Source organism: Streptomyces hesseae (assembly GCF_031845785.1).
GTDB lineage: Bacteria > Actinomycetota > Actinomycetes > Streptomycetales > Streptomycetaceae > Streptomyces > Streptomyces hesseae.
In genome coordinates this window covers 170,829-226,945 of sequence record NZ_JAVRFI010000001.1, presented here as the reverse complement: position 1 = coordinate 226,945, position 56,117 = coordinate 170,829, and the positions used below count along the sequence as shown (strand labels likewise).

General features: G+C 73.5%; 52 protein-coding genes and 1 pseudogene (1 of these 53 only partly in view). 27 read left to right on the top strand and 26 right to left on the bottom strand.

The window, feature by feature from the left end; genetic code table 11:
* Positions 1-222: 222 nt before the first annotated feature.
* Positions 223-483, bottom strand: coding sequence for a hypothetical protein (locus tag RM609_RS01000; protein ID WP_311607663.1), 261 nt, complete (start codon positions 481-483; stop codon positions 223-225).
* Between RM609_RS01000 and RM609_RS00995 the strand changes: the two are divergent.
* Positions 440-655: pseudogene (locus tag RM609_RS00995) on the top strand (phosphatase PAP2 family protein); the annotation flags it as partial. The gene RM609_RS01000 and the pseudogene RM609_RS00995 overlap by 44 nt on opposite strands.
* A 102-nt stretch (positions 656-757) precedes the next feature.
* On the opposite strand, the gene RM609_RS00990 reads toward RM609_RS00995, so the two are convergent.
* The 5 genes from RM609_RS00990 to RM609_RS00970 all read right to left on the bottom strand — a co-directional run bounded on the left by RM609_RS00990 (position 758) and on the right by RM609_RS00970 (position 5,268).
* Positions 758-1,447, bottom strand: a complete 690-nt coding sequence (locus RM609_RS00990) for a response regulator (protein ID WP_311607064.1) — start codon at positions 1,445-1,447, stop codon at positions 758-760.
* A gap of 7 nt (positions 1,448-1,454) precedes the next feature.
* On the bottom strand, positions 1,455-2,948 hold the full coding sequence (locus RM609_RS00985) for a sensor histidine kinase (RefSeq protein WP_311607063.1): 1,494 nt from the start codon (positions 2,946-2,948) through the stop codon (positions 1,455-1,457).
* Between the two features lie 59 nt (positions 2,949-3,007).
* Positions 3,008-3,859, bottom strand: a complete 852-nt coding sequence (locus RM609_RS00980; RefSeq protein WP_311607062.1) for an ATP nucleotide 3'-pyrophosphokinase — start codon at positions 3,857-3,859, stop codon at positions 3,008-3,010.
* A gap of 189 nt (positions 3,860-4,048) precedes the next feature.
* Positions 4,049-4,849 (bottom strand): maleylpyruvate isomerase family mycothiol-dependent enzyme, encoded by an 801-nt coding sequence (locus RM609_RS00975; protein ID WP_311607060.1) that lies wholly within the window; start codon positions 4,847-4,849, stop codon positions 4,049-4,051.
* 122 nt (positions 4,850-4,971) lie between these two features.
* A complete protein-coding gene (locus RM609_RS00970; RefSeq protein WP_311607059.1) occupies positions 4,972-5,268 on the bottom strand; it encodes a hypothetical protein in 297 nt (98 codons plus the stop codon).
* Positions 5,269-5,526: 258 nt separating this feature from the next.
* On the opposite strand from RM609_RS00970, the gene RM609_RS00965 reads away from it, so the two are divergent.
* On the top strand, positions 5,527-6,264 hold the full coding sequence (locus RM609_RS00965; protein ID WP_311607058.1) for a pentapeptide repeat-containing protein: 738 nt from the start codon (positions 5,527-5,529) through the stop codon (positions 6,262-6,264).
* 13 nt (positions 6,265-6,277) lie between these two features.
* Here RM609_RS00965 and RM609_RS00960 read toward each other — a convergent pair whose 3' ends face one another.
* The 4 genes from RM609_RS00960 to RM609_RS00945 form a co-directional block, all read right to left on the bottom strand.
* A complete protein-coding gene (locus RM609_RS00960; RefSeq protein ID WP_311607057.1) occupies positions 6,278-6,922 on the bottom strand; it encodes a transglycosylase SLT domain-containing protein in 645 nt (214 codons plus the stop codon).
* Positions 6,923-7,007: 85 nt separating this feature from the next.
* Positions 7,008-7,583, bottom strand: a complete 576-nt coding sequence (locus RM609_RS00955) for a TerD family protein (protein WP_311607055.1) — start codon at positions 7,581-7,583, stop codon at positions 7,008-7,010.
* Positions 7,584-7,722: 139 nt separating this feature from the next.
* On the bottom strand, positions 7,723-9,591 hold the full coding sequence (locus tag RM609_RS00950; protein WP_311607054.1) for a CASTOR/POLLUX-related putative ion channel: 1,869 nt from the start codon (positions 9,589-9,591) through the stop codon (positions 7,723-7,725).
* A 79-nt stretch (positions 9,592-9,670) separates the two neighbouring features.
* A complete protein-coding gene (locus RM609_RS00945; protein WP_311607053.1) occupies positions 9,671-10,264 on the bottom strand; it encodes a helix-turn-helix domain-containing protein in 594 nt (197 codons plus the stop codon).
* 94 nt (positions 10,265-10,358) lie between these two features.
* On the opposite strand from RM609_RS00945, the gene RM609_RS00940 reads away from it, so the two are divergent.
* From RM609_RS00940 to RM609_RS00930, 3 genes are all read left to right on the top strand, one after another.
* Positions 10,359-11,045: an SAM-dependent methyltransferase gene (locus tag RM609_RS00940; RefSeq protein WP_311607052.1), complete on the top strand. Its 687-nt coding sequence runs from the start codon at positions 10,359-10,361 to the stop codon at positions 11,043-11,045.
* A 59-nt stretch (positions 11,046-11,104) separates the two neighbouring features.
* The gene (locus tag RM609_RS00935) at positions 11,105-12,103 is read left to right on the top strand and encodes an NAD-dependent epimerase/dehydratase family protein (RefSeq protein ID WP_311607051.1); all 999 of its coding nucleotides are present in this window, start codon (positions 11,105-11,107) and stop codon (positions 12,101-12,103) included.
* An 85-nt stretch (positions 12,104-12,188) separates the two neighbouring features.
* Positions 12,189-12,467 (top strand): DUF1540 domain-containing protein, encoded by a 279-nt coding sequence (locus RM609_RS00930; protein ID WP_311607630.1) that lies wholly within the window; start codon positions 12,189-12,191, stop codon positions 12,465-12,467.
* A 3-nt stretch (positions 12,468-12,470) separates the two neighbouring features.
* Here the strand turns inward: RM609_RS00930 and RM609_RS00925 are convergent, their stop codons facing one another.
* Positions 12,471-12,986 carry a hypothetical protein gene (locus tag RM609_RS00925; RefSeq protein ID WP_311607049.1) on the bottom strand — a complete coding sequence of 172 codons (516 nt, stop codon included), beginning with the start codon at positions 12,984-12,986 and terminating at the stop codon, positions 12,471-12,473.
* Between the two features lie 201 nt (positions 12,987-13,187).
* Here RM609_RS00925 and RM609_RS00920 point away from each other — a divergent pair, with 201 nt between their 5' ends.
* Positions 13,188-14,090, top strand: a complete 903-nt coding sequence (locus tag RM609_RS00920) for a DUF2127 domain-containing protein (protein ID WP_311607047.1) — start codon at positions 13,188-13,190, stop codon at positions 14,088-14,090.
* On the opposite strand, the gene RM609_RS00915 is transcribed toward RM609_RS00920, so the two are convergent.
* From RM609_RS00915 to RM609_RS00885, 7 genes are read right to left on the bottom strand one after another with little or no spacing between them, the layout of a single operon-like run.
* Positions 14,035-14,604, bottom strand: coding sequence for a M1 family aminopeptidase (locus RM609_RS00915; RefSeq protein WP_311607045.1), 570 nt, complete (start codon positions 14,602-14,604; stop codon positions 14,035-14,037). The two genes, RM609_RS00920 and RM609_RS00915, sit on opposite strands and share 56 nt — an antisense overlap.
* Before the next feature lie 4 nt (positions 14,605-14,608).
* Positions 14,609-15,487, bottom strand: a complete 879-nt coding sequence (locus RM609_RS00910; protein WP_311607044.1) for an ABC transporter permease — start codon at positions 15,485-15,487, stop codon at positions 14,609-14,611.
* Complete coding sequence (locus tag RM609_RS00905; RefSeq protein WP_311607043.1) at positions 15,447-16,340, bottom strand: ABC transporter ATP-binding protein; 894 nt, start codon at positions 16,338-16,340, stop codon at positions 15,447-15,449. The genes RM609_RS00910 and RM609_RS00905 overlap by 41 nt, the downstream gene beginning before the upstream one ends.
* A 47-nt stretch (positions 16,341-16,387) precedes the next feature.
* On the bottom strand, positions 16,388-16,840 hold the full coding sequence (locus tag RM609_RS00900; RefSeq protein WP_311607041.1) for a MarR family winged helix-turn-helix transcriptional regulator: 453 nt from the start codon (positions 16,838-16,840) through the stop codon (positions 16,388-16,390).
* 26 nt (positions 16,841-16,866) lie between these two features.
* A complete protein-coding gene (locus RM609_RS00895) occupies positions 16,867-18,219 on the bottom strand; it encodes an aspartate kinase (protein WP_311607039.1) in 1,353 nt (450 codons plus the stop codon).
* A gap of 42 nt (positions 18,220-18,261) precedes the next feature.
* Positions 18,262-19,584, bottom strand: coding sequence for a diaminobutyrate--2-oxoglutarate transaminase family protein (locus RM609_RS00890; protein ID WP_311607037.1), 1,323 nt, complete (start codon positions 19,582-19,584; stop codon positions 18,262-18,264).
* Positions 19,581-23,708: a Pls/PosA family non-ribosomal peptide synthetase gene (locus tag RM609_RS00885; RefSeq protein WP_311607035.1), complete on the bottom strand. Its 4,128-nt coding sequence runs from the start codon at positions 23,706-23,708 to the stop codon at positions 19,581-19,583. The genes RM609_RS00890 and RM609_RS00885 overlap by 4 nt, the downstream gene beginning before the upstream one ends.
* A 319-nt stretch (positions 23,709-24,027) precedes the next feature.
* On the opposite strand from RM609_RS00885, the gene RM609_RS00880 reads away from it, so the two are divergent.
* Positions 24,028-24,609: an RICIN domain-containing protein gene (locus tag RM609_RS00880; RefSeq protein ID WP_311607033.1), complete on the top strand. Its 582-nt coding sequence runs from the start codon at positions 24,028-24,030 to the stop codon at positions 24,607-24,609.
* A 14-nt stretch (positions 24,610-24,623) separates the two neighbouring features.
* Here RM609_RS00880 and RM609_RS00875 read toward each other — a convergent pair whose 3' ends face one another.
* Both RM609_RS00875 and RM609_RS00870 read right to left on the bottom strand, forming a co-directional pair.
* Positions 24,624-25,565, bottom strand: a complete 942-nt coding sequence (locus RM609_RS00875) for an FkbM family methyltransferase (RefSeq protein ID WP_311607032.1) — start codon at positions 25,563-25,565, stop codon at positions 24,624-24,626.
* Between the two features lie 141 nt (positions 25,566-25,706).
* Positions 25,707-26,915 (bottom strand): MFS transporter, encoded by a 1,209-nt coding sequence (locus RM609_RS00870; protein ID WP_311607031.1) that lies wholly within the window; start codon positions 26,913-26,915, stop codon positions 25,707-25,709.
* A gap of 135 nt (positions 26,916-27,050) precedes the next feature.
* On the opposite strand from RM609_RS00870, the gene RM609_RS00865 reads away from it, so the two are divergent.
* A complete protein-coding gene (locus tag RM609_RS00865; RefSeq protein WP_311607029.1) occupies positions 27,051-28,370 on the top strand; it encodes an aminotransferase class I/II-fold pyridoxal phosphate-dependent enzyme in 1,320 nt (439 codons plus the stop codon).
* 16 nt (positions 28,371-28,386) lie between these two features.
* Here RM609_RS00865 and RM609_RS00860 read toward each other — a convergent pair whose 3' ends face one another.
* From RM609_RS00860 to RM609_RS00850, 3 genes are read right to left on the bottom strand one after another with little or no spacing between them, the layout of a single operon-like run.
* Positions 28,387-28,761, bottom strand: coding sequence for a DUF488 domain-containing protein (locus RM609_RS00860; protein WP_311607028.1), 375 nt, complete (start codon positions 28,759-28,761; stop codon positions 28,387-28,389).
* 2 nt (positions 28,762-28,763) lie between these two features.
* Entirely contained in the window at positions 28,764-29,603 is an 840-nt protein-coding gene (locus tag RM609_RS00855; RefSeq protein ID WP_311607027.1) for a sirohydrochlorin chelatase, read from the bottom strand.
* A 60-nt stretch (positions 29,604-29,663) separates the two neighbouring features.
* On the bottom strand, positions 29,664-30,809 hold the full coding sequence (locus RM609_RS00850) for a uroporphyrinogen-III synthase (RefSeq protein WP_311607025.1): 1,146 nt from the start codon (positions 30,807-30,809) through the stop codon (positions 29,664-29,666).
* 191 nt (positions 30,810-31,000) lie between these two features.
* On the opposite strand from RM609_RS00850, the gene RM609_RS00845 reads away from it, so the two are divergent.
* Genes RM609_RS00845 through RM609_RS00825 form a run of 5 tightly spaced genes read left to right on the top strand, consistent with a single transcriptional unit; the run spans position 31,001 to position 38,745 of the window.
* Positions 31,001-33,121, top strand: coding sequence for a molybdopterin oxidoreductase family protein (locus RM609_RS00845; protein ID WP_311607023.1), 2,121 nt, complete (start codon positions 31,001-31,003; stop codon positions 33,119-33,121).
* On the top strand, positions 33,118-34,371 hold the full coding sequence (locus tag RM609_RS00840) for an NAD(P)/FAD-dependent oxidoreductase (RefSeq protein ID WP_311607022.1): 1,254 nt from the start codon (positions 33,118-33,120) through the stop codon (positions 34,369-34,371). The genes RM609_RS00845 and RM609_RS00840 overlap by 4 nt, the downstream gene beginning before the upstream one ends.
* A gap of 53 nt (positions 34,372-34,424) precedes the next feature.
* Positions 34,425-36,929, top strand: coding sequence for a nitrite reductase large subunit NirB (gene nirB, locus RM609_RS00835; protein WP_311607628.1), 2,505 nt, complete (start codon positions 34,425-34,427; stop codon positions 36,927-36,929).
* Positions 36,926-37,444 (top strand): nitrite reductase small subunit NirD, encoded by a 519-nt coding sequence (locus RM609_RS00830; RefSeq protein ID WP_311607020.1) that lies wholly within the window; start codon positions 36,926-36,928, stop codon positions 37,442-37,444. The genes nirB and RM609_RS00830 overlap by 4 nt, the downstream gene beginning before the upstream one ends.
* Positions 37,441-38,745, top strand: a complete 1,305-nt coding sequence (locus RM609_RS00825; protein ID WP_311607019.1) for an MFS transporter — start codon at positions 37,441-37,443, stop codon at positions 38,743-38,745. Before RM609_RS00830 ends, RM609_RS00825 begins: the two co-directional genes overlap by 4 nt.
* Positions 38,746-38,780: 35 nt before the next feature.
* On the opposite strand, the gene RM609_RS00820 is transcribed toward RM609_RS00825, so the two are convergent.
* Complete coding sequence (locus RM609_RS00820) at positions 38,781-39,215, bottom strand: VOC family protein (RefSeq protein WP_311607011.1); 435 nt, start codon at positions 39,213-39,215, stop codon at positions 38,781-38,783.
* 130 nt (positions 39,216-39,345) lie between these two features.
* Between RM609_RS00820 and RM609_RS00815 the strand changes: the two genes are divergently transcribed.
* The 6 genes from RM609_RS00815 (at position 39,346) to RM609_RS00790 (ending at position 47,353) form a co-directional block, all read left to right on the top strand.
* Positions 39,346-40,131, top strand: coding sequence for an alpha/beta fold hydrolase (locus RM609_RS00815; RefSeq protein WP_311607010.1), 786 nt, complete (start codon positions 39,346-39,348; stop codon positions 40,129-40,131).
* 85 nt (positions 40,132-40,216) lie between these two features.
* The gene (locus RM609_RS00810) at positions 40,217-40,537 is read left to right on the top strand and encodes a CU044_2847 family protein (protein WP_311607008.1); all 321 of its coding nucleotides are present in this window, start codon (positions 40,217-40,219) and stop codon (positions 40,535-40,537) included.
* Positions 40,534-44,757, top strand: coding sequence for an nSTAND1 domain-containing NTPase (locus RM609_RS00805; protein ID WP_311607007.1), 4,224 nt, complete (start codon positions 40,534-40,536; stop codon positions 44,755-44,757). Before RM609_RS00810 ends, RM609_RS00805 begins: the two co-directional genes overlap by 4 nt.
* Positions 44,758-44,938: 181 nt before the next feature.
* On the top strand, positions 44,939-45,823 hold the full coding sequence (locus RM609_RS00800) for a sigma-70 family RNA polymerase sigma factor (RefSeq protein ID WP_311607006.1): 885 nt from the start codon (positions 44,939-44,941) through the stop codon (positions 45,821-45,823).
* 125 nt (positions 45,824-45,948) lie between these two features.
* Positions 45,949-46,554 carry an ABC transporter ATP-binding protein gene (locus RM609_RS00795; RefSeq protein ID WP_311607626.1) on the top strand — a complete coding sequence of 202 codons (606 nt, stop codon included), beginning with the start codon at positions 45,949-45,951 and terminating at the stop codon, positions 46,552-46,554.
* A gap of 7 nt (positions 46,555-46,561) precedes the next feature.
* Positions 46,562-47,353: an ABC transporter permease gene (locus RM609_RS00790; RefSeq protein ID WP_311607004.1), complete on the top strand. Its 792-nt coding sequence runs from the start codon at positions 46,562-46,564 to the stop codon at positions 47,351-47,353.
* 38 nt (positions 47,354-47,391) lie between these two features.
* Here the strand turns inward: RM609_RS00790 and RM609_RS00785 are convergent, their stop codons facing one another.
* Positions 47,392-47,925 (bottom strand): DinB family protein, encoded by a 534-nt coding sequence (locus RM609_RS00785; protein ID WP_311607003.1) that lies wholly within the window; start codon positions 47,923-47,925, stop codon positions 47,392-47,394.
* Between the two features lie 207 nt (positions 47,926-48,132).
* On the opposite strand from RM609_RS00785, the gene RM609_RS00780 reads away from it, so the two are divergent.
* Together RM609_RS00780 and RM609_RS00775 are read left to right on the top strand one after the other, a co-directional pair.
* Entirely contained in the window at positions 48,133-48,876 is a 744-nt protein-coding gene (locus tag RM609_RS00780; RefSeq protein ID WP_311607001.1) for an HNH endonuclease family protein, read from the top strand.
* Complete coding sequence (locus tag RM609_RS00775; protein WP_311606999.1) at positions 48,873-49,154, top strand: hypothetical protein; 282 nt, start codon at positions 48,873-48,875, stop codon at positions 49,152-49,154. Before RM609_RS00780 ends, RM609_RS00775 begins: the two co-directional genes overlap by 4 nt.
* Before the next feature lie 25 nt (positions 49,155-49,179).
* Here RM609_RS00775 and RM609_RS00770 read toward each other — a convergent pair whose 3' ends face one another.
* Complete coding sequence (locus RM609_RS00770) at positions 49,180-50,217, bottom strand: hypothetical protein (RefSeq protein WP_311606998.1); 1,038 nt, start codon at positions 50,215-50,217, stop codon at positions 49,180-49,182.
* Positions 50,218-50,649: 432 nt separating this feature from the next.
* Here RM609_RS00770 and RM609_RS00765 point away from each other — a divergent pair, with 432 nt between their 5' ends.
* The 6 genes from RM609_RS00765 to RM609_RS00740 all read left to right on the top strand — a co-directional run.
* Complete coding sequence (locus RM609_RS00765) at positions 50,650-51,891, top strand: S8 family peptidase (RefSeq protein WP_311606996.1); 1,242 nt, start codon at positions 50,650-50,652, stop codon at positions 51,889-51,891.
* Between the two features lie 218 nt (positions 51,892-52,109).
* Complete coding sequence (locus tag RM609_RS00760) at positions 52,110-52,322, top strand: hypothetical protein (RefSeq protein WP_311606994.1); 213 nt, start codon at positions 52,110-52,112, stop codon at positions 52,320-52,322.
* Between the two features lie 42 nt (positions 52,323-52,364).
* A complete protein-coding gene (locus RM609_RS00755; protein ID WP_311606992.1) occupies positions 52,365-53,684 on the top strand; it encodes a lipase/acyltransferase domain-containing protein in 1,320 nt (439 codons plus the stop codon).
* The gene (locus RM609_RS00750; protein ID WP_311606991.1) at positions 53,681-54,958 is read left to right on the top strand and encodes an MFS transporter; all 1,278 of its coding nucleotides are present in this window, start codon (positions 53,681-53,683) and stop codon (positions 54,956-54,958) included. The genes RM609_RS00755 and RM609_RS00750 overlap by 4 nt, the downstream gene beginning before the upstream one ends.
* A gap of 122 nt (positions 54,959-55,080) precedes the next feature.
* Positions 55,081-55,311: a hypothetical protein gene (locus tag RM609_RS00745; RefSeq protein ID WP_229356369.1), complete on the top strand. Its 231-nt coding sequence runs from the start codon at positions 55,081-55,083 to the stop codon at positions 55,309-55,311.
* Between the two features lie 133 nt (positions 55,312-55,444).
* A protein-coding gene (locus RM609_RS00740) for an Orn/Lys/Arg family decarboxylase (protein ID WP_311606988.1) crosses the window boundary here: on the top strand, positions 55,445-56,117 show its 5' end (the start). 1,691 nt of this gene lie beyond the right edge of the window; 673 of the gene's 2,364 nt are visible here — the first part of the coding sequence; it begins with the start codon at positions 55,445-55,447; the stop codon falls past the right edge of the window.

Genomic DNA, 56,117 nt, shown 5'->3' with positions numbered 1-56,117 from the left:
TGCCGTTCGACAGAGGTGGCGCGAGCCCGGGATCCATAGGTTCGGGATCATGGAACAGCACAGGGAACGAACGTCAACGAGCCCCGGCCGACCGGGGCGGCGGCCGGCGGCCGCCGTGGGGGTCGCGATCGCGGCCGCCGGGCTGCTGTGGTGGCTGACGCCGGGCGGAGTGCCCGGGCCGGGTGGGGCCGTCGAGGTCACCGGTGGGGCCTCCGCCTCGGCCTACCGGTCGCTCGCCGGGGCGGCGGCGGACGCGCCGGGCTGGGTGGGGACGTCGCTCGGTCTGGCCACCGAGGGGACGCTGGTGGTGCTCGGGCTGCTGCTCGTGTGGACCGGTTGGCGCGGGCTGCGCCGAGGGGACGCGCGGACGGTCGCCGCGGTGGTGCTGGCCGGTGTCGCCACCGTCGTGGCGTACGGGATCAGCGAGGTCCTGAAGACGATGGTGGACGAGGAGCGGCCCTGCCGGGCGCTGAGCGGTGTCACGGCCGTCGATCCGTGTCCCGGGGTGGGGGACTGGTCGTTCCCCAGCAACCACTCCACCCTCGCCATGGCGATCGCGGTCGGCGTGGCCCTGGCACGGCCGAGGCTCGCCGCCGTGGCCATTCCGCTGGGCGCGGCCGGCGCGCTGCTGCGGGTCGTCGTCGGCGTGCACTACCCGCACGACGTACTGGCCGGCTCCGTGCTCGGCGCGTCGGCGGCGATCGTGCTGTTCCTCGCGCTGCTGCCGGTCACCGTCGGGCCGGTGGCCAATCTGATGTCACGGTTCGCACCGGAGCGGGCCGGCCGGGGGCGTCACACCCGCTTCATGGGCCATGACGGCGGCCGCGGCCCGGTTGTCGACGCCCAGCCGGGCCAGTATGGAACTGACATGCGCTTTGACGGTGCCTTCCACCACGCGCAGACGCCGCGCGATCTGCCCGTTGGACAGCCCGGCGGCCACATGGGCCAGCACGTCCCGCTCGCGGGCGGTGAGGGCCGCGACCCGTTCCCGGGCGGCGGCGCACCGGCCGGCGGCGGAACCGGCGCCGGTCGCGGCGAGATGGGCCACCACCCGGGCGGCGACCTTCGGTGACAGATACGCGGCGCCGTCGGCCACCGCGCGGACACCCGCGATGAGCTCCTCGGGCGCCCCCGACTTGACGAGGAATCCGGCGGCGCCGCCCGCGAGCGCCTGGAGGATGTAGTCGTCCTCGCCGAACGTCGTGAGCATCACGACCCCCGTGCCCGGCGCGGCGCCCCGCAGCGACGCCAGCGCCTCGATACCGCCCACGCGCGGCATACGGATGTCGAGGACGGCCACGTCGGGCCGGTGGCGGTGGACCAGCTCCACCGCCTCGGCGCCGTCGCCCGCCTCCGCGACGACCGTCAGCCCCGGGTCGGTGGACAGCACCGCCCGGACGCCCGCGCGGACCATCGGCTCGTCGTCGGCGATCAGGACCCGGATCATCGCCCACTCACCCGCCGAAGACGGTACGGCCGATCAGCCGGCCGTCCTGGAAACAGAGCTGGTACGCGTCCCCGGAACTCGATACGAACCGGGCGGTCGTCACGGCGTAGTACTCGCACCTGATCCCGGGCCCCTTCGGTTCGTACGCCCGTGGCCGGTACGGCAACTGACGGTCGGGCAGCACATGTGCCACCTCCGAGCGATTCTGCCCCAGGCGCAACGCGGCGTAGTCGGTGGGGTCGAGGACGGTGTGGGACAGCGTCAGCGAGCCCCACGCCGTCAGGGCGCCCGTGAGGACGACCGTGGCCAGCAGCGGTACGGCGACCGCCGCTGCCAGGGCCCGGCCGGCCCGCCGCCGGGCCCGCCGGTGCTCCGGCGGCAGCCCGCCCGGCCGCCCGCCGCCCGCACCGGCCCCCGGCGCTCCGGGCGCGGAAGGCGAGGGCGCGGAGGACGCCGAAGCCGCGGGCCGGGAGGACTCGGACGGGGTACGCGGCAGCCGGGCCGTCACCGCGAAACCGCCTCCGCGCGGGCCGCACTCGAACGAGCCGCCCGCCAGCCGCACCCGCTCGTCCAGGCCGATCAGGCCCAGGCCCCCACCCGGCAGGGGCGGGGCCACGGGCGCGGGCGGGGGAGCGTTCTCCACCGCGACCACGACCTCCGCGGCCGTCCGGGAGAGCCGGACGGTGGCCGCCGCGCCCGGCGCGTGCTTGGCGACGTTCGTCAGCGCCTCCTGGACGACCCGGTGCGCGGCCCGCTCCACCGCGGGCGGCATCCCGTACTCCTCGCCCTCGGTGCGCAGGACCACCGGCAGTCCCGAGGCCGCCGCGTCCTCCACCAGCCGCGCGACGGCGAAGTCCGCGGCCTCCGTGGGCGCGCCGTCCGCCTCCTCGCGCAGGATGCCGATCACCTGCCCCAGCCGTTCGACCGCGCCCGCCGCCCGGGCCCGCACGTCCTCGGCCGCCGCCCGGTGCTCGTCCGCCAGGCCCGGCGCGAGTTTCAGCGCCCCCGCCGACAGCGCGATCAGGCTCAGGTCGTGCCCGAGGGCGTCGTGCATGTCCTGTGCGATACGGGCCCGTTCGCGCAGCCGCGCCTGCTCCGCCACCAGCCGCTGTTCGCGCTCGAGCTGTGCCGCGCGGTCCCATCCCAGCCGGGTCAGCTCCTGGTACTGCCGCCACACCCGGCCCGCGAACCACGGCAGCAGCGCGGCCCCGACCACCACGACCACGAACCGGCTGCCGAGCACCAGCAGCCCCGGCACGGCCACGACCGCGATCGACGCCGCCGTCACCAGCACGGTCAGCGCCACCACCAGCGGCCGGGTCCGCCCCGACAGACGCCCCGCAGACAAGGCCGCGGCCATCGCGGGCAGGGTCCACCACAGGCTTGTCGTCCCCAGCCCGGCCGCCGCCACGGCGACCGGCGCCAGCACGGCCCCCGGATCACGGCGACGCCCCGGCAAACGGGTCGCCGCCGTCGTTTCGGTCGTTCTCGTTCCGTCCACCCGCCCACGGTAAGGAACGGTGAGCGTTCGGCGGAAAACGAGGCGTTCGCGCTCCCGCGTCAGGCGGCCGGGCGCGCGGAGTGAGCGGGGTGGCGGCGTGACGCGGGCGCCGTCAGTTCCGGTGCCCCGGCGGGGACGGGCACGGCGGCGAAGATCGCGTCCTGCTGTGCCTGGAGCTCCTTCTTGCGCTCGGGCGAGGTCGTGGGCAGCCGCTGCTCCTCGTAGAGCTTGTGGGTGTCCTCCTGCGCCCGCTTGCTCTCCGGGGTGTGGAACTGCACCTCGAAGACGTGCCCGGAGCGCGGCTCCTTCCACGACGAATTGACGCCCTTGTAGCCCTTCGGGCGGCTCCAGGTGTTGGACCACTTCACGCTGTCGTCGCCCCGGCCCGCGAGGACCGACGAGGCGAGGGCGACGCCCGAGGTGTACCGGCCGTCGGGCCACTGGAGGGTGTAGCGGACGGAGTCGCTGATGCCCGCCAGCGTCTGGTCCACGGTCCGGCCGGGGGTCTCCTTCATGGCGGTGGCGACCTTGCGCTTGAGCGAGTCGGCGGACTTCAGCCGGTGGTCGAAACCGATCACCTGGGCGTGGCTGATCGCGGCCGCCGCCTTGACCTGCGGGCTGATGGACCGCTCCGCCCTGCGGGCGTGGAGGAGGAAGGCGTCGACCTTCTTGTTGTCGGCGGCGTTGAGGTCCAGTCCGTCGCCGTGCCACCCGCCGTCGCCGGGGCCGCCCTTGAAGGACTTGCCGGAGGCGTCGCCGTGGGCGCCGGGCACGAGCCCGGCCGACACCCCGGCCGGGGACTGCCGGTCCCCGGCCGGAGCAGCCGTGGCCGCGTGGGCCGGGACGAGGCCGAACGCCGTGATGAGCGCGGCCGAGGAGACGGCCCGGAGAGCGGTGCGGTGGAGGGTCATGGAAGTGTCGCGTCCCTTTCCTGGTGTGTACGCGTATGAGTAGGCGTACACAACCGCACGACGCGCTCACCGCTGACGCGGGATCCCGCTGTGCCCTGATTTTCGACGTGATCCGATCGATGCCGTGGCGGGATCACCACGCCTGTGCCACCGCGCCCGGGCCATCGCCCCGGCCACCGCCCGGGGTGCTCACTCGTGGAGCCAGAAGCCGGTCCGCTCCCGCCACAGCTCCAGCAACGCCGCGTCCCCGGTGACCTCCGGGCCGCCGCCCGCCGTGGGGCGCCCGTAGACGTACAGCAGCAGGTCGGCCAGTGGGGCGCTCGCCACGACGGCGGCCTCCCCGAGTGCACGGCTCCAGACCGGGACGTCGCCCGTGAGGTCCACCCGCCAGTGCGCCCGCGCCCCGGGCGCGGTGCCCGTGGCGCGGAACGCGAGCGTACGGCCGGGGCCCAGCAGCGCCGGCACTCCGGGCCCCGGGGCGAACGCCTCCGGCACCGAGCCGAAGGACATCCACTCCTCCAGCGCGTCGACGGCGACGTCCTCGGCGACGGCGAACTCCACGCCGGCGGCCCGCGCCGCGTCCGCGCGGTGGACGGTCGTCTCGTGCGTCATCCTGCGCGCCCAGAACGCCGGGGAGACCTCACCGGGCACCGGAGTCCACACCGCCGCGCCGGGCCCGGCGTCCCGCAGCGCGGCCACCAGCAGCTCCGCGCCCTCGGCCAGCCACGGGCCGACCACGGCCACGTCCTCGCCGGCGTACCCGGCGACGTCGTCGAGCCGCGCGTGGGAGACGGGCTCCGGCGACCGCGTGCGCACGATCGTCTCCGCCCAGCGGTGCGCCCAGCCCACGTGCCGCAGCAACTGCCCGAGGTTCCAGCCGGGGCAGGACGGCACGGGGGCGCTCAGGTCCGCGCCCTTGATATGCGCCGTCAACAGGGCGGTCTGTGTGCGGATTTCGGCACAGAGGCGGTCGAAGCCCGGAGGTGTCATGGCGCCACGGTACGACCCGTGGTCGTAGGGCGCCTCCGCCGTACGGCGGAGGGACACCGGCCTCCGGACGGACGTTCCGGGGCGCGGGGGACGGCAGGGTGGAGGGCGACGCCACGGCCGGGTCAGCGCAGGACGACGTTGTAGGCGGGGGTGACGTCGGGCTGGAGGTCGCCGTACCCCAGATCGGCCAGGATGGGGCCGAGGTGCTTGGCGAAGGCCTCCAGCGCCTCGGAGGACTCCCAGACATCGACGACCCGCCAGCCGCCGCCCACCGGGCCCGCGACGTGCGCGAGCAGGCCCGGCACGGGAAGGTCGGCCGGCGAGGTGAAGCCGCGGCCGTTGGTGATACGTGTGATGCAGTCGTCGTAGAGCTTCTTGCCCGAGGGGCCCTCGACCTGGAACGTGACGACTATGGCCATGGTGGCGTGCTCCTGTCCCTGAGATCCGTGAGATCCGTATGCGGCACGGCCCGCCGGGCCGTACGGACCAACGATCGCCCCGGACACCGCCCGGGACACCCTCATGGGTGACGGCTCGTCGGAGCGCCGGGAGCTGACCCGTAGGGTCCGGGCGCGGGCGCCGGTGCGGTGTGCTCAAGTCCCGTGGCCGGGGCGGCACCGAGGGACGCGATGGGCGGCGGACGGAGCCCGTCCCGCCGGTTGCCTATGCTGGCGGACGTGAACGCCGCCGACCCCACCCCCCAGGACACCCTCGACGCGCTGGCCGCCCGGGACGAGCTCACCGGCCTCGACCTCACCGGCCTGGACCTGCGCGCGGCCCTCGCCCGTCGCACGGCCCCCGTGGTCCTGCGCCGCTGCGACCTCAGCCGGGCCGATCTGGGCGGTGCCGATCTCACCGAGGCCGTGTTCGACGACTGCGTGGCCGTCGAGGCCCGCCTCCCGGAGGCCGTGCTGACGCAGGCCCGTTTCTCGGGCGGCTCCTTCGCCTCGGCGGACTTCGGGGCCGCCGACCTGGGCGACGCCGTCTTCGAGCGCACCGACCTCGCCAACGCCCGCTTCGCGCGGGCCATGCTGGACGACGCCGCCTTCACGGGCTGCCGGATGACCGGCGCGGACCTGTCCGCGCTGCGCGGTCTGGCCGTCACCCTGACCCTGCGGAACTGCGCGATGCAGCTCGTCGACCTGCGCGACACGGCCCTGCGCGGCATCCACCTGACCGGCTGCGACCTGACCGAGGCCCACCTGTACCGCGCCGACCTGCGGGACGCGGTCTTCGAGGACTGCCGGCTGCGCGAGGCGGACCTGAGGGAGGCCAGGCTGGACGGCGCCGATCTGCGCGGCGCCGACCTCGGCGAGATCGGCGAGGCCGTGGTGTCCCGGCTGCGCGGCACGGTGATCTCACCGGGTCAGGCCGCCGATGTGTGCGCCGCGCTGGGCCTGCGGGTGGTCCCGTAACGGCCCGCGAGCGCTATCGCTTGACGGCCTCCCCGGCCTTCGCCCAGTTGGCGCGCAGCCGGTCCAGATACGACTGGGCCTGGGGGCCGGGCTTCGCGCCCCGGGCGATCGCGCTCATGTTGCCCGCGCCCGCGTTGTAGCCCAGGGCCAGCAGCTCGTCCCTGGTGCAGGGACCGGACGGTTTCTGCGGCAGGCCCCTGGCCAGGTCGTGGAGGAACCACGCCGCCGCCTCGACGGCCAGCTCCGGGTCGTCGGGCAGCTCGTCCCACGACCGGTTCGCGAAGTCGCGGCCCTGCTTGGTGTCGTCGAAGGCCGCCTTGTGCATGTTCGCGATGCCGAACGCCGAATCGGGCTTCATGCGTTGCCAGGCGCGCTCCAGCGCCGGGTCGTGCGGCTTGTACGACTCGTTGTAGAGGATCGCCATCAGCAGCTGGGCGTCGATCTTCGCCCGCCCCGCGTGCTTCACGACCTGGGGTGCGAAGCGCGCGGGGTCCTGGTTGGCGGACTGCCCCGACGCGCTCGGTGCTCCGGGGCTCGCCGAGGCGGGCGGCGGCGCGGCGCGGTCGCCCGTGCCGCCGCAGGCCGCGAGGGACCCGGCCGCCGCGACGGTCACCGCGACCGTCGCGGCGAGCCGCCGTAGGGATCGCCGGGATGCCATGCGCCGTCCGCCTCCTCACCCGCCCCGAGGGGCCCTCACCGTCCGCCGGAACCGCCCGCCGGAACCGTCCGCCAGACCCCGCCCGTCAGACGTTGACGCCGAAGTCCGAGGCGATGCCCGCCAGCCCCGAGGCGTAACCCTGGCCGATGGCCCGGAACTTCCACTCGGCGCCGTGCCGGTAGAGCTCGCCGAAGACCATCGCCGTCTCGGTGGAGGCGTCCTCGGTGAGGTCGTAGCGGGCGAGTTCACGGCCGTCGGCCTGGTTCACCACACGGATGAAGGCGTTGCGCACCTGCCCGAAGCTCTGGCCGCGCTGGTGGGCGTCGTAGATGGACACAGGGAAGACGATACGGGCGACCCCGGGCGGGACCGTGCCCAGCGAGACCTGGATCTGCTCGTCGTCCCCGTCGCCGCCGCCGGTGAGGTTGTCCCCGGAGTGCACCACCGAGCCCTCGGGGCTGCGGAGGTTGTTGAAGAAGACGAAGTGCTGGTCGGAGAGGACCTTCCCGGCCGTGTCGCACAGCAGGGCGGAGGCGTCGAGGTCGTAGTCGGCGCCGGTGGTGGTGCGTACGTCCCAGCCCAGCCCGACCATGACGGCCGTCAGGCCCGGGGCCTCCTTGCTCAGTGAGACGTTGCCGCCCTTGGCCAGGGTCACGGCCATGTTCTTCCTCCGGGGTTCGCTGGTCTGCGTGCTGTCAATGCGCAATAACGCCAGGCCAGAGCCTATGGTTCCCGACTTGCGCAAGCAATGAAGTAGTTTGTGGTGAAGTGCTTTGTGGTGAAGCACCTTGCCACGCCCGTCACCCTTCTTCCGCCAGTACGACGATCTGGTCCCCTTCGCGCAGGGTCAAGGGCTCGGTCCTGGACGGGTTGAGGCGCACCCCGTACGAGGGCGCGGTGTCGCGGTCCCGGCCGAGCCGGTAGCCGATCGCGGTCTCGCCCCGTCTGCGGGCGGCCTCGACGGCGGTCGCGAAGGTGGCCTCGGCGCCGGGCACCAGATAGTGGTCCGCCGGTTTGAGGTAGATCTCCGAGCCGGCCGGGTCGAGGAGGATGCGCAGCACCCGGTAGAGCCGCTGGTTCTCGGCCAGTTGCGTCAGCAGCAGGCAGATCAGCTTGTTGCTGACGATGAAGTCGTCGGCCTTGGTGACCTGGGCGACCTCGCGGTTGCTGTCGTTGTTCATCTCCGAGACGATCGAGTACGGGTCGCCGAGTCCGACTTCGATGTCGCGCAGGTGAAGCAGCGTCACCAGCGTCTGGTTGTCGGCCTCCTCGGGGTCGACGGTCTCGTCCGAGAGGACGAGGATGTGCTGGTAGCCGCCGGGGGAGAGGGCCTCCAGCGACCGCCTGTTCGTCGGTTCGCAGCGCCTGTGCCCCAGCCGGAGGCGTTCCGGCACGAGGTCGTCGAACCCGGCCGGGCACGCGGGCGAGGCCACGTCGAGGGTGGAGTCGGGCCGGGCGAACCGGTCCAGCAGCTCGATGATCTTCGCGGCCCGGGAGTTCCAGCCGATCAGCAGCGTACGGTCGGGGGCCGGCGGCCGCCCGGTGCCCCGGGCGATCGCCGCCTCCACGATCGGCGGCGGCTCGTCCGCGAGCCGGATGTACTCGTCGTCCCAGGCGACCAGGATGATGTCGTCCTCCGCGCCGATGAGGGTGTCCATGGCCGGGTTCAGCAGGATCCGGCCGTCCGCCCGTGCCACGCCGATGGGCACGCCGAGGGCGTAGCGGTGCAGGGCGTCCCCGTAGGAGACCCCGGTGAGGGCCGGTTCCCGGGCGATGTAGATCTCGTTGCCGTAGAAGCTCAGCAGTTCGTTGCAGACCGTGGACAGGCCGGCCTGCCGGTGCGACTGCACGGTCAGCCGTACGGCGAGGTCGTCCGCGTCGACCACCAGTCCGCTCGGTCCCGCCGCGAGCCGGGCGGCGGCGAGGTTGCCCTCGTCCTGCACGGCCGCGATCAGCGGCGGCCGCTTCTTGGCCCACGGTCTGTTGTTGAGGACCAGCAGCACTTTGATCACCCTGGTGTCGCTGTCCCGGGAGAACGACGGCAGCACGACGACGGCCTGCGCCGTGTCCGGGCTGACCAGCTCCAGGTCCGCCTGCTTCAGCGGATTGCCGGACCGGCAGATCACCTGCGTACGGCGGGTGTCGGGGACCCGCAGCCGGATCTGCTCCTCCATGTCCACCTTGTCGCGGTCCGCCAGGATGACCACGCAGGAGCGCCGCTGGCTCTGATTGGCCTCGGCCAGCTCCTCGACCACGGTGAAGACCTGCTCCGACCAGCCCAGGACGACGGTGTGGCCGCTCTCGATGATCGGTGAGTGCCCCTTGCGCAACTGCTGGATCCGGTGGTCCAGCCCCGTGGTCAGCACACCGATGAGGGTGCTGACGATGAAGATGCCCCCGATGGTCACCATCAGCATCAGCGCCAGGAACGCCCAGCCCCCCGTGTCCCCGCCCATGGTGCCGGGGTCCAGGGTGCGCAGCATGCTCATCCACGCCACGCCCGCCCAGCCGCCGTTGGCTTCGGTGTCCTCGTCGGTGAACGTCACCACCAGCACGGTCGTCACGCCTATCAGCGCCAGCGACGCCATCGCCAGCCAGCCGATGAGGGCCGGCGTGCCACGGTCCATGGTGCTGTCGAACCAGTACCGCAGCCGCTCCCGCCACTTCACCGCACCACTCCCGCCGTCCGCCGCCGACGGGGGTGGTTCTACCCTCGTCGGGGCGCCGGTAGCCCGGTCCGCGCGCCGGTCACGCGCCGCTGGGCCGGGCCCGTACGTGCATGCGCTCGCCCTGCGGACCGAAGAGGCTGAGGAACTCCACCGGCTCGTCCCCGGCGTTGGCGAAGCCATGGGGGACGCGGGTGTCGAACTCGGCGGCCTCACCGGCGGTGAGGACGAGATCGTGCTCGCCGAGCGCCAGCCACAGCCGCCCCGACAGGACGTAGAGCCACTCGTGGCCCTCGTGGGTCTTCTGCCCGGGCCGTACGTCCTTCACCTCCCGGGCCGGGACGATGTGCTTGAAGGCGCGCAGCCCACCGCCGAGGTCACGGGTCAGCGGGATGAAGGTCTTCCCGTCCCGGGTGAACGGGCGGGGGTGGACGCGCGGGTCGCCGGTGGGAGGCGCGCCCACCAGCTCGTCCAGCTGGACGCCATAGGCCTTGGCCAGCGGCAGCAGCAGTTCGAGGGTCGGCTTGCGCTGCCCGGCCTCCAGCCGGGAGAGGGTGCTGAGCGAGATCCCGGTGGTCTCGCTCAGCCGCGCCAGGGTGACCCCGCGGTCGTGGCGCAGCGCCCGCAGCCGGGGGCCGACAGCGCTGAGCACCTGGGGAATGTCGTCGTCGGTCATCCCTCCATTTGCCGTTCCGGCAAGAAATTTTGTCAAGCGGCCGGGGTCCGGGCGAGGCTCGACACGGACCCGCGACCGAAAGGGAAGACTCCCGATGAGCATCAGCGAGCACCAGCACCAGCACCAGCACCAGCACCGCACCGAGGACGTCGATGCCGACGTCGACGTCGCGGAGTACTGGGAGCGGCGCTACCAGGAGCGCGAACGCGTTTGGAGCGGCAGGGCGAACCCCGTCCTCGTCGACGTCGTCGAGCCGCTGCCGGCCGGCACGGCCCTCGACCTGGGCTGCGGCGAGGGAGCCGACGCCGTCTGGCTGGCCCGGCGCGGCTGGCGGGTGACCGCCGCCGACGTGTCCGCCACCGCCCTGGACCGGGCCTTGGGCCACGCGGCCGACGCGGGCGTCGCGGACCGGATCGACTTCCAGCGGCACGACCTGGCCCGCACCCTCCCCGACGGCTCCTTCGACCTGGTCTCCGCCCAGTTCTTCCAGTCGAACGTGGAACTGCCCCGCGAGCGGATCCTGCGCGCCGTCGCGGAGAAGGTCGCGCCCGGCGGCCTCCTGCTCGTCGTCACCCACGCCACCGTCCCCCCGTGGTCCTGGCACCCCCACGAGGACGCCGCCGTCCCCACCCCGGAAGAGGAACTCGCCGCGCTGGGCCTCGCACCGGACGGGTGGCACCCCGAGCGCCTGGACACCCCCGCCCGCCACGTCACCGGCCCCGAGGGGCGGACGGCCACCGTCACCGACAACGTCATCGCCCTCCGGCGCGCCGCGCGTTGAGCACGCGGGCCCGCCCGGCGGGGTTCCCTCCGGAACCCCGCCGGGTAGGGTCGACGGCCATGGACAACGCCATGGACATGAACATCCTCGTGCTCGGTGGTACGTCGTTCGTGGGCCGCGCGATCGTGGAGGACGCCTTGCGCGGCGGCGCCCGGGTGACCCTGTTCGGCCGGGGCAGGACGGGCACCGGCTTGTTCCCCGGGCTGACCCGGCTCATCGGCGACCGGGACACCGGCGACTACGCCGCGCTGCGCGACGGCCGTTGGGATGCCGTCGTGGACGTCAGCGGCTACGTCCCACGGCACGTCGGCCAGGCGATGGACGCGCTGGGCGACCGCGTCGGCCGGTACCTGTTCATCTCCAGCCACGCGGTCTACGACAACACGGGCCTGCGGCCGGGCTCCGACGAGGACACCCCCCGCCGCCCGCCCGTACGCGACACCGAGGTGCTCGACAACACCACGTACGGCCCGTGCAAGGTCGCCTGCGAGGACGACGTCCTGGCCCGGTACGGCACCCGGGCCACCATCGTCCGGCCCGGCAAGGTCGCCGGCCCGTACGACCCGTCGGACACCTTCACCCACTGGGTGCGACGGGCCGCCCGGGGCGGCCGTGTCGCCCTGCCCACCGACCCCGCCCAGCCGGTCCAGATCGTCGACTCGCGCGACCTGGCCCGCCTCGTCGGCCGGCTGCTCGCCGACGACCGCCCCGGCGCTTTCCACGCCGTGGGCCCCGCCGAACCCACCACGCTCGGCGGCCTCATCCGCACCTGCGCCCGCGTGGCCGGGACACGGGTCGAGATCGTCCCCGTGACGGTGGCCCCCGACGAGCTGCCCCCGCTCTTCCCGCTCCTGCGCCCGGACTGGCCTTCTCAACAGCGCAGCGCGGCCCGCGCCCGGGCGGCGGGCCTGCCCGCGACCCCGCTGGAGGTGACGGCGGCCGACGTCCTCGCCTGGGACCGCGCCCGCGGTCTGCCGGCGCTCCGGCGCGGTTTCAGCCCCGAACAGGAGAGGGAACTGCTGGCGCGCCACGGCGGCCCGGCCCCGGCTTCCGGGTGAACGGAGGGGACGGGCGGTGTCACGCCCCGGTGTCCGAGGAAGGCATCAGGCGCGAACACCGAGGAGCGAGGAGGGCGCTGTGGAGATGCCCCGAGTGGCCGTGTGCGAGGTCGCCGAGTGCGCGTACAACGAGGACACCGCCTGCCATGCCCTGGCCATCACCGTGGGCGACTCGACCCGCGCGCGCTGCGACACGTACTTCGTCCACCCGTCCAAGGGCGGCGACGCGTCCGCCGTGGGACGGGTGGGGGCCTGCCACATGGCCGGGTGCCTCCACAACGTCGGGCTCGAGTGCCAGGCCCCCGGCATCACGGTGGCCGCCCTCCAGGACGCGGCGGACTGCCTGACATACACGGCGCGGTGACGGTCAGTCGCCCGCGAGTTCCGCCGCCTCGTGGGCGTCGAGGAGCGGGCCGGTGAACTGCCGCAGCGTCCCCCGCCCCCGGTCACGGACCAGCACATGGAGGGTCAGATACGGGGCCACCGCCTCCATGAAGGCGGCGGGGGTGTTGGAGCGGACGACCGGGACCCGGTTGTACGGGTGGGTGTTCTCCGCCCCACGGTCCTCGTACCCCCACCGCGCGGGCACGGCGCGCAGCAGCGCCTCGCCGATGTAGCGCACGGCCCCGGAGGTGAAGTCCGCGTTGGGCGCGGCGTCGATGGCGGCACGGTCCGGGTAGCGCGACAACAGCAGCGGCTCCAGCGCGTCCAGGGAATCGAGGCCGAAGTCGAAGGGGAAACCGGCCGGAAGATGGGCCCGGCGCCACTCCTCCAGGGCGGTGTCCATGGTGGCCAGCCACTGGTCGAGGAACGCGCACGCGGGCCCGGTCATGCTCGCGCGGTCCTCGGCCATGTACGCCTCGGTCCGGCCGGGATCGTTCAAGTTCTCCGCCTCCATCGTCGCCGGGACCGTCCGCCCGGGAAATCCGCCGCCGCTACGGTACAGGGACGCGTTCGGCGTTCTGACAGCGCAAACGCCCATGTCGGTTCACTCGAACGGTAGATAGGCGCCGACCGCTCGGCACGCCCACGGTTTGCCCACCCATGGGCGTAGCACCGCCGGACCGGGGCATACTCCACGACCGTGACGGAAAAGCCCGCCCTCGTACCCGCCCCCGGGGCGCACCCGCACCCCGCCCCGCGCCGACGCCGCCGCGCCCCCGTCTACGAGCTGATCGACTGCGCGCTCCACGGACATCACCTCGTCGGCACCGACGCCGCCGCCGTGCGCGGGGCGGACGCGCTCGTCGTCCGCGAGACGGACGACGGGACGCGCTGGCACCGCTGCCTCCGCTGCGACGCGTGGCTGCCGCTGCCCGCGCCCGCCCGGCCGGAGCGGGAGTTCCCGCCCGGCCGGGAGGAGATCGAGCTCCCGCTGCGGGGCAGGCCGCTGCGCGACCGGTACGTCCTGCGGCTGATCGCCATCGACCGGATGGTGCACTTCGTCGTTCTGGCCGTGCTCGCCGCCGCCGTCTTCGTGTTCGTCCATGAGCGGGGCCGGCTCCAGAAGCCGTTCTACCGGATCGTCGACGCGATCCAGAACGGCGTCGGAGGGCCGAGCGGGCTGTCGAACCACGGGCTGCTCAAGGACCTGGACAAGGCGTTCGCCGCGCACACCTCCACCCTCTGGATCGTCGGCCTGGTCCTGGCCGCGTACGCGCTGCTGGAAGGAGTCGAGGCCGTGGGGCTCTGGTACGCGAAGCGGTGGGCGGAGTACCTCACCTTCGTGGCGACGGCGGTGCTGCTGGTGCCGGAGGTCTACGAGCTCACCGGGCACATCACCGTCACCAAGATCCTCACGCTGGTCATCAATCTGGCCGTCGTGTTCTATCTGCTCATCGCCAAGCGGCTGTTCGGCGTCCGGGGCGGCGGCAGGGCCGAGGCGGCCGAGCGTGCCCACGACACCGGCTGGGGTGCGCTGGAGCGGGTCTTCACGGGACGTGCTCACCCGCCCGCCGCACCCGGCATGTCCGGCAGCGCCCGATGAACCGCTCCGTGTCGCACACGCCGCCCGAGGCGGCCATCTCCGAAGCGGCGGGCCCGCCGGAGGCCTCCCACCACAGCCACTCGGCGTACGTCGCGAACGCCTCCTTCAGCCAGAGGTCCCGCCAGCCGCTGATGCCCACGTGGTTGCCGAACCACCCCGCCGCGTCGTCCAGTTCGGGCAGGCCGACCGGCCGGGGCACCCCGTGGTAGGCCACGGTGACCTCGACGGGCTCGCCCGCCGGCAGGGGGCGTCCCGCTACGAGGTGGAGCTTCCTCTTGCGGTGCCGGAAGGCCACGGCCGTCCCCGCGACCGTGACCCGGGTGACGCACAGGCGCGCCAGGTCGAGGTCGAGTGCGTCGAGCGGGTGTTCGGGGACGACGGTCAGGGCCGCGTCGGCGAGGACGCGGCCCGAACCGGGCTTCCAGTCGAGGCGGATCCGGTAGCGCGCCACATGGAAGGCCGTGCTCCCGTGGCCGGGGAAGTAGCGGTGCCGCCGCCGGGCCGGGTGGCGCACGCTCTCAGCGGGCCAGCCGGCCCAGCAGGGAGGCCGCCGCGGCGATGCCCAGGAGCGCGGCGAGGGTGAGGACGGCGAAGTCGGTGACGAGATGGGCGTGGGTGCCGATGAGGAGCCCGCGCAGGGCGTCCACCTGGTAGCTGAGCGGGTTCACGGCGCTGAACGCCCGCAGCCAGCCGGGCATCACGTCCACCGGGTAGAGGGCGTTGGAGCCGAAGAACAGCGGCATGGTGATGGCCTGGCCGATGCCCATGAGGCGGTCGCGGGTGAGCACGATCCCGGCGATCGTCATCGACAGACAGGAGAAGAAAGCCGAGCCGAGGAGGACGACCACGAGGACGCCCAGCAGCCGCAGCGGGTTCCAGGTGAGCGCGACGCCCAGGACCGCGGCGATCGCGATCACGACCACGGCCTGGATCACCGCCTTCACCCCGGACGCGAAGGCCTTGCCCGTCACCAGCGCGGCCCTGGGCGTGGGGGTGACCAGGAGCTTGGTGAGGACACCGGAGTCCCGCTCCCAGATGATCATGATGCCGTAGAAGATGGCGATGAACATCGCCGACTGGGCGATGATCCCGGGGGCGAGGTAGTCGATGTACGGGACGTTCCCCGTGGGGATGACCCGCATCCGGGTGAAGGTCTCGCCGAAGATCAGCAGCCAGAGCGCCGGCTGGATGGCCCGTGTGTAGAGCTCGGTGCGGTCGTGCCGCAGCTTCTGGAGCTCGACCGCGCACATCGCGGCCACCCGGGCCGGGACGACCCGCAGACCGCTGCGGGCGCGCGGCGGGGTCAGCAGCAGCGCGAACCGCTGGTCCGGGGCGACGGCCGGGCCGGGCCCGGCATCAGCCGACGCGGGACGCGGTGCGGCGGGTACGGCGGACATCGCTGAACTCCCCTCGCTGATCGGGGCCGGGATCGCCCAGCCCGCTGCCCGCGAAGTGCCGGAAGACGTCCTCCAGGGACGGCGGCGGCGAGCTCGTGTCACCGGACTCCCGGCGGTGGGCGACCAGTTCCGCCTTGAGCTCCCCGGGCGTCCCCAGGGCGCGGATACGCCCGCGGTGCATCAGCGCCAGCCGGTCGCAGCGCTGGTCGGCCTCCTCCATGGAATGGGTGGTCACCAGCACGGTCATCCCCGTGACCGAGCGGATGTCGGCGATCCGCTCCCAGACGCTGTCGCGGGCGATCGGGTCCATCCCGATGGTCGGCTCGTCCAGGATCAGCAGGCGGGGGGCGCTCACCAGGGCCTGGGCGAGCTCGAGGCGGCGGACCATGCCGCCCGAGTACGTACCCGCCGACCGCTGCGCGGCGTCGGCCAGGCCGACCGCGTCCAGCGCCTGCGCGACGCGCGCGGCACGTTCGCGGCGGGGGACGTCGAAGACCCGGGCGAAGAGGGCCACGTTCTCGCGGCCGGTGAGGTTGCCGTCGGCGGACAGCTGCTGGGGCACATAGCCGAGCAGCCGCCGGACGGCCATCCGCTGCCGGGCCGCGTCGTGCCCGAAGACCTCGACGACACCCGGCGGGACGGGCAGGAGCGTGGTGATCGCGCGGATCGTGGTCGTCTTGCCCGCGCCGTTGGGCCCCAGGAGGCCGAAGACCTCGCCCTGCTCGACCCGCAGGTCCAGGCCGTCCACGGCCTTGGTGGCGCCGAACGAGTAGTGCAGATCCGTGCAGCTGAGGGCCGCGGTGTCGGCGGGTTCCCCGGAGGTCTCCGGGCGGTGGGTGGTGGAAGTGGTCATGGCACCTCCGCGGTGTCGGAAGCGATGCCGCGTGGGCGGCGTCGCCGTCAGACGGGGTCCGCGTCCCGTAGCGACGCGGACAGCCTGCGCAGCGCCGGCAGCGCCGCCGCCAGAGCCGCCCGGTCCTCGTCCGTGAGCTCCCGGACGTGGTCCCGGAAGAGTGCGGCGCGCCGCGCGTCCCAGTCCCGAAGCCGTTCCCCGCACGACGGCGTCGGGAAGAGCAGCGCGGCGCGCCCGTCCCCGGGGTCGGCCTCCCGGAGCAGCAGGCCGGCCGACATCAGTTGATTGACCAGTGTGCTGACGGTGTTGGCGGCCAGGCACAGCTCGCGGGCGGCGGCCGAGACGCCGATGCCGGGGCGGGCCGTGACCAGTCGCATCAGTTCGACCTGGGCGCCACGGGGCCGTGGCACCGGAAGGCCGCTCCACAGCCTCCGGCGGGCCAGTCGCTGGATACCGGACAGGACCCCGGCGAGCTCGTCGGGCAGACTCCCTGCGGCCATACCATCATTTTAGCTCTGTGTAAGAGCTACCGACAGACGCCGGCACGCGCCGGTTCGGCCCCGGCGCACGCCGCGTGCGCCGCCCTGCCGGACGGCACCACGCGCTTGGCCGGCTCGGCGTCCGCGCCGAGACCGAAGGACCGGTGCAGCGCACGCAGCGCGTCCGGGAGCCGGCCGGCGGGGCAGAGCACCGAGATCCGGGTCTCCGACGCCGTGATGCTCTCGAACCGCACGTCCGCCCTGGCCAGCGTCTCGCAGAACGCCGCGATCGCGCCCGTGCTCGTCCGGACGCCGGAGCCGACGAGCGAGACCTTGCCGATGTCGTCGCGGCAGGTCACCTTCTCGTGGCCGATCTCCGCCCGGTGCTCGCACAGCGCCGCGAGCACGGCGGGCACATCGCTCTTGGGGAGGACGAACCTGATGTCACCGGCCTCTTCACCGGCTTCGTGCGCCGGCGGCTGGACGACCGTGTCGATCTCGGCACCGGCGTCGGCCACCACCCGGAACACCGTGGACACGGCCCCCGGACGGGCCGGGACGGCGGTCACGGTGACCTCGGCCGTGGACAGGTCGTGCGCGACGCCCGCGAACGGCGCGCGCTCCGGGCAGGCGGCGTGTTCCGCGCACGCCCCGCGCTCCGGTTCGTCCGGGCACGCCGACACCACCGTGCCGGGGCAGCCGCCGTCGGAGGCGCGGACGCGCACGGTCACACCGTGCCGGCGCGCGTACTCCACACTGCGCGGGGCCAGCACCTTCGCGCCGCTCGCGGCCAGCTCCAGCATCGTGTCGTAGTCCAGCCGGGACAACGGCCTGGCCTGCGGCACCAGGTGGGGGTCGGCGGTGTGGACGCCGTCCACGTCGGTGTAGATCTCGCAGACGTCCGCCTTGAGCGCCGCGGCCAGCGCGATCGCCGTGGTGTCGGAGCCGCCGCGGCCCAGCGTGGTGTCCTCGCCGGTCTCCCGGCTGACGCCCTGGAACCCCGCGACCAGCACGACCATCCCGCGGTCGAGCGCCTGCCGCACCTGGGTGGGCTCGACGCCGATGATCCGGGCCCGGCCGTGCACCGAGCTGGTGATCACACCGGCCTGCGGGCCCGAGAAGGAGCAGGCCGGCACCCCCAGCGACTGGACCGCCATGGCCGTCAGCGCGTTGGAGATGCGCTCGCCGGCGCTCAGCAGCATGTCGAGCTCGCGACGCGAGGGGACCGGTGCCATCTCCCGCGCCAACCCGAGGAGCTGATCGGTGGTGTCGCCCATGGCGGAGACCACCACGACGACGTCGTGGCCTTCGTCGTGCGCGGCGACGATGCGTTCGGCGACGCGCCGGATCCGCTCGGTACTCCCTACCGAGGAGCCGCCGTATTTCTGGACGATGAGCATCGTTCGGGGCCTTCCACTACGGAGTACGTGCGGTTGAGTCGCCTACGGGGGCGACGGGGCGCGGGCGGTGACCGCGTCGACAAGGATCGAGCAGGCGGTGTCGACGACCTCGGCCGTCACATTGAGCGGCGGCAGGATCCGTACGACACAGTCGTCCCGGCCGCCGAGCTCCACGATCAGCCCGTGGCGCAGCGCGTGGGCCTGTACGGCGGAGGCGGCCTCGGTCGCGGGCCGGCCGGTCACCGGATCGGCCAGCTCGACGCCCCACATCAGGCCCCGGCCCCGCACCTCGCGGACCCATGGACGGCCCGTCAGCGCCGCCAGCCGGCCGGCGATCTGCTCGCCGCGCCGCCGGACGTTGCCCAGCACGTCGTCGCGCCGGATCACCCGGATCGCCTCCACCCCGGCGGCGAACGCCAGCTGGTTGCCCCGGAAGGTGCCGATGTGGGCGCCGGCCTCCCAGGTGTCCAGCGCGGCGTCGTAGAGGATGACGGCGACGGGCATGCCGATGCCGCTCAGGGCCTTGGACGCCACGACGACGTCCGGCTCGATGCCGTACTGCTCGAAGGCGAACCATGTGCCGGTGCGCCCGCAGCCCGTCTGCACCTCGTCGACCACCAGGGGGACGCCGAGGTCACGGGTCAGGTCCCGCACCCGCCGGACGAATTCGGGGCGGGCCGGGACGACGCCGCCCTCGCCCTGCACCAGTTCCAGCAGGACGGCGGCGGGCAGCGGGATGCCGCCGAGGCTGTCGGTCAGCGCCTGCTCAAGGTACTCGGCGCGGTTGTACGGGAAGAAATGGACGCCGGGCATGGTGTTGGCCACGTTCCGCTTGGCGGACACCAGGCCGCTCAGCGCCATGGCGGCGTGCGTACTGCCGTGGAAGCCGCCCTGGAAGGAGATGACGTCCCCGCGGCCGGTCGCGGTCTTGCACAGCTTGATGGCGGCCTCGACCGCGTTGGCGCCGGTGGGACCACAGAAATGGATCTTCATCCTGTCGCGCAGCCCCGGGCGGAGCATGGACAGCTGGGCCTCGGTGAAGGCGTCCTTGACCGGGGTGGGGAAGTCCAGACCGTGGGCGAGCACCCCCAGCTGCCGGGTCACGCTCGCGACGACCTCGGGGTGGTTGTGGCCCAGCGAGAGCACCCCGGCGCCGGCGAGGAAGTCGATGAAGACATTGCCGTCGACGTCACGGACGAAACTCCCGGAGCCCTCCTCCAGAGCGATGGGCAGATGCCTCGGGTACGTCCGGGCACTGGACTCCCGGAGCTCCTGACGGGCCAGCAGCTCGGCGGAGAGCGGGCCGGGCAGCTCGCCTTCGACATACGGGGCGGTCAGCGGGCGGGCGGTGACGAGCGAGGTCATGACGCGCCTCCTGCGGTCGCTTCGGGGCTTTCCGCGGTCGTCCGGGCGGGGGCGGCGGGCCGGGCGGGGATGCCCCGCCAGCTCGTGCCGCCGGGCAGGGACTCGCCCTTCATGACGAGGGACATCGAGTCGAGCCGGGCACCGGAACCCACCCGCGCGTCGTACAGGACGACGCAGCGCACGCCGACCGACGCCGACGCCCCGACCGTGACGTGGGACATCTTCATCACCCGGTCCTCGAACAGATGGGTCTGGAGGGAGGTGACCTCCCCGACCGCCGCGTCGTCCCCGACCTCGACCAGGTCGAACTCCGTCAGGTACGTGGTGGACAGCCACACCCGCCGCCCTATCCGCGCCCCGAACAGGCGCAGCACCCAGCAGGCCCAGGGCGTGCCGGTCAGCAGATTGAGGAAGGCGGGCACGACCAGGTTCTCGAACAGGCCGGTGACCAGCTCCGTGCGCCGGACCCAGATGCTCCACAGCGGCTCCTGGCGCGGCCGGTAGCGGCCCACGACCAGCCACTTGACCGCTACCGTGATCAGGGTGGCGGCCAGCCCCGCCACCAGCACCAGGGCCGGGCCGAGGAGGAAAAGCGCCAACGGGCGGAAGGCCTCGGCCACGCGCAGCGCGACGTAGAGGCTGCCGAGGCCGCACAGCGCGCCGATCGTCGCGGGCAGGGTCACCCGGAAGTACTCGATGGCCAGGCGCGCGGCGATCAGCCCCCGGCTCGGGCTGTAGGTCAGCCTCGGGTCGAACGCCTTGCCGGCCTCGCGGTGCGGAAGGAAGATCGCGGGGGAGCCCAGCCACGTCGTCTCGGGGGCGACGGGCGTCTCGGGCGCGAGGGAGTGGACGCCCAGGAGGGCGTTGTCGCCGACCCGGCGGGAGCCGGGCACCAGCGCCCCGTTGCCGACGAAGGCGCGCCGTCCCACCTCGGCGGGCGCGAGCGCGATCCGGCCCCGGTGGTGGACGGCCGGGCCCACCATGCTGATGTCGGCGACGAAGCTCTGCTCGCCGATGACCAGCATGTCGGGGTCGACGAAACTCACGGTCGCCACTTCCGCCCAGCGTCCCGTCCGCGCCCCCAGCCGCCGCAGGAAGGGCACGAGGTAGAGGGTGGAGTACAGGGCGTGGGTGAGCGTCAGGCTCAGCGTGAGCATGCCGTCGCTGATCCACTTGCGTACCCCGAAGGCGCCGCGCTCGGCGTGGAGCCCGGCGGGCGCGCCGGGCATGACGGCCCGTTTGACGAGGAGGACGGTCGCGCAGACGGCCAGCACGGTCAGCGGTCCGGCCACGGCCGCCGCCGCGCAGGCCCAGGCGAAGCCGTAGTGCCAGGCCGCGTAGGCCACCACCCACGTGGGGATGGAGATCACCAGCAGCGGGACGAGCGTGAAGAGCAGCGCTCCCGCCGCGTAGCCGGCCAGTACGGGGACGGGCCAGGGCCGTTCGTCGTCGGCGCGGGCGGCCATGTCGGCCAGCAGGGGCGGGACGGCGTCCCGGCGGGTCGCGGGCGCGCCGGCCCAGTGCTCGCCGGCGGGGACGACCCGGTCCTCGGGGACGAGCGACTGCTCGCCGACCGAGGCCCCGTCGCCGATGACGGCACCGGGGAGCACCACGCTGTTGGCGCCCACGAAGCAGCCGGAGCCGATGCGCACGGGCGCGAGCCGCAGCCGTCCGCCCGAGACGGTGTACGGCTGGATACGGGCGCCGTAGCCGACGGCGGTCCGGTCGCCGATCTCGACGAGCGCGGGCGGGAAGACGAGCGCCGACAGATGGCAGCCCCGGCCGACCCGGGCGCCGAGCAGCCGCAGACAGCCTGCGTAGAGCGGTGAGCCGGGCAGCAGGGCGACCGGCGACGTGGCGAGCACCCTGCCGTGCAGCCAGAACCGTAGATAGGTCACGCCCCACAGGGGGTGGTCCCCGGGTCGTACGCCGGCCATGAGCAGCCGGCAGACGAACAGCGGCAGCACTCCCAGGGTCAGGGCCAGCCAGCCCGCCGTCAGCAGCAGGAACGCGGGCGTCGGGAGGTGGACGACCGTGTCCAGGGCGCTGCCGGGCAGGGGCGCCCGCACGGGGACGCGCCACGTTCCGAAGAAGCGGTACAGCACGGCCACCGCGGCGAGCGACGGCAGCAGCAGCCACACATACAGCGCCACGAGCTGGGCCATGCCGCAGCCCGCCACGCGGAGGGTGGAGTGGCGCAGGGGCGGGGCAGCGGGTGTTTCGCGGGCGGGTGTCCGCGCGTCCGTGGACGCGTCCGTGGACGCGATGAAGGCGGCCAGGTCGCGGACGGTCGGGTGGGCGTAGAGGTCGCCCATGGCCACGTCGCTGAGCGCGGGGTCCTGGCGCATCCGGGAGATCAGCCGGGCCGCGGTCATGGAGTGACCGCCGAGGTCGCAGAAGAAGTCGTCCTCGACGGAGATCCCGACGGAGATCCCGCCGTCGGCGCCGTCGGCGTCGCCGGCGCCGCTCGCGCCCAGGATGTCCTGCCAGAGGGCGGCCAGCCGCCGCTCCAGCGGTGTCGCCGGGGCGGTGCGCGGCCGGGTGCGGCGGGCGAGCGGCGGGGAGACGGGCGGGGGCAGCGCGGCCCGGTCCACCTTGTCGGCGGCCAGCAGCGGGAACTCGGGGAGCACTTCCAGGAACGAGGGGACCATGTAGCCGGGAAGCCTGTTGCGCAGCCGGGCCCGCAGCCGTTCGCGCAGTTCCTCCTCCGGGGGCCGGTCGGCGGCGTGGCCGGTGAGGGTGACATAGCCGATCAGGCCCTGGGCGACGCCCTCGCGCTCCAGGGGGGTGACGACCGCGTTCCCGACCGCCCGGTCCTCGCGCAGAATCGTTTCGATCTCGGCGAGTTCTATGCGGTAGCCGCGGATCTTCACCTGGGTGTCGGTGCGGCCCAGGTATTCGAGCTCTCCCGCCCCGGTGAAGCGGCCCCGGTCGCCCGTGCGGTAGACGCGCGGGGCGTGGTCGCGGTCGTCCGGTACCGGGTTGGGGACGAAGCGCTCGGCGGTCAGCTCGGGGCGGTTGACGTAGCCCAGGGCGACGCCGGGGCCGCCGATGCAGATCTCGCCGCTCTCGCCCCGGGCGACCGGGCGGAGCTTTTCGTCGAGGACGTAGACACGGTAGGTGGGCAGGGGCGTGCCGATGGTGACCGGCCGGTCGGGGGCGAGCTCGCCGCAGGTCGCGGTGACGGTCGCCTCCGTGGGGCCGTAGGCGTTGAGGATGCGCCGGCCGGGGCGCCACCAGCGGCGCACCAGGTCGGGAGGGCACGCCTCGCCGCTGACGAGCAGGCTGCGCAGGGTGGGCACCTCCGCCTCCAGCGTCATCAGGAGGGTGGGGACGCAGCACAGCACCGTGATGCCGTGCTCGATCAGGAAGTCGTTCAGCCCCTCGCCGGCCCGGCGGTCGTCGCCGGGCCCGGCGACGAGGGTGGCCCCGGCCAGCCACGTCGGCCATATCTCCTCGACGGCGAAGTCGAAGGCGAGGGAGAGGCCCTGGTAGACCCGGTCCTCCGGCCGTACGCGGTAGACGGGGGCGACCACGCGCAGGAAGTTGACGATGCTCGCGTGCGAGACGGCCACGCCCTTAGGCCGGCCGGTGGTGCCGGAGGTGTAGATGACGTAGCAGAGCGAGGACGGACCGGCCCGGACCCCGGGCCGGGTGTCCGGCCGGCGGGCCAGCAGTTCCTCCGCGCGGTCCAGTTCGAGGACGGGACAGTGCAGGTCACGGGTCTTCTCGGCCAGGGACGAGGTCGTCACCAGGTCGGACAGCTCCGCGTCGTGGGCGATGAACGCCAGCCGGTCGGCAGGGAAGGACGGGTCGAGCGGCACATACGCGGCGCCCGCCTTGAGCACCGCGAGGAGGGCGGCGTAGCCGTCGGTGGAACGGTCGAGGAGGATTCCCACCCGGGAGCCCTCCTTGGCGCCGCGCTCCCGGAGCAGATGGGCCAGCCGGTTGGCCCGGCGGTCCAGCTCCGCGTAGCCGAGGCGCCGTCCGTCGCAGATGACGGCGGTGCGGTGCGGGGCTTTGGCACAAGCGTATTCAAAGTATTCCGCCAGGGTCCGGACGTCGGGCGGCACGCCCGTGGCCCGGGTCCTGGCGGACCCCGCTGCTGTTGTCGACTCTGCCATGACCTCTCCCTGCGGGGCGGATCCGCAGCATGTCTGCCTTGCTGTCCATATGTACGGATTGATGAGGTGCGCTGTTCAACCGATGGGCCCGGATGGACGGCGTCTGCGGAATCTTTACGTCGAGCTTTTGACAAGTGGAATGTAGCGTTTTATCCCTCTTCTTCTTCCACGGTAAGTAACGTGACCGCGAAGGGGAAATGGAGGGGCGCTGGGCGTCGGGGACGGCGTGGGGCCTGTCCGGATCCGGGGTGTACGGCGCCGGGCGCGGCGGCCATGCTTGAGCGGCGTCCGACAGGCCCGTCATGGGGAAGGACTCCGCATGAACCTTCACGTGAACCGTCCGAACCGCCGGCTGAGATCCTTGGGCACCGTGGTCGCGAGCGTCGCGCTCGCCCTGACCGGGGCAACGGCCACGGCGGCGCCGTCGACGCCGCCCACGACGACATCGACACAGGCCGGCCCGCTCTTCAACCTACGGAACGCGGCCGACCCGAACGGCAACAAGTGCGTGGGGCTGGCGAACAACGGCAGCACGGCGAACGGGACGATCCTCGTCCTGTGGGACTGCCACCTGAACTTCGATCAGTGGTGGTACCAGGGCGGCGACGGCGTCTCCCTGCGCGGCAACGCCTCCGGCTATCCGTACGGCAAATGCATAGGCCTGGCGGACAACGGCAGCACCGCGAACGGAACGCGCCTGGTGCTGTGGGACTGTCACCTCCACCCCGACCAGTGGTGGCGGATGCAGGCCCTGGGCGACGGCAACGTCGCCCTCGTCTCCGGGGCGGGCCAGGACAAGTGCGTGGGGCTGGCCAACAACGGCAGCACGGCGAACGGGACGCCGTTGGTCCTGTGGGACTGCCACTACCACCCCGACCAGCGGTGGTTCACGCGTTCGTAGCGCGCCGAGGACATCTACGCGCGGCGGACGTAGAGTTCCACGGGGTTGAAGCCGACCGGGTCGGGGACCCGGGGCGGGACGCGGCGGAAGCCGGCCCGGGCCAGTGTGGAGCGCACGGCGATGCCGTCGATGTACTTGTCGTGGATCTCCATCACGATCCGCGCCACCCGGGCCATCCACGGCCGGGGCTCGGCGAAGATCCCGGTCTCGCTGCCCTCTACGTCGACCTTCAGCAGGTCGACGCGGTCGATGCCGTGCTTGTCCAGCAGCCGTTCCACGGTGACGGCCCGGACCGTGCGCGACGGCCGGGCCAGGACGTTCTCCAGCCGGTGGGGGCGGCTGCGGCGCAGCTCACGGACGGCGGGGACGGCGGTGCAGGTGTCCCAGAAGCCGCTCACCGCGAACTCCAGTTCCCCGTCCCGGCCGTCGACGGCCAGCGGCTCGACGATCCATTCCAGGCCGGACAGCGCCGCGTTGCGCCGCAGCACGGCGAGGCTCTCCGCGATGGGCTCGACCGTCAGCAGCCGGCGCGGCCGGTAGCGGGCCGTCAGATAGGCGGCGGCCAGGCCGGTGTTGCCACCGAGGTCCACCACCGTGTCGAGGGTGGTGAGGGGCTCGTCCAGCGCGTAGACGGCGTCGAGCTCGTAGAAGCGGCGCAGGAACACCTGCCACAGGATCAGCAGATCGCTCTGGCTTCTCCGGACGACCACGGACGCGGGGCGGTCCGGGGTGGCGAAGCGGAAGGAGAGTAACGTCTCGCCGTCGAGGGGCGTACCGGCGGCACCCGCGAAGCGCCGGGCCATCCAGTACGGCACCGTCACCCGCCCGGCCCCCCGCGCCCGCCCGGCGCCCACCGCCATGTCCCGCACACACCCGGCCGCCTCCCGCGCCAGCACCCGTGCCGTGCCCGTCCCCGCAGCCCGGTCGGCGTCCGACCGCAGATACGCGAATCCCATCGCCCTCCCCCTTCAGCGCCCTTCCGGTGCGTCCTGAAGACCATCACGGTACGTGAAGGACCGGTGTCCTCCGGGTGGTTCGGGGAGGGATGCCGTCGGACGGAGTACGCCGCGCGACGGTGGGTGACCGGGTGGGAACGGTCAGACCCGGGCCGTCGCGACGGCCTCCCGGCTCGGCGCCGGGGTGGTGAGGCGGGCGCGGACGAGGCGGTGCTGGGCGGCGCAGGTGGTGGCGATGAGGGTGCCGAAGGCCGTCCAGCCCAGGGGGCCCGTGGCGATGGCCGCGGTGACGGCCAGGGGGCCCATGGCGCGCTGGGTCGCCTGGGCGAGGCCGTGGACGCCCAGGTAGGCGCCCTGGGCGGTGTCGGGGGCCAGGGCGATGGACAACTCCCAGGACACGGTGGCGTGGAGCATCTCGGCGAGGGTGAAGCCGGTGGCCGCGAGGGTCAGGAAGATCGTGGCGGGCACGGCGCCGGGCGCGGCGGAGGCCGCCATGGCGACGCCGGACGCGGCGAAGACGGCGCCCAGGGGGAGGAGTAGCGCTCGCGACCTGGCGGTCGTGGCGCCGAAGCGGGCGAGGGGCACTTGGAGGGCCACGACCAGCACGCTGTTGAGCACCAGCAGCAGGGGGACGAGGCCGTGCGGGGCGTCGGTGGCGCGGATCGCCCACAGGGGCAGGCCCACCCGGAAGACGGCGTCGTCGAGGAAGAGCACGGTCTCGCTGACCACATAGGCGAGATACATGCGGTCCCGCCAGGGGTTCGTGGGACGTGCCGCCGGTACGGGCCCCGAGTCGCCCGTGACCGTGCGGGCGGGCGCGGACACCTCCGCGCAGCGCAGGACGATCAGGGCGGCGGCGACGAACGAGAGGGCGTCGCCGAGGAGGAGGCCCGTGTAGACGGTCGTCGTGCCGGCGGAGAGGGCCGCCGCCGCGCCGAGCCCGCCGACGGCCCAGCCGGCGTTGGCGACGGTGCGGTGGACCGCCTGGTAGCGCACCCGTTCGGGCCCGGCGATGCGGGAGGCGTAGAGCTTGGTGAGCACGCTCGACGCCCGGTCGCCGAAGCCGCCGGCCGCCGAACAGATCAGCAGGAGCGTGTAGTCGTGGGTGAGGAGCAGGCCCACGGCGGCCGCGGTGCGCAGCAGTTGGAGGGCGGCCAGGACACGCACGACCGGCAGCCGGTCGGCCAGCAGCCCGCCGGCCGGCGCGCCCGCGATGCCGACGATCCCGGCGGCGGCGACCAGGGTGCCGACCTGGGCCACGCCGAGGTGGGCGACGTAGGTGAAGTACAGGACCGAGGTGGCGGCCCACAGGCCGCTGCCCACCCGGTCGACGAGGGCGACCGCCAGCATGCGCCGCCCGTCCCGCCCTCCTGGTACGCGTGCGTTGACTGCGGCGACGGCTGTGGTGATCCATCCGCGATCCGAGCTCAAGGTTTCCCCCGATTCCCTTGCCGACCAGATATGTATCAATACATAATTGACGATGTGGCAACACAATATGCGATCACTGGTACGACAGCCAAGGCCCTTTCCGCGTCCGTCGAACGGGCCGTGACCGAGGGTGCTCTGGAGCCCGGCGCCGCGCTGCCGCCGGTGCGCAGGCTCGCGGAGGACCTCGGGATCAGCCCCGGCACGGTCGCGACCGCCTACAAGGAACTGCGGCGGCGCGGGATCGTCGTCACGCGGGGGAGGGGCGGCACGGTCGTCGCACCCGCCCCCGCCGTGGCCTCCCGGCGCCCGCCCAAGGTGCCCGAAGGGCTGCGCGACCTGGCCGGCGGCCACCCCGACCCGGCCTTCCTCCCCGACCTCCTGCCGCCCGCCCGGCTCTCGCCCGGCGCCCGCTCCCACCGCTCGTCCCCCCGGCTGCCGCGCCTGGAGGACGCCGTCCGCGCCTGGCTGGGGGCCGACGGGGTGCCGGTGGAGCACGTGACGTTCGCGCACGGCGCGCTGGACATGATCGGACGGCTGCTGTCCGTGGAGCTCCGCCCGGGCGACGCCGTGGCCATGGAGGACCCCGGCTACCACCACATGCTCGACCTCGTCACGGCGCTCGGGCTGCGCACCGTCGCCGTCGCGGTCGACGACGAGGGCATGCGCCCCGAGGCCCTGCGCGCGGCGCTGCGCACGGGTGTGCGCGCCGTGGTGTGCAGCCCCCGGGCGCAGAACCCCTACGGCGGCCGCTTCACCCCCGCCCGCCGGGACGCGCTGGTGGCGGTCCTGCGCGAGGCGCCCGACGTCCTCGTGATCGAGAACGACCACGCGGGGAGCATCGCGGCGGCCCCCCTCCACACCCTCACCAGTGGTGGGCTCGCCCGCTGGGCGCACGTCGCGACCGTCACCAAGTACCTGGGCACGGACCTGCGCTGGGCGGCCGCCGCGTGCGACGCGACGACCCTCGCCCGGCACGACGGGCGGATGCTGCTCACCTCCGGCTGGGTGAGCCACCTCCTCCAGGAGACGGTCCTCGGCCTGATGACGGACTCCGGGACCCGGGACCTGGTGCGCCGGGCCCGCGACGCCTACGAGGAACGGCGGCTGGCCCTGGCCGGCGAGCTCGGCCGGCACGGCATCGCGGCCCGCGGGGTGAGCGGCATGAACGTCTGGGTGCCCGTGCGGGACGAGTCCGCCGTGGTCAACGGGCTGCGGACGTACGGCTGGTGGGTCGCGGCCGGGGCGCGCTTCCGGATCGGCAGCGCGCCAGGGGTGCGCATCACCGCCGCCGGGCTGCCGCCCGCCGACGGGCGGCGGCTGGCCGCCGACTTCGCGGCGGTGCTGGGCGAGTCCCAGGCGACGTACGGGGGGTGAGGTACACGGCGGGGGATCAGCGCCGCTCGAGCTCCTCCTTGAGGACGACGGCGGCGCTGATGTCCTGGGCGCGGGTGGCCGTCAGCAGGGTGAGCGGCCGCTCACCGGCCACCTCCCGCAGATGTCCGAGGGCGTTCTTGTGCGTCGCGTCACCGTGCAGCTCGGCCCGGTAGCGACGGCCGAACTCGGCGAACTTCCCCGGGTCGTGGCCGTACCAGGTGCGCAGCCCGGTCGAGGGGGCGACGTCCTTGCACCACTCGTCGAGGGCGGCGGCCTCCTTGCTGAGGCCGCGCGGCCAGATCCGGTCGACCAGCACCCTGTCGCCGTCCGCCGCCGCGGGTTCCTCGTAGACCCTCCGTACCCGGATGTCACGGGCCTTCTTCGCCGTCACCGTCACCTCCCGGTCGGGCTTTCATGGTCCGCCGCGCCGGCCCGCCGCGCACCCGGAGCCGGCCGCACCGCAGCGGCCGCCGCCTCGTCGTAGCGGCGCAGGACCAGCCGGGCCACGGCCGGGTGGGCGCCGAGCGGCGCGGCCACGGCATCGGCCCCGCAGCCCGGCCCGGCGGCCCGCCGGGCGAAGTCGCCCGGCGCCAGCAGGTACGGGGCCACCGCCACCGGCCCGGGGCGGCCGCGCCCGCGCAGCGCGGCGACGGCCTCGGCGGGCGGGGGCAACGGCCCGCCGAGGTGCGCGGGGACGACCGGCGCGCCCAGCCGCGCGCTCAGCAGCCCGGCCGTGGCGCGCGTGGCCGCCGTCGCCGCCGGGTCCCGGGACCCGGCGGCCGTCAGCACCACGGCCCCGCCCGGCACCCGCCCGTGCCACCCCGCCTCGCGCAGCCGCCCGCACAGTGCCTCGGCGAGCAGTGGATCCGGGCCCAGCGCGGGCGCCGTCACGGCCCGGTGACCGGCGCCGGCGGCGTCCAGCGCGGCCGGGATGTCGACACGGACGTGATACCCGGGGCCGAGCAGCACGGGCACCACCACGACGGGCCCCGCCACGCGGTCGAGCACGTCCGGCAACGAGGGCGAGGCCAGTCCCAGGAACCCGCACTCCACCCGCAGCCCCGGCCGCGAGGCCCGCACCCGCTCCAGCAGCCGGTGCACGGTCCGCACACCGGCCGGATCCCGGGTGCCGTGCGCGGCGGCGACGAGGACGGGCGCGGGCCCGGCCCCCGGGGGACCGCCGTCGGTCGTGAGGCTCCTGTGCCCGGTCGCGGTGGCTCGGTCTCCGGTCACCGGCTCACCACCCCCGGCGGACGGTCGTGACGCGGCCGGAACCCGGCCGGTACCCGCCCATCACGCCCCCGCCAGGGCGTAGCCCCGCTTGGGGACCGTGCGGACCAGGGTCGCGTGGCGGCCCATGGCCCTGCGGAGACGGGCGATCGACATATCGACCGCGTGCCGGTCGGCGCGGTCGTCCGGCCAGGCGCGGAGCAGCAGTTCGGTGCGGCTGAGCACCTGGCCGGGGTGCTCGGCGAGGGCGCGCAGCACCGCGGCCTGCAACGGCGGCAGCCACACCGGGGCGCCGTCGCCGAGGAGCGCGTTGCCCTGGAGCACCAGGCGGTCCGGCCCGGGACGGAGGTCCCGGCGGCCGCACCGGGACAGGACGTCCTCCAGCGTCCGTACGAGCGCGCCGAGCCGGCTCCGCTCCGGGCAGTGCACCGGCACGTCCGCCTCCCGTAGGGGCTGCGCGCACAGCGACCCGACGCAGAACGCCGCCGCGCCGTCGCGCAGCGCGGCCAGGAACCGTTCCCGCTGCCCGATCGCGGCGGCCGCCTCCAGCAGCGCCACGGCGGCCGGGGCGCTGGTGAATGTCAGCGCGTGCACCTCGGCGCGCGTGGTGGCCTCCACGAGGCGCCGGACCGCGCCCGGATCCTCCGGCGGCCCCCACCGGTAGACCGGGACCTCGATGACCTCCGCGCCCCGCTCGCGCAGCGCGGCCGTGAAGTCCGGCAGCGGCGCCCCGTGTTCCTGGACCGCGACCCGGCGGCCGTTCAAGTCCCGGGCGAGCAGCCACGTCAGCACCTCGTGACTGGCCTCGGTCCCGGGCGCGAACGCCTCCGCCAGGCCACAGGCCCGTACCGCGCCGGTGGCCTTCGGGCCCCGGCTGACGACCGTGGCGTCCCGGAACGCGCCCAGCAGCGCGTCGGCCATTCCCCAGCCCTCGGTGGCGCTCATCCAGCCGCGCCAGCCAACCCCCGTCGTGGCGACGACGTAGTCCGGCGGCGCGGCGAGGCAGCGCTCGGTGGCCCGGCGCAGCGCGACGTCGTCACCGAGTGGCATGATGCGCAGCGCGGGGGCCTCGACGACGCGGGCCCCCCGGCGCACGAGCAGTGCCACCAGCTCCTCGCGGCGCCGGTCGGCCGTCACCCCGATCGTGAAACCCGTCAGCGGTCCCGCCGCCCCGGTGTCCGGCCCGGCGGTCGTGTTCCCCGTACTCATGGGCTCAGGTTTCCGACAGTTTGTTACCGGCGAGTTGCGGCACTGTCATGTAGGCATCAGCATTCGCCCGGCTCATGTTAAATGCGGATGCCATGGACATCACATCGCCCCGGCGGGGGCGTGAGGAATCCGTGCCGTGTCCGCAATATCCCGGACCCGGCGGTGTAACGGGCGGGACCCATGCTCGGGCCATGACTTCGACCGACACCCACTGCCCCTACTGCGCGTTGCAGTGCGGCATGCGACTGCGGCCGCGACCCACCGGTCCCGGCGCCCCGTCGCCCTCAGCTCCGCCGGTCGACGTCGAGGAACGCCCCGGATTCCCCGTCAACCAGGGCGCGTTGTGCGGCAAGGGCCGCACCGCGCCCGCCCTCCTGGCCCGCGCCGTCCGCCTGACCGCGCCCCTGGTCCGCGACCCCGGCGACGGGGTGCTGCGCGAGGCGTCCTGGGCCGAGGCCCTGGACCGGGTGGCCACCGGATTCCGGCAGGCCGCCGAACGCCATGGCCGCTCGGCCGCCGGCGTCTTCGGCGGGGGCGGGCTGACCAACGAAAAGGCGTATCTGCTGGGCAAATTCGCCCGCGTGGTCCTGCGCACCCCGAACATCGACTACAACGGCCGCTTCTGCATGTCCTCGGCCGCCGCCGCCCACCGCGCGGCCTTCGGCATCGACCGCGGCCTGCCCTTCCCGTTGGAGGACATCGCGACGACCGGCTGCGTCATCCTCGCCGGGGCCAACCCCGCCGAGACCATGCCGCCCGCGCTGCGCTACTTCACCCGTATGCGCGAGGCCGGCGGCCGGCTGATCGTCATCGACCCGCGCCGGACGCGCACCGCCGAGCAGGCGGACCTGCATCTGCGCCCGGTCCCGGGCACCGACCTCGCGCTCGCCCTGGGGCTGCTCCACCTGGTGATCGCCGACGGCCACCTGGACGAGGAGTTCATCGCCGCCCGCACCACCGGCTTCGAAGGGGCCCGGGCCGCCGCCATGGCCCACTGGCCCGAACGGGTCGAGCGGATCACCGGGGTATCGGTCTCACAACTGCGCGAGGCGGTACGCCTGTTCGCCGGCGCCGCCACCGGCATGGTCCTCACCGCGCGCGGCAGCGAACAGCACAGCAAGGGCACCGACACCGTCCGCGCCTGGATCAACCTGTGCCTGGCCACCGGCAAGGCCGGCCGCCCCGGCAGCGGCTACGGATGCCTGACCGGCCAGGGCAACGGCCAAGGCGGCCGCGAGCACGGGCAGAAGTCCGACCAGCTCCCCGGCTACCGCTCACTGACGGACCCCGCCGACCGCGCCCACGTCGCCGGCGTCTGGGGCGTCGACCCCGACACCCTGCCCGGACCGGGCCCTTCCGCCTACGAGCTCCTCGATGGCGCCGGAACCCCCGACGGCATACGGGCCCTGCTGGTCATGGGCTCCAACCCGGTCGTCTCCGCGCCCCGCGCCGCCCATATCACCGAGCGGCTCCGGGCGCTGGACTTCCTCGCCGTCAGCGACGTCGTGCTCTCCGAGACCGCCGAGCTGGCCGACGTCGTCCTGCCCGCCGCCCAGTGGGCCGAGGAGACCGGCACCACCACCAACCTCGAAGGCCGGGTCATCCTCCGGCAGGCGGCCGTCCCCCCGCCCCCCGGGATCCGCACGGACCTCACCGTCCTCAAGGAGCTCGCCGCGCGCCTGGGCACCACACGCGGCTTCCCCGACGACCCGGGGGAGGTCTTCGACGAGCTGCGCCGCGCCTCGGCGGGCGGCGCCGCCGACTACGCGGGCATCGACTACGCCCGTATCCGCGCCGAGGACGGCGTCTTCTGGCCCTGCCCCGACCCCGCGCACCCGGGGACGCCCCGCCTGTTCCTCGACCGCTTCGCCACCCCCGACGGCCGGGCCCGGTTCGCCGGGGCCGGCCACCGGCCGCAGGCGGAGGAGCCCGACCGCGCCTATCCGCTGCACCTCACCACCGGACGGGTCACCGCCCAGTACCAGAGCGGCGCCCAGACCCGCCGGATCGCCGAACTCAACGCGGCCGCCCCCGGCCCGTTCGTCGAACTCCACCCCCACCTCGCCGAGCGCCTCGGCGTCGGCGAGGGCGACGTACTGGCCGTCACCAGCCGGCGCGGCCGCGCCCTCGCCCCCGCCAGGATCACCGCCGCCATCCGCCCCGACACCGTCTTCATGCCCTTCCACTGGGCCGGACCCGGCCGCGCCAACACCCTCACCAACCCCGCCCTGGACCCCCAGTCGCGCATGCCCGAGTTCAAGGTCTGCGCGGTACGGGTGGAGAAGGCCGCCGAAGCCGAGGCCGGCGCATGAACGCGAGCGTCGGCACGGACACCCGGCGCGTCGCCGTCGTCGGCGCAGGCATGGCCGCCGCCCGCTTCGCCCAGCAACTCCTCGCCCGCGCAGCCCCCGGTGCCGTCGAGGTGACGCTGTACGGCGCGGAGCCGGACGCCCCCTACAACCGGACCCTTCTCGCCGACGTCCTCACCGGCCGCCACGACCCCGACGGCATCGGCCTGCCCCTGGCCGAGGGCGCCACCGTCCGCACCAGCACCCGGGTCACGGCCGTCGCCCCCGCCACCCGCTCCCTCACCCTGGCCGACGGCACCACCGGCCACTACGACACCCTGGTCCTGGCCACCGGAGCCACCCCCGTCCTGCCGCCCCTGCGGGGCCTGTACGACGGCGGGCCCGGCGACGGCGACGGACTCCTCGGCGGCGTCCACGTCCTGCGCACGCTCGCCGACTCCCGGGCCCTGGCCGCGGCCGCCCGCCGCTCCGCGCACGCCGTCGTGATCGGCGGCGGAGTGCTCGGCGTCAGCGCCGCCCGGGCCCTGGCCGCCCTCGGCACGGCCACCACGATCGTCCACCGGGCCGAATGGGTGATGGAACGTCACCTCGACGACAGGTCCGCGCGCTTGCTGTGCGGACAGCTCACCGCCCTCGGTATCACCACCCACCTCGCCGCCCACCCCGTCGCCCTGCACGGCGCCGGCCACGTCCACGCCGTCGAACTCGCCGACGGCACAAAGCTGGAAACCGACCTCGTCCTGCTCGCCTGCGGCACACGGCCCCGCACCGCGCTGGCGCGGGCGGCGGGGCTGTGCGTACGCCACGGCGTCGTCGTCGACGACCGGCTGGCCACCTCCGCCCCCGGCGTCCACGCCATCGGCGACTGCGCCGAGCACCGGGGTGTCGTCCACGGACTGACCGGACCAGCCTGGGACCAGGCCGACGCCCTCGCCGCCCACCTCGCGGGCACGGACCCCGGAGCCCGCCACACCGGCACCCGGCCCCTGACCCGGCTGTCGACGGGCCCCCTCCAGCTCACCGCGTTCGGCGACATGGCCGCCGAACACGCCCCCGGCCACGACGTGCTGCGCTACGCCGACACCTCGCTCGGCACCTCCGCCACGCTCGTCCTGCGCGGCGACCGGCTCGTCGCCGGCGTCCTCCTGGGCGACCTCACCGCCACGGGCGACATCGCACTCGCCTGGCACCGGGACGAATCCCTGCCCGCAGACCCCTCCTACCTGCTCATCCCCGAAGGAGCCCGCGCGTGACGCCCCCGTTCTCCACCTCCGCCCCGCGCCGACTGGTCCTCGTCGGCCACGGCATGGTCGGCCAGCGCTTCCTGGAAGCCCTCCACGAGCGGACCGGCACGGCCGGGCGCTTCGAGGTGACCGTCCTCGCGGCCGAGACCCGGCCCGCCTACGACCGCGTCCACCTCACCTCGGCCTTCAACGGCACCACCGCCGACGAACTGTCGCTGTGCCCGCCGGACTTCCTCACCACCCACGGCATCGACCTGCGCCTGGGCGACCCGGCCGTCGCCGTCGACCGCCCGGCCCGCACCGTCACCACCGCCTCCGGCGCCCGCGTGCCCTACGACACGCTGGTCCTCGCCACCGGCTCCTACCCCTTCGTCCCGCCCGTCCCCGGCCACGACGCCGACGGCTGCCACGTCTACCGCACCCTCGAGGACGTCGCCGCCATCCGCGCCGACGCCGGCCGGGCCCGCACCGGCGCCGTCATCGGCGGCGGACTCCTCGGCCTGGAGGCCGCCGGAGCCCTGCGCGCCCTCGGACTCGACACCCACGTCGTCGAATTCGCCCCCCGGCTGATGGCCCTTCAAATAGACGACGCCGGCGGCGCGCTGCTCCGCAGCAAGATCGAGGACCTCGGCGTCACCGTGCACACGAGCGCCGGCGCCCAGGCCGTCGAGACCGGCCCCGACGGACGCGTCAGCGCCCTGACCCTCTCCGACGGCACCGGCTTCCCCACCGGCCTCGTCGTCTTCTCGGCGGGTGTCCGGCCCCAGGACCGGCTCGCCCGGGACTGCGGCCTGCCCGTCGGCGAACGCGGCGGCATCGTCGTCGACGCCCGCTGCCGCACCGCCGACCCTCACGTCTTCGCGATCGGCGAATGCGCCCTGGCCGTCGACGGCCGCGTCTACGGGCTCGTCGCCCCCGGCTACGCCATGGCCGAGACCGCCGCCCGCGCCGTCACCGGTGACGCGACCGGGGAGTTCACCGGCGCCGACACCTCCACCCAGCTCAAGCTCCTCGGCGTCGGCGTGGCCAGCTTCGGCGACGCCCACGGCACCACCGAAGGCGCCCTGGATGTCACCTACGCCAACAGCCGGGCCGGCGTCTACAAGAAGCTGACCCTCGGCCCCGACGGCTCCCTGCTCGGCGGCATCCTCGTCGGCGACACCGACGCCTACGCCACGCTGCGCCCCCTCGCGGTCAACGGCGCCCCCCTGCCCCTACCGGCGGAACAACTGCTCCTGCCCCAGCCGGCCGGATCCTCCGGCGGCGGTGTCGGCGCCGCGGCGCTGCCCGACGAGGCCGTCGTCTGCTCCTGCCACAACGTCACCAAGGCGACCATCCGCGCCGCCGTCGGCGAGCGCCGGTGCGCCTCCGTCCCCGCCGTCAAGAAGTGCACCAAGGCCGGCACCGGCTGCGGAAGCTGCGAGAAACTCCTCACCTCCATCGTCACCGGCGAACTCGCCGCGGCGGGCGTCGAGACCACCCGCGGCCTGTGCGAGCACTTCACCCACACCCGCGCCGAGCTCTACGAGATCATCCGCGTCAAGGGCATCACCACCTTCGCCCGGCTCCTCGCCGAACACGGCACCGGCCGGGGCTGCGCCGTCTGCAAGCCCGCCGTCGCCTCCATCCTGGCCGGGCCCGGCGGCGGCACCTCCTACATCCTCGACGGCGAACAGGCCGCCCTCCAGGACACCAACGACCACTTCCTCGCCAACCTCCAGCGCAACGGCTCCTACTCCGTCGTCCCCCGCGTCCCCGGCGGCGAGATCACCCCCGAAGGCCTGATCACCATCGGCGCCATCGCCCGTGACTTCGGCCTCTACACCAAGATCACCGGCGGTCAGCGCATCGACATGTTCGGCGCCACCGTCGACCAGCTCCCCGAGATCTGGCGCCGCCTCGTCGACGCGGGCTTCGAGTCCGGGCACGCCTACGGCAAGTCCCTGCGCACCGTGAAGTCCTGCGTCGGGCAGACCTGGTGCCGCTTCGGCGTCCAGGACTCCGTGGCCCTCGCCATCGAACTCGAGCTCCGCTACCGGGGCCTGCGCGCCCCCCACAAGATCAAGGCGGCCGTCTCCGGCTGCGCCCGCGAGTGCGCCGAGGCGCAGAGCAAGGACTTCGGCGTCATCGCCACCGCCCAGGGCTGGAACCTCTACGTCGGCGGCAACGGCGGCGCCACCCCCCGCCACGCCGACCTCCTCCTCCAGGACACCGACCGCGACACCCTCTTGCGGACCATCGACCGCTTCCTGATGTTCTACATCCGCACCGCCGACCGGCTGGAGCGCACCGCCCCCTGGATCGAACGCCTCGAAGGCGGCCTCGACCACCTGCGCGCCGTCGTCGTCGACGACGCGCTCGGCATCGCCGAGGAGCTGGACGAGCTGATGGCCCGGCACATCGAGGGCTACGAGGACGAGTGGGCCGCCACCCTCGCCGACCCCGACCGGCTGCGGCGCTTCGTCTCCTTCGTCAACGCCCCGGGAACCCCGGACCCCTCCGTCAGCTTCGTCCCCGAGCGCGGGCAGATCCGCCCGGCCCTCCCCGAAGAGGTAGGCACCCGATGAACGATCACCCCTCCACCCTCCTCACCGCGCCGCCCGGCCGCCTCCACCCCGACGCGCGGGTGGAGATCGGCGGGACCGGCGGCGACACGGCCTGGACCGCCGTCTGCCGCTACGGCGACCTCACCCCGGGGCGCGGCGTCACCGCCCTCGTCGCCGGGCGGCAGGTCGCGGTCTTCCGCGACGAGAACGGAACGCTCTACGCGCTGGACAACCGCGACCCCGTCAGCGGCGCGTACGTCATCTCGCGGGGGATCACCGGCAGCGTCGGCGGTGTGCCGGTGGTGACCTCGCCCATGTACAAGGAGACGTACGACCTGCGGACGGGCGTGCGCGTCGGCGAGGACGGCGGCGAGGACGGGGGCGCCACGGCGGACGGCCTGCGGACGTGGCCGGTCCGCGCGGTCCACCCCGTGCCCGGACCGGAGGCCCCCTCGGCCCCGGGAAGCCCGTCGGCCATGACGGCCCTGGCGGCGCTGTCGGCCCTGGCGGCCCCGCGCGCCTTGGAGACCCGGTGACCCCGGCGGCCCCGGTGGGCCTTGTGACCCCGGCGGACCCGTCCGCCCGGGGGCGCACCCTGACCGACTGGCGGCCGGAGGAGCCCGAGTTCTGGGAGCGCACGGGCGCCCGCGTCGCCCGGCGCAATCTGCTGTTGTCCGTGTTCACCGAGCACATCGGCTTCTCGGTATGGAGCATGTGGTCGGTGCTGGTGCTCTTCCTCGGCCCCGAGTACGGCATCGACCCGGCGGGCAAGTTCACGCTCACGGCCGTGCCGACCGTCGTCGGCGGCGTCCTGCGGCTGCCCTACACATACGCGGTGGCCCGCTTCGGTGGCCGAGTCTGGACGGTGTTCAGCTCGCTCCTCCTGCTGGTGCCCACCCTCCTCATGGCCGCCGTCCTCAGGCCGGGGGTGTCCTTCACGACGCTGCTGCTCGTCGCCTCCGTGGCGGGGGTGGGCGGCGGCAACTTCGCCTCCTCCATGGCCAACATCAACGCCTTCTACCCCCGGAGCCTCAAGGGCCGGGCCCTGGGCGTCAACGCCGGCGTCGGCAACATCGGCGTCCCCGTCGTGCAGCTCGCCGGCCTCCTCGTCCTCGCCACCGCCGGCGCGGGACATCCCACCGTGCTCCCGCTGGCCTACGTCCCCCTGATCGTCCTGGCCACCCTCGGGTCCCTGCGCTGGATGGACGACCTCCCGGCGGTGCGCGACGCCCGGCCCGTGCTCCGCGAGATCATCCGCGACGGCCACACCTGGGGGCTCTCGCTGCTGTACATCGGGACGTTCGGGTCGTTCATCGGCTTCTCGTTCGCCTTCGGACTGGTGCTCCAGACGCAGTTCCACGATCAGTTCGACACACCGGTGAAGGTCGCGAGCCTCACCTTCGTCGGCCCCCTGCTGGGATCGCTGGCCCGCCCGTTCGGGGGCGCCCTGGCCGACCGCCTCGGCGGCGCCCGCGTCACCCTCGCCGCCTTCGCGGCCATGGCGGCGGGCAGCGCCCTCATCCTCGTCGCCGCGCGGGCCCACTGGGCCGTGGTCTTCTTCACCGGTTTCATCGCCCTGTTCGTCCTCAGCGGCCTCGGCAACGGCTCGACCTACCGCATGATCCCGGCCGTCCACGGCACCCGGGTCCGCCGCGCGACCACACTCATCGGCTTCGCCGGCGCGGTGGGCGCGCTGGGCGGAGTGCTGGTGAACGTGGCGTTCCGGCAGTCGTTCCAGAGCACGGGGAACGGCGAGTGGGCGTATGCGGGGTTCCTCGTCTTCTACGCGGTGTGCGCGGGGGTGACGTACGGGGTGTACGGGCGACGGGGGTTCTAGCGGGGGTTCTGAGGGTTATTCCGTGGGGAGGACGCTCAGTCGAGACAGAACTCGTTGCCCTCGATGTCCTGCATCGCGATACACGACTCATTCTCCCCATCGGCATGCAGCACCTGCACGCATACCGCGCCGAGCGCGACCAGCCGTGCGCACTCGGCCTGGAGCGCGGCGAGACGCTCGTCCCCCACGAGCCCGGTGCCGACCCGCACATCGAGATGCACCCGATTCTTGACGACCCTGCCTTCGGGAACGCGCTGGAAGTACAGCCGCGGTCCCACACCCGAGGGATCACTGCAGACGAACGCCGCACCCTGCCGCTCAGGCGCAAGAGAGCGATTGAAATCGTCCCACGTGGCAAACCCATCCGGTGGCGGCGGTACGACGTACCCCAGCACCTCGCACCAGAAACGAGCGACGCGCTCGGGTTCCGCGCAGTCGAAGGTGACTTGGAACTTCCTGATCGATGACATCGGCGCACCATAGCAGGGGGGACCCTGTCGCTCATCTCCCGGTGTGGATCCGCATGTTGCCGGGACGGCCCCGTCCGGCAGTGGCACTGTGTGAACCGAACGCGATATGCGGATCCGGGAGGTGCGTGTCATGGCGGTGTTCGTCCTGGTGGCGGGCGGGTGGCTGGGCGGCTGGGCCTGGCGGGACGTCGCGACGGAGCTGGAGGGCGCGGGGCACCGGGCGGTACCGGTCACCCTGACCGGCCTCGGGGACCGCGCGCATCTCGCCACGGCGGAGACCGGGGTGGGCACCCACATCCAGGACATCCTCAACGTCCTGGAGTACGAAGAGCTCTCCGGCGTCGTCCTGGTGGGCCACAGCTACGGCGTCTTCCCCGTCCTCGGCGCCGCCGACCGCTCCCCGGGGCGCGTCGGCCGCGTCGTCTTCCTCGACGCCGCCGCGCCCCGGGACGGGCAGAGCGTCGTGAACACCTTCATGGACCCCGAACGGCGGGCGGCGTTCGAGGAACGGGTCGCGACCGAGGGCGAGGGCCTACGCCACCCGCTCCCGGACCCGCACGAACTTCCCCTGTGGGGCAGCGTCGACGGCCTGGACGACGCGGCCCTGGCCCGGATGCGCCGCCTCGCCGTCGGCCACCCCTACGGCTCGTTCACCGAACCCCTCCGCCTGACCGGGGCGGGCGACGGGCTGCCCGCCTCCGCGGTGTTCTGCACGGCCAACGGCAACACCGTAGCCATGATCGAGGCCCTCTACCGGGCCGGCGACCCACGACTGAGGGCCGTTGTCGACAAGGACACCACCTTCTTCGAACTGCCCACCGGCCACTACCCGATGCTCTCCGTGCCCACCGCCACCGCCCGGGTGCTGATCGACGCCGCCGAGGGCCGGGGCCGGCGCCTCGAACCGGGGCCGTGAAACCACTGCGTTCATGGCCGGTAAGGCCCTAGACTCGACGCCCCCGCCATCTCCTCCTCACCGTTCCCCTGAGACGGAGGGCAGTGTGGTGTACCTGATCCGGGTGCCCGTCGAGGGTTCCGAACCGGTCCTCGTCGAGGCCGCCGACGTGGCGGACGGCATCGTCCGGGTGGCCCGCCCCGGCGAAGTGATCGCCGCCGCGGGCGAATCGCTACAGGCCGCCCTGGAACGCCTCCGGCCCATGGCCGAGGCGTTCGTCACCCAGTTAAGCGGGCTCGCCCACGCGCCGGACGAGATCACCGTCGACTTCGGTGTGAAGGTCGACGCCGAGGCGGGCGTCGTCATCGCCAGGACGGCCGCCGCGGCCAACTTCTCGGTCACCGTGAAGTGGAACAGGGCAGCATGACCACACGGGGCGGCGGCGCCCTCCGCGGAGCCGTCGCCCGCGTCGGCGGCCCCGGCGGCGTCCCCGTGGGCGCGGGCGTCCTCGTCACGCCCGAACACGTGGTCACCTGCGCCCATGTCGTCAACGAGGCCCTGGGGCGACGCGGCGACGAACGGGACCGGCCCGGCGAGCCCGTGTTCGTCGACTTCCCCCTCATCGGATCCGGGCCGCCCCGGCCCGCCCGCGTCACCGAGTGGTGGCCCATCGCGCCCGACGGATCGGGGGACGTGGCGGTACTCCGCCCGGACCCGCCGCCCCGGCCCCCGGCCGGCCCCGCACGGCTGGTGACGACGCGGGAGCTGTGGGGCCACGCGATCCGCGCGTACGGCTTCCCCGTCCGCCACGACCACGGCGCCTGGGCGACCGGCAGGCTCCGCGACCGTACGGCTGTCGGCTGGCTCCAGGTCGACGACGAACGCGGCACCGGATTCACCGTCCAGGCGGGCTTCAGCGGCACCCCCGTCTGGGACGACGACGTGCAGGGCGTCGTCGGCATCGCGGTCGCCGCCGAGGCGGGCCCCGGCCTGCGCACCTCCTATGTCATCCCCAGCGGTACGCTCGTCGACCTCTGGCCCGCGCTGCGCCCCTGGAGCCTGCCGCCCTGCCCCTACCGGGGACTGGCGGCCTTCCGCGAGGAGGACGCCCCGGTCTTCTTCGGCCGCGGCGAGCTCGCCGCGGACATCGCCACGCGCGTCCCCCGCGGCCCTGCCCTCGCCCTGGTGGGCCCCTCCGGCAGCGGCAAGACCTCCCTGGTGCGCGCCGGTGTGGTCCCGCTGCTCCGCCGCCGCACCGATCTCGCGGTGGCCGCCTTCCGGCCCGCCGGCGGCAGTACGCCGCTCGCCGCGCTCGCGGCCGCCCTCCTGCCCCTTCTGGAGCCGGGCCGCACCGAAGCGGAACGGCTCGGCGAAGTACCCAAACTGGCCGCCGTGCTGCGCGCGGGCGGCCTGGACGACACCGTCCACCGCGCACTGGAGCGCGCACGCGCCCACCGCCTCGTCCTGATCATCGATCAGTTCGAGGAACTCATGGCCCAGGAACAGGAGAGCGCGGCCGCACTGCTGACCATGACCGGCCTCGCCGACGGCGCCACCGTCCGTAGGATTCATGCCCTGATCACCCTGCGCTCCGATTTCCTCGATCCGCTGCTCGACCGCTTCCACCTGGCCGACGGGCTGCGCTCGGGCATCGTCCCTGTGGGGCCCTTGCCCACCACCTCCCTGCGACAGGTCGTCGAGGGGCCGCTGACCGGACGGACGGGGGTGGCCTACGAGGCCGGTCTGGTCGAGCGGATCCTGCGGGACTGCGCCGGACAGCCGGGCGCCCTCCCCCTGCTGGAGTTCACCCTCACCCTGCTCTGGGAGACCCAGCGCGAAGGCGTCCTCACCCATGACGCCTACGAACGGCTCGGCGGCGCGACCGGGGCACTGGCCGCCTACGCCGAGCGGGTCTACGGGGAGGACCTCGACGACTCCGAACGCCCCCTCGTCCGACGGCTGTTCACCCAGCTGGTCCGGCCCGGCCCCGAGGGACGGCACACCCGCCGGATCGTCCCCGGCGGCGAACTACCGGACGGCGCCCTGGCCGTCGCCCAGCGCCTCGCCACGACACGCCTCGTGGTCGCCGGGCGCACCGCCGAAGGCGTCGAGACCACCGAGCTGGCCCACGAGGCACTGATCGGCCACTGGGACCGGCTGCGTGGCTGGATCACCGAGGACATGGAGTTCCGCACCTGGCAGGACGGACTCCGCCAGGCCCTGGCGCGCTGGAAGGACGGCGGCGAGCACACCGACGACCTGCTGCGCGGCGCGCCCCTGCGGGAGGCCGGGCGCTGGAGCGAGGAACGAGGAGCCGACCTCCTGCCGGCCGAGCGCGCCTACGTCGACGCGAGCCACGCCCACTGGATACGGGCCCGACGCGTCCGGCGCGGCGTGACGGGCTCGATCGCCGTGCTGGTGGCGGCCGCGCTGGTCCTCGGCTCCCTCTTCGTCTACCAGCGCCGGGCCGCGGCGGACCGTGCCGCGGTCGCGGCCTCCCGGGCGCTCGCCGCCACGGCCGACTCCAACAGCCGCTCCCTCGCCCGCCCCACCGCGACGACGCTGCTGAGCGTCGCCGCGTACCGGACCCGTGACACACCCGAGGCCTACGCCAACCTCCTCGCCCGCTACATCGACGTCCACGACTTCGAGCACATCGTCGACACCCCGGAACAGCAGACCGACGTCCAGTTGGCCCCGGACCGGACCTGGATGGCCGTGACGGGGAAGGAGACGATCGCGCTGTGGGACCTGCGCGGCGAGCGCCCCCTGAAACACGACCTGACCGTCGCGGGCTTCACCCCGTACCGGACCGCGATCAGCCCCGACGGACAGCGGTTCGCCGCCGCCGACCTCCGGTCCCGCGTGATCGTATGGAGGCCGGCCGCCTCGTCCGTCCCGGTCGAACGCCACATCACCCTGCCGCCCCAGGGCGGCGCCACGACCGACTCCCTGGCCTTCACCGGTGACGGGACCCTGATGGCCGGCCGGTCCGACGGCCGGATCGTCGACACGTCGTCGGGACGGACCTCCGACCGGGCCGTCGGCCGTGTCCTGGGCCGGGGACCCGGGCCCGCCACGCTCACGGTCGAACACGACGGACAGGTGAGCGTATGGGACCGCCGGACCGGCGCCTCCGGCGGCTCGTTCGCCGTGAAGGAAACGCAGCAGCTCGTCAGCGCCGACGGCCGCACCCTCACGGATGTCACTTGCGAGGGGAGCACGGCGGACCGGCCCGGACTGCGGGTGGCCGTCCGGGATCTCGCCTCGGGCCGCCTCACCCGTTCCTTCGACGGCGACGGCTTCGACTGCCCGGACCGGCGCGGCATCCGCCTCGATGCCCAGGGCCGCCACTTGGTCGTCTCCACGCCCACGGTGGCCAGACTCTTCGGCTACTACCCCCGGACGAACCTCTCCGTCTGGGACCTCACCACCGGCCGCCTGGCCGGCATGCGCGTCCTGCCCGTGCGCGGCCTGAAATGGATCGCGGCGGCCGCGGCCACCGGCCCCTCGGAGCTGCTGCTCGTCATCGACCAGGTCACCTCCCTGGGCACACTCCGCTTCCGCCTCGACGCCCTGGAATCGCTGCCGGAGAACACGACCGGCGTACGAGTGAGCCCGAAGCGGCACCTCATCGCGGCGCTCTCCACCGGCCTGGACCGCCGTACGCCCGTCCGGCTGCGCCTGTGGGACCCGCCCGGGCAGCGGACCGTATCGGCGAACCCCGACGCAGGGAACATCCTGACCGCCACGTCACCCCTGCTGTTCACACCCGACGAACGCCACCTCGTCACCACCACCGGCCAGTACGGTGAAGCGGCCGTATGGAGCGTCCCCGGCCTCAAACTGGAGCACCGGCTCACCCTCCCGAAGCGGCGCGGCACACCACCGCCCTCCTATCCGGTCGGCGCGGCCGAACTCGCCGTCGACAGCGAGGGCCGCCTGCTCGTGTCCTCCGACGGGATCGTCAGCCGCTGGGACATACGTACCGGCCGGATGACCGGACGGCCGGTCGTGGTCCAGGCCACCGAGGGCATCGCCACGGTGGTGGAGCGGGAGGACATCACCCCGCGCCTGGCGGCCCGGGCCGACGCTCCGGAGTACGCCACGGCCGTCAAGGGCGCCTCCCGGATCGAGATCCGCGACAGCGCCACGGGCGCGGTCCGGAAGGCCGTCCGGCTGCCGGGGAACGCCCGCGTCGGCAGGCTGAGCTACAGCGGAAACCTGCTGCACGCCCTGACCACCGACGGCAGCGTGCGCACCTGGGACGCCGCCGACGACTACGTGGGCCGGCCGGTACTGGACCTCGGGTCATCGGGCGAGTTCGTGGGCCCCAGACGGTTCGTCCAGGTCGTCGGAGAGCAGCTGGAGATCTGGGACCTCGTCGACCGGACGAGGGAACGCGCCATCCGCTTCGAGAGCAGCCTCGTCCACATGACCGACGATGCCCGCGTCCTCGTCTACGAAGCGAGCTTCGGCGACACGCGATTCGTCGGCAGCGGCCGCCGTGAGTCCATCGCCGTCGTGCCCCTCGACCCGCGCGTCTGGACCGAGCGGCTGTGCCGCGTCACGGCCCGCACCGCCCTCACCCCGCAGGAGGCGCGGGCGGCCCCGGCGGAGGCGCACTCCCCGGCCCCCTGCGCGTGACCGTTCGCCCCTGCCGTCGTTACCCACGACGGGTACACGTATCACCCGCCGGGCCGCCAGGGCATCGTCCTGGCGGCCCGGCGTTCGTGTGCCGCCACCCCGGTCGTGTGAACCGGTGTGTCACATCCGTACGGTCTCCTTCGTCAAGGGGATGACGAATGCCGACGGAAGAAAGCGACCGATGAACGACGAGGAATTCCTGGCCGAGCGCTTCGAGGCCCACCGCACCCACCTGCGTGCGGTCGCCTACCGGATGCTGGGCTCGCTGAGCGAGGCCGACGACGCGGTGCAGGAGGCGTGGCTGCGGCTGGCGCGTACCGACACCGGGGGCGTCGCGAATCTGGGCGGGTGGCTGACGACCGTGGTGGGCCGGGTGTGCCTGGACATGCTGCGCTCACGGACCACGCGCGGCGAGCAGCCCCTGGACGTCCATGTGCCCGACCCGGTCGTGAGCGGCGCCGACGGGATCGACCCCGAGCACGAGGCGCTGCTGTCCGACTCCGTCGGCCTGGCGCTGCTCGTGGTGCTGGAGTCGCTCGCCCCCGCCGAGCGGCTGGCGTTCGTGCTGCACGACATGTTCGCCGTGCCCTTCGACGAGATCGCCCCCATGGTCGGCCGCACCCCGGCGGCCGCCCGTCAGCTCGCCAGCCGGGCCCGCCGCCGGGTACGCGGCGCGGCTCCGGTGCCCGACGCGGACCTCGGCCGGCAGTGGGAGGTCGTCGACGCGTTCCTCGCCGCCTCGCGCGGCGGCGACTTCGACGCCCTGGTGACCTTGCTCGACCCGGAGGTCGTCCTGCGCGCGGACACCGGCGTGGGCCTCCCGGGCGCGTCGCGGGAGCTGCGCGGCCCCGCCGCGGTGGCCGGGCAGGCGCTCCTCTTCCAGCGCGCCGCCGGCTTCGCGCACCCGGCGCTCGTCAACGGCGCCGCGGGCATCGTGTCCATCGTCGACGGGCGGCCGACGGCCGTCCTGGGCTTCACGATCACGGACGGGCGGATCGTCGAGATCGACATCCTCGCCGACCCCGAGCGCCTCAGCGCCCTCGACCTGACGTCGCTCGACGGCTGAGGCGGGCCGTCCGACGAGGTGACGCGGCCGATCGGCCGCTCCTGACCGCCCCCGGCCGACCGGCTACCACCGGGGGCGGCGCCCCGGTGGTAGGGATGGGAGCGATGACTGACGCGCGGCCGCTCCTGGAGGTCCACGACGTCCACAAGGCATACGGCAGGCACCGTGTGCTGCGCGGCGTCGACATGGAGCTGCGGGCGGGCCGCCTGGCCGGGGTGGTCGGCGAGAACGGGTCCGGCAAGTCGACCCTGCTGCGCATCCTCGCCGGGCGGCTCCGGCCCGACCGGGGCGTGGTCAAGGGCCCCGGCGCCATCGGCTACTGCCCGCAGGAGACCGTGCTCAACCCCGCCTTCACCGTCGAACAGCACCTCGAACTCTTCCGGGTCGCCTACGGCCTGCCCGGCCTCGACCGCGCCCATGAACTCCTGGAGACCCTGAGCTTCGCCGACTACCGCCGGCACCGGATCGGCACGCTCAGCGGCGGCACCCAGCAGAAGCTCAATCTCGTCCTCGCCCTGATGCACGACCCGCCCCTGCTGCTCCTGGACGAGCCCTACCAGGGCTTCGACTGGGAGGCCTACCAGCGGTTCTGGGAACTGGCCGGGCAGCTCCGGGCGTCGGGGCGGTCCTGCCTGGTCGTCACCCACATCGCCTACGACACCAGCCGGTTCGACGACCTGTGGCGGCTCGACGCCGGACGGCTCGCCGACGACGCGCGACGGGCCGGGTGAGCCGGCCGTGCGCGCCGGCTCCGGATCAACCTCCACCTGGACGTACTTCTCCACCGCCACCCGCTACGCGCTGCTCGAGCACTCCCGCAACCGCCTCGCCCTCGTGCTCGTCATCTTCTACCTCCCGCTGTGGATCTCCCTCGGCCATGTGGTGATCACCTCCGCCGAGGCCCGGTTCCTGCTGCGCGCGACCAACGAGACGATCACCGCGCCGGGCAACAACATCAGCAATATCTCCGGGGCCCTCAACGCCGTCACCCTGATCGTCGGCTTCATGATGTTCTCGGTCACCTTCACGGCCGGCCGGTTCGACCACCGGCTCGCCATGGCCGGCTACCCCCGCGCCCACCTGATCGCCGCCAAGCTCGCCGCGCTGCTCATCGCGTCCGTGCTGACCAGCGCCTACGCCACCGCCGTGGTCTGCTGCTACTGGCACCCCCGGCAGCCCTGGCTGCTCGGCCTCGCCCTGGCCACCGGCGCCCTGACCTACGGCGGCTTCGGGGTGATGCTCGGCGCGACGCTGCGCGGCGAACTGGCGGGCATGCTGCTCATCATCATGACCAGCATCATCGACACGGGTCTCCAGAGCCCGATCGCCAATCCGATCGCGGACAACGACATCGTCCGGTACCTGCCGTCCTACGGGGCCATGCAGGCCGCGGTCACGGCGGGCTTCCGGGACTCCTTCCCGGTCTTCTACCTGCTGCTGGGCCCGCTGTGGTTCCTCGGTGCCGTCGTCGTCGCCGGGATCGCCTTCCACCGGCAGACCCGCGACCGCAGGCCGGCCCTCTTCGGCTGACCGCCGGGGGCGCGCGGGACCCGGCCGGTCCGGGCAGCTCAGACCCGCCGGAGGTAGGCGAGCGTCGCGGGCGCGTACCCGAACTCCACGGGAACGGTCACCCCCAGGGCGCGGGCGACCGGCACCATCACCGCCAGGTGGTGGACGGCGTGGTGCGCGACGAACAGCAGCTCCCGCCCCACGGTGGAGCGCGTCCGGACGACCGTGCCGGCGGCGTCCACCACACTGAGCACGTCCACGGGCCGGTCGAGATCCGCCGGTACGACCGCGGCCACCCGGGCGGACACATCGGCCAGCCGCGCCAGCGCGGCGCCCCGGTCGGTCTCCAGCACACCACCGCGCTTCCGCCGGTCGTAGTCGACCGTGCCGCCGCCTGCGCCGGCCAGGATCGCCGTGTAGTGGTCCACGCAGTGCCGTACGTGACCGGCGACGCAACTGCCGGCCTCATGGGGCCGGCACACGTACTGCGCGTCGCTGAGCATGCCGAGCAACTCCCGGGTTTGCTCCAGCTGGGCGGTGGCGTATCCGACGACCCCGGCGGCCCGTTCCTCGTCCTCTTCCCATGGCGTCATCACCCCACTGTGAGGACGCCCCCGCGCACGGCACCGGGCCCCGGCGACGGATTCACACGATCGGGGAGGGGTGAACGCCATGGGGCCATCCGGGTGGGTTCGGCTTGCCGGTTGGCCGACGGGGCAGGTCTCCCCGGTGGTCGGCCTGCACGTAGGATCGAACGTTATGTCGGATGTGTGTGCTGTGACTGAAGGGGTTGTTGAGGGATGAAGCTGCGTCAGGGGCGGGTCGGGGCGCTGGTGGTCGCCGTGTGCACGGTGGGGGCCGCCCTCGCCGGTTGCGGTGGCAAGTCCGGTGACGCGGCTTCGTCGTCCGTCTCCCCGTCGCGCCCGGCCGGCGCGTCGGCACCGGCGTCCAAGACGCCCTCGGGTGAGGGGAAGAACCGCGCGGGCGACCCGCTGCCGGGGCTCCCGGCGACGGGCGACGCCCGTAAGCAACTGGCCGCGCTGAAGGTGGAGAAGCCGCACTCGATGTCCGGCTACAGCCGCTCCCGGTTCCCCCACTGGGCCCAGCAGGGCAACAAGTGCGACACCCGTGAGACCGTCCTGGAGCGGGACGGCCAGGGCGTGAAGCGGGACGGGGAGTGCCGGGCCGTCGCCGGGACCTGGCACAGCCTCTACGACGACAAGGCCGCCGACAAGGCCGGTCAGGTGGACATCGACCACATCGTGCCGCTGGCCAACGCCTGGCGTTCGGGCGCCGACAAGTGGGACGACGACCGGCGCAAGGCGTTCGCCAACGACCTGACGCACCCGCAGCTGCTCACGGTCTCCGCCGGCTCGAACCGGTCCAAGGGCGACCAGTCCCCGGACCAGTGGCAGCCGCCGGCGAAGAGCGCCTGGTGCTTCTACGGCCGGGCGTGGACCTCGGTGAAGTCCACCTACGGTCTGAGCGTCACCGAGGAGGAGCGAGGCATGCTCACCAAGATGATGGATACGTGTAAGGCATGAACGCAGAAGCGAGCCAGGAGCACTACGAGGACAAGGTGACCGCCGGACCCGGCGGCGCCATGACCGACGACGTCGGGGTCGTCACCGGCGACCTCACCGTGGCCACGGCGCGGCGCCCCGACGGGCTGGCGGACGTCCGCGTGCAGTACACCGGGGCCGAGGAGTGGTACACGCTCACCGGCGGCCCCCGGGCCGTGCCGCCCGGGGGGCTGCGGGCCTTCCACGACGCGGTCCTGGCGGCCGTCCGCGCCGGGGGCGCGGCCGAGGTGCCGCGCTGACGCGCTGACGCGCTGACGCGCGAGGTCAGCGGCGTCGCGCGCTGCCCGAACGCGGCCGCAGCAGGGCCACGGCCAGCACGGCCGGGGCCGTGATCAGCAGGGTGAGCGTGACCAGCGGGAAGCCGCGCACCGCCTTCTTGCCCAGCGCCTTGACGAGACCGCGATGGGCGGACCCCTGGGGGTACCCCGGACGCGGCGGCGGTGCCGGGGCGCGAGGGGCGGGCGCGGGCGGCGGCGGTGCGGGGGCCGGGAGCGGCGCGTTGTTGACGGGCACGGCGCCCGGCGCCTGTGGCCCGGGCGCGGCGGGCGCGGCGGGCGCCGCCGGCGCGGGGTGACCGGGTTGCCCGGGCACCCCCGGAGGTACGGGCGCGGGGGCGCCCGGCGCCGGAGGAGCGCCCGGAACGGGCGGTGTGCCGGGGGCCCCGGCGCCACCGGCTCCCGCGCCGCCCGCACCGGCACCCCCCGCTCCTGCCCCACCGGCTCCGGGCCCCCCTCCTGCGCCCGCCCCACCGGCTCCAGGTGCTCCACCGGCCCCGGGCGCGCCTCCGCCTCCTGCGCCTCCGGCTCCCGCCCCTCCGCCTCCGGCTCCCGCACCACCGGCTCCTGCGCCTGCACCACCGGCGCCAGGTGCCCCGCCGGCCCCTCCGGCACCGCCCGCACCCGCGCCGCCCGCACCCGCGCCTCCGGCCCCGGCGCCACCCGCTCCGGCACCACCGGCGCCACCGGCGCCCGTCCCGCCGGCACCGCCCCCGCCACCGCCCGGCGGGGCGGGCGGTGCCGGCCTCGCCTTGCGGCAGCGCAGCCACACCTCCGCGTCCGCATTCGCGCCGGGCGCCTGCGCGTTGACGTTCAGACACCCCGTACCGCTGTCGATGACCTCGGCGTTCACCGCGCCGCCCAGGAGCGACGCGGTCACATGGGTCGGCGGGTGCGGGAGCAGGGCCAGCGGGTTCGGCAGGTGGTGGAGGACCGCCGTCACCGACGTGTCGCCGAGCGCGGCGTGCGCGCCGCCGTCGTCCGCCGAGGCCTCGCCCGCCGGCGCGAACACGGCAAGCGCGGCCAACACCCCTGCATGTGTTGCTCTTCGCCATCCCGTCACGGAGACAGCCTGTACAACCGAGCGTGTGTACAGCCGTGTTCGCGGACGGATTCCTCCGATGGGCGGAAAAATGGCCGAGCGCCCCCTTAAGAGGTTTATTCAGCCGACAAGACGGCGGCGATTAAGTCACGTGTGGAAGAGATGAGTTGTCTGTGTCGGCGATGTAAAACGTGACAGCCGATATCAGGAGTTGCTGTCCAACTTGCCTGCGTTCCTTGCTGTTTGTAGTTACGCAAGAATGTTGCGTATGCCACACATCTTGGATTGGTGTTGATCTGAGCGCGTCAAGACTGCCAGGGTTTTGGATCACCCGGAGCGAATCCGTGTTCGCCCCGGGTTGTCGCGTGGTCGAACGCGCGACGCCCCCCCACAACTCCACGAGGAGGAACCCTCGTTATGGCAGCCCACAAGCGCACCGGCAAACGGCGTCTGGTCCTGGCGATATCCACCGCCGCGGCCGTGACCGCCGGAGCCACCCTGCTGGCCCTGCCCGCAGGAGCGAGTGCGCCCGCGGAAGGCACCGTCTTCGGAACGGCTTCCAAGGACGCCGTCGACGGCAGCTACATCGTTCTGCTGAAGGACGGCGCGAAGGGTGTGGCGAAGAGCGCCGACGCCCACGCGGTCTCCACCGAAGGCAAGGGCCTGGCCGAGCGGTACGGCGGCAAGCTGGAGCGTACGTACAGCTCCGCCGTCCACGGCTTCTCCGCCAGCGGCCTCGACCTGAAGGAGGCGAAGCGGCTCGCCGCCGACCCCGCCGTCGCCAAGGTCGTGCAGAACCACCGCTTCACCATCAAGGGCACCCAGGAGGCCCCACCCTCCTGGGGTCTGGACCGGATCGACCAGACCGAGACCAAGGGCGACGGGAAGTACGCCTACCCGGACAGCGCCGGTGAGGGTGTCACCGCGTACGTCATCGACACCGGTGTGCGCATCAGCCACAAGGACTTCGACGGTCGCGCCTCGTACGGTTTCAACGCCGTCGACAACAACGACAAGGCCGACGACGGCAACGGCCACGGCACGCACGTGGCGGGCACCATCGCCGGTGCCACCCACGGCGTGGCCAAGAAGGCCAAGATCGTGGCGGTGCGGGTGCTGAACGCCGAGGGGCAGGGCACCACCGAGCAGGTCGTGTCCGGCATCGACTGGGTCACCAAGAACCACAAGGGCCCCTCCGTCGCCAATATGAGCCTCGGCGGCGGCGCGGACGAGGCGCTCGACGCCGCCGTCCAGAAGGCCATCGCGTCGGGCGTCACCTTCGCCGTAGCGGCGGGCAACGAGTCCACCGACGCCGGCCAGGGCTCCCCGGCCCGGGTGAAGGAGGCCATCACCGTCGCCTCCAGCACCAAGGACGACAAGCAGTCGGACTTCTCGAACTACGGCGCCGTCGTCGACCTCTACGCCCCCGGCTCGGACATCACGTCCGACTGGAACGACAGCGACTCCGGCACCAAGACCATCTCCGGTACGTCCATGGCCACCCCGCACGTCGTGGGTGCCGCCGCGCTGTACCTCGCGGGTCACAAGGACGCCACCCCGGAGCAGGTGGCGAGCGCCCTGACCCAGGGCGCCACCGCCGACAAGATTGCCAACCCCGGTGCGGGAACCCCCAACAAGCTCCTGAAGGTCGTTCAGTAGCGGTCCTGCGCCACCCTGTCGCACCCTGTCGCCCCCGGCCGGTCACCCCGGCCGGGGGCGGCTGCGCATGCCCCCAAGGCGTTAATTTCCCTTTCGGATTGCGACACAAGGGTGACTAATTCGCTTTGTATTTGATTGCCCACCCTTTCAGCCTGCACAGTTCCATTAAGCGGAAACGTCATGGTTCCGCCGGTAACCCAGTCACGACAGTTAGGGGAGTGATCGTGAAGGGCAGTCAGATTCAGTGGATTCGGCGGTGTGCGCCTCGTCGCCACCCGCTCGCCGATCAGGTATACGACGCGCTGACCGTCGTGATCGTGGTCATCGTCGTCGCCGCCTGTTCCCCGGGCCTGAGTCCGGAGGCGCTGGGGCTCATCGGGACGGTGGCGACCGTCCTCGGATCGCGGTCCCGGCCGCGAACCTGCCGGTGACGAAGGCGGAAAGGAGAAAAGGGAGTTCACGAAGCACTGGCCATGGCTAGGGTGGACCGCACCGTCGGCGGCCATGACCTGGTGAGGGGTGGGGACCGGATGCTCGTCAAATCCTGGCTTCGGATCGTGATCGCGGCGGTGATCGCGCTGGCCGTGTTCCCGGGCGCGGCCGGCGCCTCACCGCCGCCCGGCAGAACCCCGGTCGTGTTCTTCCCCGGATACGGCCTCACCAGACTCGAGGTGACCGTCGACGGCCAGTCCACGGCCCCCGGATGCCCGCGCTCCGGCAGCTTCGGAAGCTGGTTCGCCAACGACCGTCCGAGCACGGAATTCAGCCAGGTCTGCCAGGACCGGCTGCTCACCCTCCACTACGACCCGGACCCGGCGAAGCCGATGCCCGAGCGCTTCTCCTACCCGCCCGGCGTCACCGTCCGCGTCGCCGGCTACGGCAGGACGGACAGCGCGCCCGCCTACGAGCCGCTGTACCGGGCCCTCGAGGCGAGCGGATACCGGCGCGACCACGACATCCGCGTCGCCGGCTACGACCCCCGGCTCACCCCCGACCTGGACGGCTTCCTGGAGCGGACCCGCCGGCTCGTCGAGGACACCTACCGCGAGAACGGCGACCGGCCCGTCCACCTGGCCGGGCACTCCAACGGCCCGCTCTACGCCCAGTACCTGCTCACCCACACCACCCGCGCCTGGCGGGACAAATACCTCCACGGCTTCACCCCGTTCGCGGGCAACCTCCCGGGCCAGGGCATGCTCTACGCGACGATGTTCACCGGCCTCAACATCCAGGACTTCGGCGCCCCGAAGACCGCGGAGAACGCCCGCAGCAGCGCCCTGATGTACCTGAGCGCGCCCTCCACCTATATGAGCGCCGCCGACCCCGCCGTCTTCGGCGACCGCGAGGTCGTCGTCCAGGACACCTCCACCGGACGCTCCTACACCCCCCGCGACTACCCGCGGCTCTTCGCCGACGCCCGCCTGCCCATGGCCAAGGAGCTCGCCGACCACTACACCGGCTTCGTGGAGTTCACCGGCCCCCGCTCCTTCCCCGGCGTCGACGTCTTCGCGGAGAAGGGCTCCGGCCTGCCCACCACCGTCGGGGCACGCCTCGCCGGACTGACCCCCGGACAGGTCCTGGACACCAAGGCCCTTCTGACCCGCGACGGCGACGGCAACCAGGAGGACATCACCAACGAGGCGGTCCTGGCCTGGCGGTCGATGCCCTGCCACCGGTTCTCCCTCACCGACAACCCCGGCGTCGACCACTTCTCCCTCCCCGGCCACCGAGCCGCCCTCGACCGGCTGATCACCCACCTCGGACAGCCCCGCACCACCTGCCGGGAGCCGTGAGACCGGAAGCACGACGCGCCCTGATCGCGGGCTCGGTGGGCAACTTCATCGAGTGGTACGAGTTCGGGGCGTACGGGTACATGGCCACGGTCATCGCCGCCGATTTCTTCAGCGGCGACGGAACGACGGGCGGCGCCGAGGGGCTGATCAGGACATACGCGTCCTTCGCCCTGGCCTTCTTCTTCCGGCCTGTGGGCGCGGCGCTGTTCGGCCGCGTCGGGGACCGGTTCGGGCGGCGCCCCGCCCTCGTCCTCGCGCTCGCGCTGATGACCGGGGCCACCACCCTCATCGGGCTGCTCCCCACGTACGCCACGCTCGGCGCCGCCGCGCCATGGCTCCTCACCGGGGCGCGGGTGCTCCAGGGCCTGTCCGCCGGCGGCGAGTTCGGCGGCGCGGTGTCACTGCTGACCGAGAACGCCCCGCCCGGCCGCCGCGGCCTGTACGGGGCGTGGCAGTCCTGCACGGTCGCCCTGGGCCTGCTGGCCGGGGCGGGGCTCGCCGCCGCGCTGGCGATGACGCTCGGACCGGACGCGCTGACCGCGTGGGGATGGCGGGTGCCCTTCCTGCTGGCGTTTCCCCTCGGCGCGGTGGCGCTGTGGCTGAGACTGACGCTGGAGGAATCACCGGAGTTCCGGCGCATCGCCACGGCCGGCCCGGCGGCCGACGGAGTACCCGAGGAGTTGCCCCGGCCGCTTTGGGCCGTCGCCCTCGGCATCGGGCGGATCATGGGCTGGGCGGCGGCCGGCTACACCTTCCTGGTGGTCCTCCCGACCTATCTCCAGCACACCGTGGGCACCACGTTCCAACAGGCCCTGACCGCCACCGCCCTGGCCAACCTCGGCTTCGCCGCCGCCGTCCTGCCCGCCGGGGCACTGAGCGACCGCGTCGGCCGCCGCCCGGTGATGGCCGCGGGCGCGGCACTCGTCGTCCTGCTCGCCTTCCCCCTGCTGACGCTTCTTCAGAACGCCACGGCCCCCACCGCGGCGAAGGCCGCCGCGCTCCTCCTCGCCGGAGCGGCGGTCGGCGCGATGGCGGGACCGGGCCCGGCGATGCTGGCGGAGATGTTTCCACCCCGGGTGCGCTGCACGGGCCTCGGGCTGTCCTACGCGCTGGCGAACGCGGTGTTCTCCGGCTGCGCCGGCCTGATCGTCACCGAGTTGGCCGAGCGCACCGGGAACACCGGTATCCCCGCCTACTACGCGGCTGTGACCTGCGCGATCAGCGCCGTGGCCCTGCTGGCGCCGGGCGGCGGAGGAGCCCCGGCGCGGGGATAGTCACCCCTTGGCAAGACCTGGACGGATTCCCGGCGCCCCCTTGCCCCGCCCTTTGTTCACACCCCGGGTGCGCGGCCCGATGATGGCCGGATGTGTGCGTCACCAAGGCCGGAGGGGTGCGGATGAATGCGGACAAGGGCATAGACGTCGTCGAGTTCGCGTGCGCGCACTGCGGACTCAGCTGGACCCATGAGTACGAGGTGGTCCGCTGTGCGACGTCGAGCGGTTTCGAGCGGGAGTGCTTCCGTATGCACGACCTGCCGGTGATGCCCCCGTACAGCTGGGAAGGAGCGCCCGAGTGCGCCCGCTGCGGCCACTGGGTGGTGGGGAAGCTGGCCATGCGGCGCTCCTGACCCACCCCGCGCCGTGCCGCGCGAAATCGCCCCGGAGAGTGGTTTGACCGCCGGAGGAGCACCGACGGCCGGACCCCGCCAGCACACTGCCGTGGTCCGGACAGACGGATCATCTCAACAGACGGGGTATGCCATGGTGGGCGGCACGGTGCTGTTCGCGCTCGACGAGGACCCGCTCGGCGCGGGCGCCGCGGGCGGACAACTGCGCAGGATCCGCGAGGAGGTGGAGGCGCAGGGCCTCGAAGCGCGCTGGGCCCGCACCGGGACCGACGCCCGGGCGGTGCTGCGGACGGAGGCCGGACTGGCCGCCGCCGTGGTGTCCTGGGACCTCCCGCCGGGAAAGCGGAGCCCGGGGGAGCAGGGGGAGAAGCGCGGGGACGAGACGGGCGGCGCGGCGGTGCTGCGCCAGATCGGGCGGCGCTTCAAGGACCTGCCCGTGCTCCTGGTGATGACGGACGGCGCCGACGACGACCTCGAGCGGCTGCCCCTGTGGGTGGCGGAGACCGTCGTCGGCTATGTCTGGCCGCTGGAGGACACCCCGGCGTTCATCGCCGGACGGATCGCCGGCGCGGCGCGCGCCTATCGCCAGTCGGTCCTCCCGCCGTTCTTCAAAGCCTTGCGCCGCTTCGACGACGCGCACGAGTACTCCTGGCACACCCCGGCACACGCCGGAGGCGTGGCCTTCCTGAAGTCCCCTGTGGGGCGCGCCTTCTTCGACCACTACGGGGAGCGGCTCTTCCGCAGCGACCTGTCGATCTCGGTCGAGGAGCTCGGCTCCCTCTTCGAGCACACGGGCCCGATCGGCG

Excerpts from the sequence above, each read along its gene's own strand:
- RM609_RS00990 (WP_311607064.1), bottom strand. The coding sequence starts at position 1,447 with ATGATCCGGGTCCTGATCGCCGACGACGAGCCGATGGTCCGCGCGGGC.
- RM609_RS00980 (WP_311607062.1), bottom strand. The coding sequence starts at position 3,859 with ATGACCCTCCACCGCACCGCTCTCCGGGCCGTCTCCTCGGCCGCGCTC.
- RM609_RS00975 (WP_311607060.1), bottom strand. The coding sequence starts at position 4,849 with ATGACACCTCCGGGCTTCGACCGCCTCTGTGCCGAAATCCGCACACAG.
- RM609_RS00970 (WP_311607059.1), bottom strand. The coding sequence starts at position 5,268 with ATGGCCATAGTCGTCACGTTCCAGGTCGAGGGCCCCTCGGGCAAGAAG.
- RM609_RS00960 (WP_311607057.1), bottom strand. The coding sequence starts at position 6,922 with ATGGCATCCCGGCGATCCCTACGGCGGCTCGCCGCGACGGTCGCGGTG.
- RM609_RS00955 (WP_311607055.1), bottom strand. The coding sequence starts at position 7,583 with ATGGCCGTGACCCTGGCCAAGGGCGGCAACGTCTCACTGAGCAAGGAG.
- RM609_RS00945 (WP_311607053.1), bottom strand. The coding sequence starts at position 10,264 with ATGACCGACGACGACATTCCCCAGGTGCTCAGCGCTGTCGGCCCCCGG.
- RM609_RS00940 (WP_311607052.1), top strand. The coding sequence starts at position 10,359 with ATGAGCATCAGCGAGCACCAGCACCAGCACCAGCACCAGCACCGCACC.
- RM609_RS00935 (WP_311607051.1), top strand. The coding sequence starts at position 11,105 with ATGGACAACGCCATGGACATGAACATCCTCGTGCTCGGTGGTACGTCG.
- RM609_RS00930 (WP_311607630.1), top strand. The coding sequence starts at position 12,189 with ATGCCCCGAGTGGCCGTGTGCGAGGTCGCCGAGTGCGCGTACAACGAG.
- RM609_RS00910 (WP_311607044.1), bottom strand. The coding sequence starts at position 15,487 with ATGTCCGCCGTACCCGCCGCACCGCGTCCCGCGTCGGCTGATGCCGGG.
- RM609_RS00905 (WP_311607043.1), bottom strand. The coding sequence starts at position 16,340 with ATGACCACTTCCACCACCCACCGCCCGGAGACCTCCGGGGAACCCGCC.
- RM609_RS00900 (WP_311607041.1), bottom strand. The coding sequence starts at position 16,840 with ATGGCCGCAGGGAGTCTGCCCGACGAGCTCGCCGGGGTCCTGTCCGGT.
- RM609_RS00895 (WP_311607039.1), bottom strand. The coding sequence starts at position 18,219 with ATGCTCATCGTCCAGAAATACGGCGGCTCCTCGGTAGGGAGTACCGAG.
- RM609_RS00890 (WP_311607037.1), bottom strand. The coding sequence starts at position 19,584 with ATGACCTCGCTCGTCACCGCCCGCCCGCTGACCGCCCCGTATGTCGAA.
- RM609_RS00885 (WP_311607035.1), bottom strand. The coding sequence starts at position 23,708 with ATGGCAGAGTCGACAACAGCAGCGGGGTCCGCCAGGACCCGGGCCACG.
- RM609_RS00880 (WP_311607033.1), top strand. The coding sequence starts at position 24,028 with ATGAACCTTCACGTGAACCGTCCGAACCGCCGGCTGAGATCCTTGGGC.
- RM609_RS00875 (WP_311607032.1), bottom strand. The coding sequence starts at position 25,565 with ATGGGATTCGCGTATCTGCGGTCGGACGCCGACCGGGCTGCGGGGACG.
- RM609_RS00870 (WP_311607031.1), bottom strand. The coding sequence starts at position 26,915 with ATGCTGGCGGTCGCCCTCGTCGACCGGGTGGGCAGCGGCCTGTGGGCC.
- RM609_RS00850 (WP_311607025.1), bottom strand. The coding sequence starts at position 30,809 with ATGAGTACGGGGAACACGACCGCCGGGCCGGACACCGGGGCGGCGGGA.
- RM609_RS00845 (WP_311607023.1), top strand. The coding sequence starts at position 31,001 with ATGACTTCGACCGACACCCACTGCCCCTACTGCGCGTTGCAGTGCGGC.
- RM609_RS00840 (WP_311607022.1), top strand. The coding sequence starts at position 33,118 with ATGAACGCGAGCGTCGGCACGGACACCCGGCGCGTCGCCGTCGTCGGC.
- nirB (WP_311607628.1), top strand. The coding sequence starts at position 34,425 with ATGGTCGGCCAGCGCTTCCTGGAAGCCCTCCACGAGCGGACCGGCACG.
- RM609_RS00830 (WP_311607020.1), top strand. The coding sequence starts at position 36,926 with ATGAACGATCACCCCTCCACCCTCCTCACCGCGCCGCCCGGCCGCCTC.
- RM609_RS00820 (WP_311607011.1), bottom strand. The coding sequence starts at position 39,215 with ATGTCATCGATCAGGAAGTTCCAAGTCACCTTCGACTGCGCGGAACCC.
- RM609_RS00815 (WP_311607010.1), top strand. The coding sequence starts at position 39,346 with ATGGCGGTGTTCGTCCTGGTGGCGGGCGGGTGGCTGGGCGGCTGGGCC.
- RM609_RS00805 (WP_311607007.1), top strand. The coding sequence starts at position 40,534 with ATGACCACACGGGGCGGCGGCGCCCTCCGCGGAGCCGTCGCCCGCGTC.
- RM609_RS00800 (WP_311607006.1), top strand. The coding sequence starts at position 44,939 with ATGAACGACGAGGAATTCCTGGCCGAGCGCTTCGAGGCCCACCGCACC.
- RM609_RS00785 (WP_311607003.1), bottom strand. The coding sequence starts at position 47,925 with ATGACGCCATGGGAAGAGGACGAGGAACGGGCCGCCGGGGTCGTCGGA.
- RM609_RS00780 (WP_311607001.1), top strand. The coding sequence starts at position 48,133 with ATGAAGCTGCGTCAGGGGCGGGTCGGGGCGCTGGTGGTCGCCGTGTGC.
- RM609_RS00775 (WP_311606999.1), top strand. The coding sequence starts at position 48,873 with ATGAACGCAGAAGCGAGCCAGGAGCACTACGAGGACAAGGTGACCGCC.
- RM609_RS00765 (WP_311606996.1), top strand. The coding sequence starts at position 50,650 with ATGGCAGCCCACAAGCGCACCGGCAAACGGCGTCTGGTCCTGGCGATA.
- RM609_RS00755 (WP_311606992.1), top strand. The coding sequence starts at position 52,365 with ATGGCTAGGGTGGACCGCACCGTCGGCGGCCATGACCTGGTGAGGGGT.
- RM609_RS00745 (WP_229356369.1), top strand. The coding sequence starts at position 55,081 with ATGAATGCGGACAAGGGCATAGACGTCGTCGAGTTCGCGTGCGCGCAC.